This is a genomic window from Coleofasciculus sp. A1-SPW-01 (assembly GCF_040217205.1).
Lineage (GTDB): Bacteria > Cyanobacteriota > Cyanobacteriia > Cyanobacteriales > Coleofasciculaceae > Coleofasciculus > Coleofasciculus chthonoplastes_A.
On the sequence record NZ_JAVJNP010000042.1, the window covers coordinates 1 to 57671 of the forward strand.

47 protein-coding genes, 1 other RNA gene and 1 pseudogene (1 of these 49 running past the window's edge) are annotated in these 57671 nt (G+C 46.2%); 28 read left to right on the top strand and 21 right to left on the bottom strand.

Going from position 1 to position 57671, the window contains the following annotated elements; translation table 11 throughout:
- A partial coding sequence (locus tag RH949_RS06935) for a DUF4114 domain-containing protein (RefSeq protein WP_446352344.1) occupies positions 1–1366 on the bottom strand: 1366 nt, incomplete at its 3' end.
- Positions 1367–1781: 415 nt separating this feature from the next.
- On the opposite strand from RH949_RS06935, the gene RH949_RS06940 reads away from it, so the two are divergent.
- The 7 genes from RH949_RS06940 (at position 1782) to tnpA (ending at position 14206) form a co-directional block, all read left to right on the top strand.
- Positions 1782–2498, top strand: a complete 717-nt coding sequence (locus RH949_RS06940) for a sigma-70 family RNA polymerase sigma factor (RefSeq protein ID WP_446352345.1) — start codon at positions 1782–1784, stop codon at positions 2496–2498.
- Between the two features lie 421 nt (positions 2499–2919).
- Entirely contained in the window at positions 2920–4038 is a 1119-nt protein-coding gene (locus RH949_RS06945) for a DUF1822 family protein (protein WP_446352346.1), read from the top strand.
- The gene (locus RH949_RS06950) at positions 4004–5890 is read left to right on the top strand and encodes a CHAT domain-containing tetratricopeptide repeat protein (protein ID WP_446352347.1); all 1887 of its coding nucleotides are present in this window, start codon (positions 4004–4006) and stop codon (positions 5888–5890) included. The genes RH949_RS06945 and RH949_RS06950 overlap by 35 nt, the downstream gene beginning before the upstream one ends.
- Positions 5890–7023, top strand: coding sequence for a hypothetical protein (locus RH949_RS06955; protein ID WP_446352348.1), 1134 nt, complete (start codon positions 5890–5892; stop codon positions 7021–7023). The genes RH949_RS06950 and RH949_RS06955 overlap by 1 nt, the downstream gene beginning before the upstream one ends.
- A 383-nt stretch (positions 7024–7406) precedes the next feature.
- Positions 7407–12194 carry a CHAT domain-containing protein gene (locus RH949_RS06960; RefSeq protein ID WP_446352349.1) on the top strand — a complete coding sequence of 1596 codons (4788 nt, stop codon included), beginning with the start codon at positions 7407–7409 and terminating at the stop codon, positions 12192–12194.
- A 163-nt stretch (positions 12195–12357) separates the two neighbouring features.
- Positions 12358–13599 (top strand): bifunctional ornithine acetyltransferase/N-acetylglutamate synthase, encoded by a 1242-nt coding sequence (gene argJ / locus RH949_RS06965; RefSeq protein ID WP_446352350.1) that lies wholly within the window; start codon positions 12358–12360, stop codon positions 13597–13599.
- Positions 13600–13810: 211 nt separating this feature from the next.
- On the top strand, positions 13811–14206 hold the full coding sequence (gene tnpA / locus RH949_RS06970) for an IS200/IS605 family transposase (RefSeq protein WP_446352351.1): 396 nt from the start codon (positions 13811–13813) through the stop codon (positions 14204–14206).
- 476 nt (positions 14207–14682) lie between these two features.
- Here the strand turns inward: tnpA and RH949_RS06975 are convergent, their stop codons facing one another.
- Positions 14683–15306 carry a class I SAM-dependent methyltransferase gene (locus RH949_RS06975; RefSeq protein ID WP_006097929.1) on the bottom strand — a complete coding sequence of 208 codons (624 nt, stop codon included), beginning with the start codon at positions 15304–15306 and terminating at the stop codon, positions 14683–14685.
- Between the two features lie 111 nt (positions 15307–15417).
- Here RH949_RS06975 and hemH point away from each other — a divergent pair, with 111 nt between their 5' ends.
- Complete coding sequence (gene hemH, locus RH949_RS06980) at positions 15418–16581, top strand: ferrochelatase (protein WP_044204244.1); 1164 nt, start codon at positions 15418–15420, stop codon at positions 16579–16581.
- Positions 16582–16827: 246 nt separating this feature from the next.
- On the opposite strand, the gene rpsU is transcribed toward hemH, so the two are convergent.
- The 3 genes from rpsU to dapF all read right to left on the bottom strand — a co-directional run bounded on the left by rpsU (position 16828) and on the right by dapF (position 19646).
- Positions 16828–17007, bottom strand: a complete 180-nt coding sequence (gene rpsU, locus RH949_RS06985; protein ID WP_006098158.1) for a 30S ribosomal protein S21 — start codon at positions 17005–17007, stop codon at positions 16828–16830.
- A 488-nt stretch (positions 17008–17495) separates the two neighbouring features.
- On the bottom strand, positions 17496–18500 hold the full coding sequence (gene dusB, locus RH949_RS06990) for a tRNA dihydrouridine synthase DusB (protein WP_446352352.1): 1005 nt from the start codon (positions 18498–18500) through the stop codon (positions 17496–17498).
- A 306-nt stretch (positions 18501–18806) separates the two neighbouring features.
- Positions 18807–19646 carry a diaminopimelate epimerase gene (gene dapF / locus RH949_RS06995; protein ID WP_446352353.1) on the bottom strand — a complete coding sequence of 280 codons (840 nt, stop codon included), beginning with the start codon at positions 19644–19646 and terminating at the stop codon, positions 18807–18809.
- A gap of 27 nt (positions 19647–19673) precedes the next feature.
- Here dapF and RH949_RS07000 point away from each other — a divergent pair, with 27 nt between their 5' ends.
- Positions 19674–20024 (top strand): Hfq-related RNA-binding protein, encoded by a 351-nt coding sequence (locus RH949_RS07000; protein ID WP_446352354.1) that lies wholly within the window; start codon positions 19674–19676, stop codon positions 20022–20024.
- A gap of 153 nt (positions 20025–20177) precedes the next feature.
- On the opposite strand, the gene RH949_RS07005 is transcribed toward RH949_RS07000, so the two are convergent.
- The 3 genes from RH949_RS07005 to RH949_RS07015 form a co-directional block, all read right to left on the bottom strand.
- Complete coding sequence (locus RH949_RS07005) at positions 20178–22484, bottom strand: cation:proton antiporter domain-containing protein (protein ID WP_446352355.1); 2307 nt, start codon at positions 22482–22484, stop codon at positions 20178–20180.
- Positions 22485–22887: 403 nt separating this feature from the next.
- On the bottom strand, positions 22888–23310 hold the full coding sequence (locus RH949_RS07010) for a hypothetical protein (protein WP_446352356.1): 423 nt from the start codon (positions 23308–23310) through the stop codon (positions 22888–22890).
- Positions 23307–26816 carry a P-loop NTPase gene (locus RH949_RS07015; protein ID WP_446352357.1) on the bottom strand — a complete coding sequence of 1170 codons (3510 nt, stop codon included), beginning with the start codon at positions 26814–26816 and terminating at the stop codon, positions 23307–23309. The genes RH949_RS07010 and RH949_RS07015 overlap by 4 nt, the downstream gene beginning before the upstream one ends.
- 183 nt (positions 26817–26999) lie before the next feature.
- On the opposite strand from RH949_RS07015, the gene RH949_RS07020 reads away from it, so the two are divergent.
- The gene (locus tag RH949_RS07020) at positions 27000–27191 is read left to right on the top strand and encodes a hypothetical protein (protein ID WP_446352358.1); all 192 of its coding nucleotides are present in this window, start codon (positions 27000–27002) and stop codon (positions 27189–27191) included.
- Positions 27192–27792: 601 nt separating this feature from the next.
- Here RH949_RS07020 and RH949_RS07025 read toward each other — a convergent pair.
- Positions 27793–28602: a DUF1350 family protein gene (locus RH949_RS07025; protein ID WP_006098134.1), complete on the bottom strand. Its 810-nt coding sequence runs from the start codon at positions 28600–28602 to the stop codon at positions 27793–27795.
- Between the two features lie 268 nt (positions 28603–28870).
- Between RH949_RS07025 and RH949_RS07030 the strand changes: the two genes are divergently transcribed.
- Positions 28871–29281 carry a hypothetical protein gene (locus RH949_RS07030; RefSeq protein WP_446352359.1) on the top strand — a complete coding sequence of 137 codons (411 nt, stop codon included), beginning with the start codon at positions 28871–28873 and terminating at the stop codon, positions 29279–29281.
- Between the two features lie 203 nt (positions 29282–29484).
- Positions 29485–29913, top strand: a complete 429-nt coding sequence (locus RH949_RS07035) for an FKBP-type peptidyl-prolyl cis-trans isomerase (RefSeq protein WP_006098302.1) — start codon at positions 29485–29487, stop codon at positions 29911–29913.
- A 118-nt stretch (positions 29914–30031) separates the two neighbouring features.
- Here RH949_RS07035 and RH949_RS07040 read toward each other — a convergent pair whose 3' ends face one another.
- Positions 30032–30523: a pentapeptide repeat-containing protein gene (locus tag RH949_RS07040; RefSeq protein ID WP_446352360.1), complete on the bottom strand. Its 492-nt coding sequence runs from the start codon at positions 30521–30523 to the stop codon at positions 30032–30034.
- A gap of 189 nt (positions 30524–30712) precedes the next feature.
- Here RH949_RS07040 and RH949_RS07045 point away from each other — a divergent pair, with 189 nt between their 5' ends.
- Positions 30713–32005 (top strand): RNA-guided endonuclease InsQ/TnpB family protein, encoded by a 1293-nt coding sequence (locus RH949_RS07045; protein ID WP_006097970.1) that lies wholly within the window; start codon positions 30713–30715, stop codon positions 32003–32005.
- A gap of 94 nt (positions 32006–32099) precedes the next feature.
- Here the strand turns inward: RH949_RS07045 and RH949_RS07050 are convergent, their stop codons facing one another.
- Positions 32100–32321, bottom strand: a complete 222-nt coding sequence (locus RH949_RS07050) for a pentapeptide repeat-containing protein (protein ID WP_446352361.1) — start codon at positions 32319–32321, stop codon at positions 32100–32102.
- Between the two features lie 635 nt (positions 32322–32956).
- Here RH949_RS07050 and RH949_RS07055 point away from each other — a divergent pair.
- The 3 genes and pseudogenes from RH949_RS07055 to RH949_RS07065 all read left to right on the top strand — a co-directional run bounded on the left by RH949_RS07055 (position 32957) and on the right by RH949_RS07065 (position 34404).
- A complete protein-coding gene (locus tag RH949_RS07055) occupies positions 32957–33829 on the top strand; it encodes a lysophospholipid acyltransferase family protein (protein WP_006098285.1) in 873 nt (290 codons plus the stop codon).
- 146 nt (positions 33830–33975) lie between these two features.
- Positions 33976–34175 (top strand): annotated as a pseudogene (locus RH949_RS07060) (RNA-guided endonuclease TnpB family protein); the annotation flags it as partial.
- A 25-nt stretch (positions 34176–34200) separates the two neighbouring features.
- Complete coding sequence (locus RH949_RS07065; protein ID WP_006097876.1) at positions 34201–34404, top strand: hypothetical protein; 204 nt, start codon at positions 34201–34203, stop codon at positions 34402–34404.
- Between the two features lie 385 nt (positions 34405–34789).
- Here RH949_RS07065 and acsF read toward each other — a convergent pair whose 3' ends face one another.
- Both acsF and psbO read right to left on the bottom strand, forming a co-directional pair.
- The gene (gene acsF / locus RH949_RS07070; protein ID WP_006098262.1) at positions 34790–35866 is read right to left on the bottom strand and encodes a magnesium-protoporphyrin IX monomethyl ester (oxidative) cyclase; all 1077 of its coding nucleotides are present in this window, start codon (positions 35864–35866) and stop codon (positions 34790–34792) included.
- A 331-nt stretch (positions 35867–36197) separates the two neighbouring features.
- Positions 36198–37031 (bottom strand): photosystem II manganese-stabilizing polypeptide, encoded by an 834-nt coding sequence (psbO, locus tag RH949_RS07075; protein ID WP_044204234.1) that lies wholly within the window; start codon positions 37029–37031, stop codon positions 36198–36200.
- Between the two features lie 509 nt (positions 37032–37540).
- Between psbO and RH949_RS07080 the strand changes: the two genes are divergently transcribed.
- The 3 genes from RH949_RS07080 to rdgB all read left to right on the top strand — a co-directional run bounded on the left by RH949_RS07080 (position 37541) and on the right by rdgB (position 40316).
- Positions 37541–37861 carry a hypothetical protein gene (locus tag RH949_RS07080; RefSeq protein ID WP_006098291.1) on the top strand — a complete coding sequence of 107 codons (321 nt, stop codon included), beginning with the start codon at positions 37541–37543 and terminating at the stop codon, positions 37859–37861.
- A 289-nt stretch (positions 37862–38150) separates the two neighbouring features.
- The gene (locus tag RH949_RS07085; RefSeq protein ID WP_446352362.1) at positions 38151–39587 is read left to right on the top strand and encodes a phosphoglucomutase/phosphomannomutase family protein; all 1437 of its coding nucleotides are present in this window, start codon (positions 38151–38153) and stop codon (positions 39585–39587) included.
- Positions 39588–39743: 156 nt separating this feature from the next.
- A complete protein-coding gene (gene rdgB, locus RH949_RS07090) occupies positions 39744–40316 on the top strand; it encodes an RdgB/HAM1 family non-canonical purine NTP pyrophosphatase (protein WP_006098190.1) in 573 nt (190 codons plus the stop codon).
- Between the two features lie 48 nt (positions 40317–40364).
- On the opposite strand, the gene RH949_RS07095 is transcribed toward rdgB, so the two are convergent.
- The gene (locus RH949_RS07095) at positions 40365–40703 is read right to left on the bottom strand and encodes a P-II family nitrogen regulator (RefSeq protein ID WP_006098071.1); all 339 of its coding nucleotides are present in this window, start codon (positions 40701–40703) and stop codon (positions 40365–40367) included.
- Between the two features lie 385 nt (positions 40704–41088).
- Between RH949_RS07095 and ssrA the strand changes: the two genes are divergently transcribed.
- From ssrA to RH949_RS07110, 3 genes are all read left to right on the top strand, one after another.
- Positions 41089–41478: a transfer-messenger RNA gene (gene ssrA, locus RH949_RS07100) on the top strand.
- Positions 41479–41952: 474 nt separating this feature from the next.
- On the top strand, positions 41953–42990 hold the full coding sequence (locus RH949_RS07105; protein WP_044204453.1) for a helix-turn-helix domain-containing protein: 1038 nt from the start codon (positions 41953–41955) through the stop codon (positions 42988–42990).
- Positions 42991–43315: 325 nt separating this feature from the next.
- On the top strand, positions 43316–44947 hold the full coding sequence (locus RH949_RS07110) for an adenylate/guanylate cyclase domain-containing protein (RefSeq protein ID WP_446352363.1): 1632 nt from the start codon (positions 43316–43318) through the stop codon (positions 44945–44947).
- Positions 44948–44985: 38 nt separating this feature from the next.
- Here the strand turns inward: RH949_RS07110 and RH949_RS07115 are convergent, their stop codons facing one another.
- Positions 44986–46020 carry a glutathione S-transferase family protein gene (locus RH949_RS07115; protein ID WP_446352364.1) on the bottom strand — a complete coding sequence of 345 codons (1035 nt, stop codon included), beginning with the start codon at positions 46018–46020 and terminating at the stop codon, positions 44986–44988.
- Between the two features lie 66 nt (positions 46021–46086).
- Positions 46087–46233 (bottom strand): hypothetical protein, encoded by a 147-nt coding sequence (locus RH949_RS07120; protein WP_157452978.1) that lies wholly within the window; start codon positions 46231–46233, stop codon positions 46087–46089.
- Positions 46234–46262: 29 nt separating this feature from the next.
- Here RH949_RS07120 and RH949_RS07125 point away from each other — a divergent pair, with 29 nt between their 5' ends.
- Complete coding sequence (locus RH949_RS07125) at positions 46263–46544, top strand: hypothetical protein (RefSeq protein WP_446352365.1); 282 nt, start codon at positions 46263–46265, stop codon at positions 46542–46544.
- Here RH949_RS07125 and RH949_RS07130 read toward each other — a convergent pair.
- The 3 genes from RH949_RS07130 to RH949_RS07140 form a co-directional block, all read right to left on the bottom strand.
- A complete protein-coding gene (locus RH949_RS07130; protein ID WP_446352366.1) occupies positions 46541–47713 on the bottom strand; it encodes an S-layer homology domain-containing protein in 1173 nt (390 codons plus the stop codon). The genes RH949_RS07125 and RH949_RS07130 overlap by 4 nt on opposite strands.
- A gap of 296 nt (positions 47714–48009) precedes the next feature.
- Positions 48010–48306 (bottom strand): hypothetical protein, encoded by a 297-nt coding sequence (locus tag RH949_RS07135; RefSeq protein ID WP_446352367.1) that lies wholly within the window; start codon positions 48304–48306, stop codon positions 48010–48012.
- Positions 48293–48586 carry a BrnT family toxin gene (locus RH949_RS07140; RefSeq protein ID WP_446352368.1) on the bottom strand — a complete coding sequence of 98 codons (294 nt, stop codon included), beginning with the start codon at positions 48584–48586 and terminating at the stop codon, positions 48293–48295. Before RH949_RS07140 ends, RH949_RS07135 begins: the two co-directional genes overlap by 14 nt.
- 191 nt (positions 48587–48777) lie before the next feature.
- On the opposite strand from RH949_RS07140, the gene RH949_RS07145 reads away from it, so the two are divergent.
- The 3 genes from RH949_RS07145 (at position 48778) to RH949_RS07155 (ending at position 52826) form a co-directional block, all read left to right on the top strand.
- Complete coding sequence (locus tag RH949_RS07145) at positions 48778–50496, top strand: diflavin flavoprotein (protein WP_446352369.1); 1719 nt, start codon at positions 48778–48780, stop codon at positions 50494–50496.
- Positions 50497–50537: 41 nt separating this feature from the next.
- Positions 50538–50915, top strand: coding sequence for a GxxExxY protein (locus tag RH949_RS07150; RefSeq protein ID WP_006098212.1), 378 nt, complete (start codon positions 50538–50540; stop codon positions 50913–50915).
- A gap of 186 nt (positions 50916–51101) precedes the next feature.
- Positions 51102–52826, top strand: a complete 1725-nt coding sequence (locus tag RH949_RS07155; protein ID WP_446352370.1) for a flavin reductase — start codon at positions 51102–51104, stop codon at positions 52824–52826.
- 75 nt (positions 52827–52901) lie between these two features.
- Here RH949_RS07155 and RH949_RS07160 read toward each other — a convergent pair whose 3' ends face one another.
- On the bottom strand, positions 52902–53156 hold the full coding sequence (locus RH949_RS07160; protein WP_006097882.1) for a UPF0175 family protein: 255 nt from the start codon (positions 53154–53156) through the stop codon (positions 52902–52904).
- Between the two features lie 288 nt (positions 53157–53444).
- On the opposite strand from RH949_RS07160, the gene RH949_RS07165 reads away from it, so the two are divergent.
- Positions 53445–55355, top strand: a complete 1911-nt coding sequence (locus RH949_RS07165) for an ATP-binding protein (RefSeq protein WP_446352371.1) — start codon at positions 53445–53447, stop codon at positions 55353–55355.
- Between the two features lie 16 nt (positions 55356–55371).
- Positions 55372–57615 carry a beta-propeller domain-containing protein gene (locus tag RH949_RS07170; protein ID WP_446352372.1) on the top strand — a complete coding sequence of 748 codons (2244 nt, stop codon included), beginning with the start codon at positions 55372–55374 and terminating at the stop codon, positions 57613–57615.
- Position 57616: 1 nt separating this feature from the next.
- Here RH949_RS07170 and RH949_RS07175 read toward each other — a convergent pair whose 3' ends face one another.
- A protein-coding gene (locus RH949_RS07175) for an HNH endonuclease (protein WP_446352424.1) crosses the window boundary here: on the bottom strand, positions 57617–57671 show its 3' portion. 65 nt of this gene lie beyond the right edge of the window; 55 of the gene's 120 nt are visible here — the last part of the coding sequence; its start codon lies beyond the right edge, outside the window; it ends in the stop codon at positions 57617–57619.

A 57671-nucleotide genomic window follows, 5' to 3' on the forward strand; every position in this document is an offset into this window, starting at 1 on the left:
CACTGAAACCTGTATCAATAATGCCGACTAACGGCTGATTTTCTGGAGGAAACTCATACTGGACAGGTTCAGCGAGTGCAGAATCTGTTATCGGTTCGGTGATAATTTCACTGGTGTTAACAGGTTCATCGATAACAACATCCGTTGACTCATCAGTCGTCGGTTCGGTAACAATTTCACCCTCATCGACTGGGATGTCATCGGTTGGGGATTCCCCGACCAATTCATCGGTTAAGAGTCCGCCATCATCAGGCGTATCTGGAGTAATATAAGGTCTGGCATAATCAATCAACGCTTGACCCAAATCCGTCTCCCGCCAATCCTTTCCAGACTCAATCACCTCATCTATTAAAGCCGCTTCACCCGTCGCCCCGCGCACTTGGAAAATAACATCGTTATAATCCCCATCCGACTTCGTATCCACCCGCAAATCTTCCATCACAAAGGTACTTCCATCCCCCGTGACATCGGCAATTTGCCCCACATGAAATGCATCATCTGGATTCGCCGTCGCCATGGAAAATAGGGGACGCGCCGCCCCTCCCACATCCGGATTATCAAACACCCGTTGCACTGTATTATTGGGAACCAGCATGAAACCAAACTCATCCCCTGGACGCATTTGGACTGTTTTAACTCCCAAATACTCTCCAGAATTTCGGTCACTTTCTCCTAATTCCCCAACGAACCGCGCCCCCTCAGTTTGGTCAGATATCACCACATGACCTAATTCTGAATCACTCAACGCACGAGAGGCGGCTTCCTGGATAAATTCTTCTGAACCCGGTTCAAATTCATCCATGCCATCTAAGCTAAAGATAGCCAGTTCACCTTCATATCCCCCACCATCAAAGAGGAAATCAATACTTACTTCCCCAGTTTCACCGACGGTGAATGTGCCAGACTCAAAGGTGGGATTGATAAAGGGAATGTCTTCCAGTTGATCCGTTAACAGTGGCGTTTCTGGCGTCATTTCAGCACTACTATCAGCATCTTCTGGGGTTACATCGACATCCCCATCCCCATTGCTAAAGGTTTGACTATCCTCATCTGAGATATCCCACTCTTCACCCAATTCTGGGAGTTCAGGGGTATCAATATCCATTGTCGCTAAGTCGGGTGTCTCATCGATGCCATCCACCAAACCACTGGGAGTATACATGGGTTCGAGGATAAACGCTTGTAGCAATACGGGAGACTTGTCATCCAGGGATTGGTGATCAGGGGGTGATTTTGACCCGAATAAACCATTCCAAAAACTCGTCAGCCATCGGAAAACACTATTGTGCGATCGCGCCTTGGTGCTGGATGCTGGAGACGGTTGAGTGGCTGTCGGTTTGCTTGTCGCTATATCTAAACGGTTCATAGAATTCGTTTCCTTAAAATTACGATAGAGAACTAAGTTCATTAGAACGGAGTTTTTGGCTTCAGAACCCCCCGCAAGGTATCAAGTTCAATCGCCTTATTTCTGGCAGATGGTATCAAAAGGTATCAAAAGGTATCAGAGGGTGATGGTTCTTTCCAGACGCTTCTGGCATCACGTCTCTACAGCCCTTCCCCATCTGCCAGAGGTTCCACCGCAGGAGTCTCTACGTTTCCTTGGCGGTGAAATCTTTCTGTTTACCTGTCATTTACTAGGTCTCTCTTTTTTGTCTATATGCCGTTTTTTTTAGAAAACTTCACACTAACCCCCAGAAAATTTGAGGATTCGACAAAAAATTTTCAATTCTAAGGGATAACTAAGAGTAGGGACAGGTTTGCATCGAATCATGAGGCGCGTTATGACTGAAGAGTTCAACCCGTCAACGTCTGATAACCGCTTACCCGACAACCAACCTGGGGATTTAGAGTCGAGTCATCGTCAGACTATCGAGGAACAAATGAGTCAGCTTGTTCGGGAAACCTGCAAGCATCCCCCGAATAGCAGCCAGCGACGAAAAGGGTTAAGTCAGCTGATTCGGCTGATTCACAAATCCGGTAAGCTTTGGCGGGGCTACGCACCGTATTATGAAGATGCGCTGCAAATGATGTGGCAACATCTGTGCCGGAATCTCTGTGAAGCCCCCAGAGGCGGGCAGTATGACCCCAGTCGCGGGAGTGTTACGACTTGGTTGAATTGGTATCTTAAGCGGCGGCTGCAAGATTTGCGATCGCAGGCGCAAGTAGAGAAGAAATGGCGAACTTTTCCTCAATCTGATGAACAGGAAACCCTTAACTTTATCGAAAATATTGCGGCTGATCCTGATATTCCCCCGATTCTAGAAGAAACCCGCTATTGGGTAGAAACTGATCCGGATGGGGAGTTAAGTAGCGTTCATATTAAAGGACGTCCGGATATAACCTGTCAAGTGTTAATTCTGCGTCGCTTACCGCCAGAAACCAGTTGGAAAACCCTAGCCGATGAGTTTAACTGTTCCCTGCCAACGTTGGCTGGCTTTTACAAAAAACAATGCCGCCCTCGTTTGCGACAATTTGCTGAATCTCAGGGGTATTTGTAATTGGTTATTTGTTTGTTTATTCAACTCCCAAACGCGCTATGTTACTCATCCGTGTCCACTTAAAACCCCCTCTCCCCCAGCCCCTCTCCCACCAGGGGAGAGGGGCTGGGGGAGAGGGTATTCTTTTCTGTGATGCTAGAAGCGTTCTTCTGTGCTGGTTCTCCTTCTTTTACCCCCCGTGCAAAAAAAGCGAAGCATCCTCTGGCTTCCCCCTTTTGAAGGGGGACGGGAGGGGGATCTAAAAGGGAAGAGGGGGATCTAAAAAGGGAAGAGGGGGATCTAAAAAGGGAAGAGGGGGGATAAGAAGAGGTTAGGGGATGAGGGTGAAAAGCTTGCCTTTATTTATCGCTAATGTTTAGACATCCTAAAAGAGTTCAGTTTATTTCTAGTTCCCGACTTCGGGGACGGAGTGTAACCTATTATGGCTAACCTGCAAATGCTCAATGAAACAGTCTTACCCATGCCAATTACCCGCCATGCCATTCAGACGGCTGAACAATTTGCGGCGGCAATTCCCAATCCACAAAAATCTGAACAGGTTTATCTGAATACCCTGGCAGTACAGGCGGTGCATGACTATTTACAATTAATGGGAATTGACACCAACTTGCAGCAAAGTGATAGCTGGAATCCAGTGGTACGGATGTGTGAAGATGTGGCTGATTTGATGGTAAAGGGATTGGGTAAATTGGAATGTCGCCCGGTTCTCTCAGAAATCATTAAAGACTTGGAGACATCGATTCAATCCTCCACTGTGCCACTCTGCCCGATTCCCCTGGAAGTGCAAGATGAACGCATTGGCTATATTGTTGTAGACATTAATCAACAGACAAAAAGAGCCACACTTCTGGGATTTACTAAAACGGCGGGTACGGGTGAATTATTCTGGCATCAACTGGAATCTGTCGATGCTTTATTAGACCATCTCGACAGTCTGGCACAACCGCAAGTTCGCCTGAGTCAGTGGTTAGAAAATGTCTTTGAAACCGATTGGCAAGATGTAGAATCCTTACTGGAAACAACCACCAACCCTTCATCCCCTCAGCGCCCGGTTTCTCAGTTGAATTTGGGTCAATGGTTTGAGCAGATTTTTGATGAAGGGTGGCAGGCGATTGAACAGTTCTTTGGCGCTAAATCTAATCTACAACCCCAATTTAGGGGCGAGTTAGCCTCGATAAACCCTAGGGGAGAACGGGGACTACAATTACTGCCAGAAGCTGATGTGATGCGGGCAAAGTTGCTGGATTTGGGGCTACAATTGGGAACCAAAATGATTGCCCTGCTGGTGGCATTAACCCAGGAAACGGATGGCAGAATTAGTCTCTTTGTGCAAGTCTATCCGGCGATGGGTGAGTCGTATTTGTCCCCTCACCTGAAACTTATTTTACAGTCTGATCCGGGAGAGGTTCTCCAAGAGGTGGAATCGAGAGGTCAAGATGTCTGTATTCAATTGCGACCCTTTAAAGTTGAACCTGGAACTCATTTTAGTCTACAAGTGATTCTGGGTGAAATCAGCATCACCGAATCCTTTGTTGTCTGATTTTCCCCCCATTACTGCCATGAGTGAGTTAGTCGTCTTAAATTTAGGACAAGGGGATTTTAATCAGGGATTTCCTTCAGTTACAGCGCGGTTGGGACAACCGGGTAATCTGGGGATGCAAATGAGTGGTTCGTTGCCTCCAGCACCGGAAATTCCGCAACTTTATACCAATTGGCGACTCCTTTATCAGTTACTTTATCGCCAGAATAAACGTTCCCCCATCGAAGTTGCCCCTTCTGGGATTACCAATATTTCTGATGGGGCGTTTGGTGAGATTAGTCAGCGGTTAGAAGCGAGTTTTAATGGGTGGTTGGCGGCGGCGGGATTTCATGGGATTGAGTCGCAATTGAGAACTCAATTAAGTCCGAGTCAACGGGTTCAGATAATTGTTGAAAGTGATACTGATCAGGTATGGCGACTGCCTTGGCATCTCTGGAGTTTGGCGAAACAGGATTTCCCTTATGCTGAAGTTTGTTTGAGTAGTTCTAACTATCCCGCCCCAATTCGGCAACGGTTTAAGCCTGCGGGTGCAGCAGTGAAATTGTTAGTGATTCTGGGGAATAGTGCTGGACTTAATCTTAAGAAAGATTGGCGTCTGTTGCGACAGTTACCGGGGGTAGAGGCGACGTTGCTGGTGGAACCGGAACGCGAGGAATTGAATGATCAACTGTGGCAAGCAGGGTGGGATATTTTAGTCTTTGCTGGACATAGCGTTAGTGATGAGAATGCCCAAAATGGACGGATTTTTATTAATCAACATTCACAGCATAATAGTTTAACCATTTACGAGTTACAAGAAGCCCTGAATCGGGCAATTGAGCGCGGATTACAGTTGGTTATTTTTAACTCCTGTGATGGGTTGGGATTGGTACGAGATTTAGCCGCCGCCCGGATTCCCTTACCGCCAACCATTGCTATGCGGGAACCTGTTGTTGATGCGGTGGCTCAAGCTTTTTTAGAGTATTTTTTGCGAGACTTTGCTTGGGGAGAACCCTTTCATTTGGCAGTACGACAAGCGCGGGAACGATTGAAAGGATTAGAGTCTCGGTTTCCGGGGGCGAGTTGGTTGCCTGTGATTTGCCAGCATCCGGCGGTGAAACCGCTAACGTTGCCGGAATTGCGGGGTTCTGGACAGTTGCCGAGTCGGGTTGCTGATGCTGCTATTACTCCCAAATTCCGATTATTTCGTCCCGCTTTAAATGGGTTAATTAAGTTGACTCCAATCCTAGTATTTGGCTGTATCAGCAGTTATGTTTTAGCCGGGGATTGGATAGCTGAGTCTCTGGATCAATTGGGCGTAGACAAGCACAAAAATGGGCAGCTTTGGCAAGCTCAAATTTACTACCGCATTGCTACTTGGTTTAATCCCAGTTATGCCATTGCTCACTACAATTTAGCCTATCTCTGTGATAAAGACTTGCATGATGTGAACTGTGCCTTTCAAGGCTACCAACGGGCAGCGCTACGGGGACTTCCCGAAGGCTATGCACAAGTGGCTCGTTTGCAGATTATTGATGATAACCATAGAGAGGCGTTATCAGCGATTCATCAATGTTTACAATTGACGGACTATGAGGCGGTCAAAGCCGCCTGCTTAAAAAATTTAGGTTGGATATTATTAAAGGAAGGGAATCTAATTGCAGCGGAGAAAAATTTGCGCCAAGCGATTGAATTAGAAGTCGATAGCCCACATTCCCACTGTCTCTTGGCTCAAGTTTTAGAAGCAAAGGGGAGAGAACAAGCGGCGCTGACAGCTTGGGAGAATACACTGCACTACTCACAACATCGCATTCCCGAACAACATGACTGTATTAGTTGGGCAAACCAACGTTTAGAAACCGGGGGAAATTGATGAAATGTCAACAGTTTATGGCAATAAGTCTAAGTTTACTGGCGACGATTGGGTTAACAGCACCACGTTGGAAAATGGGTATCGCTTTAGCCACAGCCGGGAGACTTGCCAACGGACAAATTATTCAAATTAAAGGTGAGGTACAAATCGAGCGATCGCATGGTAGTATCTTATCGCCAAGTCCAGGAACTTCTCTGTATCCCGGCGATCAACTGCTGACAACAAACGGGGCGCAAGTTTTGGTGTACTGTGCGGATTCAACCCCATGGTTGGTATCAGCAGGGGAAACCCAGTTGAATCGCTGCGCCAGGGAAACTGAGGAGGATAAATGTAACAGCAATTTGGTAGATTGTCCCGATCGCGGTGATAAAATTGCTTGGAGTAATGCGCCTATTCCTTACCTGATTAGTCCCCGTCGCACCGCATTACTGACTACACAACCGACGCTACGCTGGAATCGGGTACCGGGGGCGACGAGTTACACCGTCACGGTAGAGGGGGTGACGCCGCAGGGTGAGGTAGTGGCAAATTGGACTACGCAGGTGAGTGAGACGCAAGTGGTTTATTCGGGGGAGTCACCCCTGAATCCCGGTGTTGAATATTTAGCCATCATCCAAGCTAACCCAGGGGCGTCATCCTTAGACGAACCCTCTCGACCGGGAGGACTTCATTTTACTGTACTCGATCACACTCAAGCTGAGATTGTGCGCGACAAAGCCGCCGAAATTAGCCAACAAGACTGGGAAGACTCAGCCAAAGCCCTGGCACAGGTTCAGCTATATGCAGAGAACCACCTGATTGCCGCTGCGATCGCGTTATTAGAAGAGTTAGTCGCTACTGGGGTGGAATCAGCCCCGATTTATCGCCGTTTAGGGGAACTCTATTTATATGAGTTGGCGCTAGTTCCCCAAGCTAATACTTACTATACCAAAGCCGTGGCGTTAGTTGATGCCAATGATCTCGAAGAACAAGCCGCTGCATTAGAGGGGTTGGCACAAACCCAGTTGGCATTAGATCAAAACGATGCCGCGATTCGTTCGTTTAATTTAGCGTTAGATGTCTATCAACGGTTAGGAGATGGGGAACGGGTGAAACAGTTAGAAACCACGTTGGGGGACTTAATTAATGAATGATAATTTTCACATTTTTTTTGCACGGAAGGGGAAGCCGGAAGCCCCTAAAAATAACAACTATATTCCGCTTCTCTCCCCTTGTAGGGGAGGGCTAGGGAGCATCCGTTTCAACTTAAGGTAGAAAACCAATGCTGGTAAGGTTTTAAGCTGTGTCTATCTACTCCTCGACATTTTCCCCCTCATCCCCTAACCCCTTCTCCCTCCGTGGGGAGAAGGGGAACCGGAGTCTTTGCTCCCCTCTCCCAAGCTTGGGAGAGGGGCTGGGGGTGAGGGCTGGCGTGGGAGAGGGGGCTGAGCTTAAGTTGACACAGATGAGGACTCATATCCCCTGATTAATTGACCAACCGCTTTATTAAAAATACTCTTAAAAAGAGAGGCAAACTATGTTTATAAATCAGGTATCGCATTTACTCAAAACCAACCACTCAGCCATCAAAAGAATTAGCCGATGGATAGCCGCCATTGCTCTATTCACACCCTTTAGCAGCCCATGGGTGCAAGCTCAATCAATTACGCCAGAAACCGATGGAACTGCGACAACGGTTAATGTTGATGGCAATCAATTTAATATTGAAGGCAACACGCTTTCAGAAGATGGAGCAAATTTATTCCATAGTTTCCAGGACTTTGGATTAGATGCGGGTCAGACTGCTAACTTTGTATCCAATCCTGAGATTAGGAATATTTTCGGGCGGGTGGTTGGCGGTAATGCTTCCATTATTAATGGTCTAATTCAAGTAACTGGGGGTAATTCTAATTTATTTCTGATGAATCCGGCGGGGATTGTGTTTGGGGAAAATGCGTGGTTGAATGTCCCAGCAGATTTTACAGCCACAACAGCCACAGGGATTGGTTTTGGCGAGGGAAATTGGTTTAATGCCTTTGGCGGGAATGAGTATCAGGATTTAGTCGGAAATTCCAGTGGTTTTGCCTTTGATTTAGCGCAACCGGGAAGTGTGATTAATGCGGGGAATTTGGCGGTAACAGAAGGGCATAATTTAACGCTACTGGGGGGTACTGTTATCAGCACCGGGGAATTGGCTGCACCGGGAGGAAATCTGACAGTTGCGGCGGTTCCGGGGGAACGTTTGGTCAGGATTAGTCAACCGGGACAGTTATTGAGTTTGGAAATAGAACCGCCACGGGATAATGAGGGGATGTTGCTTCCGGTTTCGCCGTTGGATTTAGCAACGCTGCTGACGGGAAGTGCTGAGACGGTGGAAACTCAGCTAAAAGAATCGGAAATAACTATCCCAAATGAAGCGGGGACAGTGATTCTCCTAGCAGACATTCAAACAGAAGATGGTTCGGTTGATTTTTATGCTAGTCAGAACCTGACAGTATCAGGAATCAATACAGGCAGTGGTGACATTATATTGACGGGAAATGAAATTGACTTGATAGGAGATACTCGGTCGGTAAGAGGTACTGGAAATATTTTGATTCAGCCCTCAGATCCTAGTCAAAATATTACTTTTGGAGGTTTAACCGATAGTGGCGCAGATACGCTAACTATTATAACCAAGGAGTTATCTACCTTCTTATTTTCAAATGACTTTAACTCTATCATGATTGGGCGTCCTGATGGAAGTGGTATTGTTAATATTAAAGAACGGCAATTTACTGAAGTTGAAGGCGACACTCTGCCCATACAATTCCGTTACCCAGTGACGATTTATGGAGGTTCGATTACGGGAACTGGTAATATTGAAGCAGTTTACAATGCCTCAATTACCTTAATAGCCAATCAAAATATCTCCATTCAAGATATTCAGTTAAGGGATAGCGACGGGAAAGGTGACATGGGAGATATTGACATTACTGCTGGAGGTAATATTACTGTAGGTGGTCTCAGCACAAGGTCAGGCAAAAACAGTGGTGGGGATATTAGCCTTACTAGCGGAGGAAGCATCATCGCTGATTCCTTAAATACTTCTGGTGGCAATGACTACCATAATGGAAATGCTAATGGCGGCAATATTAATCTCAAAGCTCAGGACGACATAACCATCAATCAGGGTGTTAGTTCATTTAGTGGAGCAATCTTTGAAGTAGTAGGTTTCACTTTCATTGATGGTGATGATGAGCCTATTCCTTCTAACCCTAATCCTGAACCTTTAGCTGCTGACGGCAACTCGAATGGTGGAAATGTTAGGATTATCAGTTACAACGGCTCTATATCTATTCCCAACGAAGGAATTCGCAGCTACGCTTATCCTCAAAGTCAAGAAGGCACTACAGCTCTTGATGCACAAGGCGGTACAGTGTACCTTGAAGCTGCTAGGGATATTACCCTCGATTCTGTCGCGTCATTTGTCGGTCAAGGTACGGGTACGGCTTTTGAATTTAGCAGTAGAATTAGCAGTAGCCAAAACCCTATTTCTGTTACTGGCGCATCCAGTGCAGGTGAAGTAGAAATCATCAGTCATAATGGTTCAATTACTGTCAATTCAGGCATTGATAGCTCCTCTATTGATACTGAAAGTGGTGGCAACATTACCCTGAGAGCTGGCGGTGATATTATCACCAGTGACATCAGCTCAAATGCCAAATTGGATGGGGGTTCGATTCAACTAATTAGCGGCGCTACTATCAATACCACGGCTGGAATTATCAACGCGGCTGGCGGTGATAATGGCGGTGATATCACTCTGTTTGCACCGAGTAATATTTCTACTGGTGAAATTACTACCTTTATCAGTGGCTTCAGTGGCAATAGTGGAAACATCACCATTACTAGCGAAAACGCTAACATCGACACCAGCCAAGGCGCACTCATCACCGCCTCAGCATTTGGTACGGGTGGTAATATCAGCCTTGATGCAGCTAACAACATTACCGCCGCTCAAATTGATGCCTTTTCATTCTCCAGCACAGGTGGAGAAATTCAGATCACTGCCGAGAATACCATTACTACCAAAGGCAATATCGAAACCAATGAAAATTCGATTACTTTTGATGGTGCAGTTAACCTAGCCGATGATATTGCTGTCACTATTTCCGGTACAGGTAATATCAGCTTCCAAGATACCGTTAACGGGACTCAAAATCTTACCCTGACAACCGAAAATGGCATTATTCAATTTAGCGATATCGTTGGCAACTCAACCCCCCTCAACAGTTTAACTGTCCAAGGCAACATCACAGATAATCCTCAAGGTATCGATATCACAACCGTCAATAACATCATCACGGATAACCTCACCTCTCCAGAAAGCATTGCTCTCACTAGCACCAACGGACACATCAAAACCGAAACGATTACTTCACCAGGAGGCATTTCCCTTACCAGCAATAGCGGACAAATTGAAACAGATATTCTTGATTCCTCTAACCTTAATGATGGCGGTGATATTACCCTCAACGCCCGTGGCAATATAAAAGTCAGCCAGATTAACGCCCAAAGTCTGGGGAATGGTAGCGGCGGAGATGTAGATATTACCACCCCCAGTTATTTCCAAGCCACCGACTCCTTCACCGACCAAAATGGCATCAATGCCAGTATTTCTACGGCTGGTGGTGGGGATGGTGGCAGGATTATTATCCGTCACGGTGGAAATGGTGAGATCCCCTTTATTGTCGGAAATCCTGATATCAACGGCACAGAATCAGCAATTACCAGAGGTGATGACGCTTCCATCCAGACAATTGCCCCTACCGAAGAGTATTTCTTTACCCACAAACAGGATCAAGACCGCATTCAAATTATATCCATTCTGGGCGCTGTACCTCTACCGCCAACGCCCATCCCTGTGCCAGAACCCACACCCAAACTAAACTTAGATCAAAATCCCATTGAGTCGTTAGCCCTTCGGGTTGGGGATACTTTAGGCGCAGCCACCAGTATTATCCCAGACCCGGAAACCGGAAACTACAATATTAGCTGGGAATTTCCGGGCGAACAATCTATCAATCTCAACGTTAACAACCCCCTCCCACCACTACCCGTCAACCAACCCAATGATATTGTTGGCGAAATTGACCAACTCTTTGAAGACCAATATGAAGACTACTTCGGCGAAAATATCACCGATAAAGAAATCACCGCCGAAAACCTACGCGAAACCCTAAAAACCATCGAAAGTCAAACCGGACAACGAGCCGTGGTTATCTATGTTCGCGCCTTTCCCGACCAACTGCAACTCGTTTTAGTCACCCCCGACACCCCACCCATCCCTAAAACCATCCCCAATATCAACCGCCAAAAACTAAAGCAAGAATTAAATAAATTCAACCACGCGATTAACAATAACACCAGCCATGCCTATTTACCCACCGCTCAAACCCTCTACAAATGGCTACTTGCTCCCCTAGAAAATGAAATCGAACACCTAGAAATCGATACCCTCATCTTCTCCATGGATACCGGATTACGCCTAATTCCCCTCGCCGCCCTCCACGACGGACAACAGTTTCTAGTTGAAAACTATAGTATCGGGTTTGTTCCCAGCTTCAGCCTCACCGATACCCGTTATCAAACCCTAAAAGACGCTCAAGTTTTAGCCATGGGAATAGACGACTTTTCCAATTCCACCCAAGACGATTTACCCTCTGTTCCCCTAGAATTATCCACCATTGTCGGCAACTTATGGACAGGTGACTCCTTCCAAAACCAAGACTTTACCCTGGATAACCTCCGCACTCAACGCCGCCAAAACCCCTATAGTATCGTTCACCTCGCCACCCACGCCGACTTTCCCCCAGACGGCGGTAAAGGCGCTTACATCCAACTGTGGAACCAGAAACTCGGATTAGAGGAACTCAGACTCGTCGAATGGTACGCCCCGCCCACCGTGGAACTCTTAACCCTCAGCGCCTGTAAAACCGCTGTCGGCGATGAAAATGCCGAGATGGGATTTGCAGGTTTAGCCGTACAAGCCGGGGTCAAATCCGCCCTCGCCAGTCTCTGGAAAGTCAACGATGCTGGCACATTAGCCCTGATGACAGGATTTTATTCCCAACTGAGCAAAGACGAAATTACCATCAAAGCCAAAGCCCTGCAACAAGCCCAAATTGCCATGCTGCGGGGAGAGGTGCGGATTGAATCGGGTCAACTGGTGGGAACAGATATAACCGTCAGCCTACCGCACCAATTGAAAAACCTGAATGATTCTGAACTATCCCATCCCTATTATTGGGCAGGATTCACCATGGTTGGTATTCCTTGGTAATTTCCACGATTTTTTAGCTCCCTCAAATCGTACCCATGTATATTTAAGATTTTCTGGGTCTTCCGCAGCTATTACAGCACAAAAGTGAAATTTACCGATTATTGACCCTGAGTGTTGATATAATCGCTACTCGAACCACTACCAGGGTTGAGGTAAAAAAATCATGTCAGACTGGCAGGAAATTACAGGTGGCGTCACAGCACCTAGAGGATATCGTGCATCTGGAATAGTAGCTGGACTTAAGCCTTCAGGACTGCCAGATTTAGCATTGATTGTATCGGATATTGAGGCGATCGCAGCCGGAGTCTTTACCCAGAATCAGGTTTGTGCAGCGCCTGTTACCTATTGTCGCCAGCGTTTACGAAAAAAAGCCAGCGCCCGTGCTATTCTAGTGAACGCTGGTCAAGCGAATGCGGCAACCGGGGAAGCCGGGTGGCAAGATGCTTTGGACTCGGCGAAGGCATTGGCACAAGCCTTGAATATTGCTCCAGAGTCTATCTTATTAGGCTCCACGGGTGTGATTGGACAGCGTATTCGCATGGATGCCCTCCTCGCCGGAATTCCTCAATTGGTGGAAGGCTTATCAGAACTGGGTTCCAATGCTGCTTCCCAAGCGATTATTACTACAGATTTGGTGACAAAATCCATTGCCTTGGAAACCACGATTGACGATCGCCCGGTACGAATTGGCGGGATTGCCAAGGGTTCAGGGATGATTCACCCGAATATGGCAACACTGTTGGCGTTTGTTACCTGTGATGCGGTGGTTGCTACACCGTTATGGCAAAAAATGTTAAGTCGGGCGGCGGATAAAAGCTTTAATCAAATTACCGTCGATGGGGATACCAGTACCAACGATACCCTGATTGCCTTGGCGAATGGTCAATCTCGCACCTCAGCGATTACAGAAATGGGACCCCATGCCGAAAAGCTAGAGGCGATGCTGACGGCGGTATGCCAACATTTAGCCAAGGCGATCGCACGAGATGGCGAAGGGGCGACGTGTTTGATGGAAGTACAGGTTACAGGCGCACCCAATGATCAAGCAGCGCGTCAAATTGCCCGAACGATTGCGGGTTCATCCCTGGTGAAATCTGCCATATTTGGTCGTGATCCCAACTGGGGAAGAATAGCGGGCGCAGCGGGGCGTGCAGGTGTCCCCTTTTCCCAAGAAGCCTTGCGGATTCAGATGGGGGATTTTGTGCTAATGGATAAAGGTCAACCTTTACCCTTTGACCGAGATGCGGCGAGTGCTTATTTGAAAAATGCCGCGACTGGGGCGTATTTGAAAGAGGATACCGTTTTAATTTCGGTCAGTATTGGCAATGAACCAGGTACGGGTAAGGCGTGGGGCTGTGATTTGAGTTATGACTATGTGAAAATTAATGCCGAGTATACGACGTGAGGGCGATGGTTCGGTTCAGGGGGCGATGGTTCGGTTCAGGGGACGATGGTTCGGTTCAGGGGGCGATGGTTCGGTTCAGGGGGCGATGGTTCGGTTCAGGGGGCGATGGTTCGGTTCAGGGGGCGATTGAAATCGCGGCTACACAAACGAAGTCCGCCTTCGCGGACTAGGTTATATATCAGGTCTCGACCAAAGGACGGGTTCAAGAAATATGAGGTCTAATTTTACCCAGTTGTATCTTCATTGTGTTTGGGCAACTTGGGATAGATTGCCTTTGCTTACGAGCGATATCCAGGAGGCAGTTTATGCAGCAATTATTGGGGAATGCCAACAGCTAAAATGTACAGTTATTTCCTTGGGCGGTATTGAAGATCATGTACATCTATTAATCAGTTTTCTCCCTACTATAGCGGTTTCCGACTTAATCAAACAAGTTAAAGGAAGTTCTTCTCATTTAGTTACCCATAAAATTAAGCCAGGAGAATTCTTCAAATGGCAAGGCAGCTACGGCGCATTCACTGTTAGCCATGATAATCTTGACCAGGTAGCTAATTACATCAGAAATAAGCCGATTCATCATCGACATAAATCAATAATTCCCAAGTAGGAATTATTGACTAACTGATTAATTAAATCATTCCTATAGTGTCGGTAAAGCATTATGAGAAACCAGGTTTTTCGTAAGGATGACAACGAAATATCAAGCTTTCACCCAAAGAAACCAGATTTCTTGACCGATGTTCTAGTGGTAATAAATCGCGTTGATATAGCAACCGCCATAGCGGTTAGGACACATCATTTATGTAGAGACGCGCCATGGCGCGTCTCTACAATGGTGCCGAAAGTCCTAATCGATGTGTCTACTGCTATATGTAAAAAACTGCTTCTATTCGTTTTCGATAAAGTGCAAGTTGTAAGTCCGCGAAGGCGGACTTTGTTTGTGTAGCTGCGAATTCCATTCGCCCAGCTCAGCTTGCTACCTTAACTCGGCAAGTCAGGTCAGGGCGGGTTTTGCACAAACGTTATTATCCATAGCCAAACGAAAGTCCCTAAACCCGCCCCTACAAACCCTGCTTTTCCTGCTCACTTTTTTGCCTGAATCACCTGTAAACTCCCCCCCGCATGGAGGTGCTGTTCACAGGAGGCAAACCCTGTCTGCTTAAGCAATCTCACCAAATCCGTCTCCAATAACTGCCACGCCGTTTCCGTTTCAAATAACCAGAGAAACAGGGCGACTCCCGGCATAAATAAACTATTAGTCGGCTTGTGAAAATCCACCAGCGCGAACACACCACCCGGTTTCAGCACCCGATACACTTCCCTAAGAATTTGCTGCAACACTGACGGTGGCATCTCATGGAGTGCTACACTTGTATGCACTAGGTCAAACTGATTCTCCGAAAACGGCATATTCTCGGCAAAGGCTTCTACATACTTCGCTTGAGGCACGTTCTTTTCGGCGCGTTGCAGCGATAAGGGTGAAACATCCAGTCCTGTGACATTCTGGGAATACTCCACCAGAAAGCGGGTAGCCTGACCCCCGCCACAGCAAAGGTCTAACACTTGCGTTTCTGAGTCAATTGTTAAGCCGTGCAAAGGCAGATGGTGGAATCGCCGTTCTCCACCCACACTGGTGGCGGCTAATCGAGAAATCGTGTCATATAGCCACTGATACTTATAACTCAACGGTCTTAATACGGTTGCCATAGTTCTGGTAGGATCAAGAATCTAGATTTTTTCCGGAAAACTCAGACCATTACCAGCATATATTGTTAAAATCAGTAACAAATATGAAATATTTGGAATGCCGTGGTTGCTATGGGTCGTGTTGGGGTATTATTACTTAATTTAGGTGGACCGGATAATTTAGAAGATGTCCGCCCCTTTCTTTTTAATCTATTTGCCGATCCCGAAATTATTCGCCTGCCATTTTCGTGGATGCAAAAGCCCCTGGCTTGGTTGATCTCGACAATGCGGGCAAAGAAGTCGCAAGAGAATTACCGCCAAATTGGTGGGGGTTCACCGCTGCGGCACATTACTGAAGCCCAAGCCCAAGCTTTACAGGAGACGTTAAAGCAGCAGGGGCAAGAGGCGAATATCTATGTGGGTATGCGTTACTGGCATCCCTTCACCGAGGAAGCGATCGCCCATGTTAAACGCGATCGCATTGAACACCTAGTCATTTTACCTCTATACCCCCAATTTTCCATCAGTACCAGTGGTTCCAGCTTCCGGCTTCTGGAACAACTTTGGCAGGACGATGCTAAACTCAACCAACTGGAATACACAGTCATTCCCTCTTGGTATCAAGAACCGGGCTACCTGCAAGCCATGGCAGACTTAATTGATCAGGAACTGCAACGGTTTGATCATCCTGACGCGGTTCATATTTTCTTCAGCGCTCATGGTGTTCCCAGCAGCTATGTCACAGAAGCTGGAGACCCCTACCAACAAGAGATTGAACATTGCACAGATCTAATTATGCAGACGCTCAATCGCCCCAACGCTCATACCCTGGCGTATCAAAGTCGGGTGGGTCCTGTGGAGTGGCTGCAACCCTACACTGAAGATGCACTGAAAGAATTAGGGAATCAAGGAGTCAAAGACTTGCTGGTTGTCCCGATTAGCTTTGTATCTGAACATATTGAAACGTTACAAGAAGTTGATATTGAATATCGGGAAATCGCCGAAGAAGCTGGAATTCACAACTTCCAGCGAGTTCCAGCACTCAATACCCATCCCATTTTTATTGAATCCCTCGCCACCTTAGTCGTAGATGCCTTAAACACGCCGCCACGAACATTTGCCGAAGTTGTGCGTCCCAGCAAAAAAGTTAAGATGTATCCCCAAGAACGTTGGGAATGGGGTATGACAACGGCGGCTGAAGTCTGGAATGGTCGTTTGGCGATGATTGGCTTTCTCGCTTTAGTTTTGGAGTTAATTAGTGGTCAAGGACCACTTCATTTTGTGGGATTGTTATAAAACAGAGGTAAATGCTTTTACCTTGTCCCCTTCCTCCTTCCCGGCGAACCTTCTGCCTTGTCTTCACCAAAGTGTAAGTATTCAACCAGACATGATATGAGTTTTGGTGGAAAAAAGGGATAAAATACTTCAATCAGCCGTCAGGACTAACTGGCGGCTGACAAACTATTCCTGTGGTTTTTGCGAATCCACCACCGAAATCGCGATGGGAATGTCTATTTGGATAAAAAGGTATTAAGAAATTGCTTAGCGGACTCGCCGCTTACGTCGTCTAGCTACTGCTTTGCGCTTTTTCTTTTCAATCGGCGTCTCAAAGTGACGCAAGCGCTTCATATCTGCAAAAATTCCTGCTTTGGACACTTGCCGCTTAAATCGGCGCAGCGCTGACTCAATTCCTTCATTTTCGCCTACAACCACTTGGGTCATACTATATCCTCCTTCTAGCGTACAGTACATAATGGATGATAATTATCATCCAATTCAATCTCTAACAAAATTAGCGTATTTAGACCAGCAGCGATACTGATCAATCGTGACTGTGCTTAGACTACACTCCCTGGATCAAACAGTAATTCAAAAGTAACTGAGACGGCTTCACTCATTCCCTTAAATGGGCGCTCAGAGATGCTTTCAAGGTACTCGTAGTCTTTCCCTTTACGGCTTTTATAGTGAGGTTTGCGCTCACTCTTCCCCACTTGTACGGGAAACAGCTAGTGTGGCTTAACCCTACCGATACATCTCTATTTTACGTTTGGTTTTGCATTACTTTATCTGCCCATCAATGGCATCGTTGGACACATTTATCTGAAATATTTTAACGACTGTTGCCATAGTAGCGATTAATTTCTAAGGGAACAAGCCTGTCCCCTTATCCGGTGAGACAGGACTGAACTTGGCTTGCCATCATGCCCAGATTACAACTTCGCGATCGCAGTGTCAATCAACGTCACCCCCTGTTCCACCGTTTCAATGCGACTTAGCTGATCTCGCAAGTCGCTGGCTCCCACAAAACCCTTAGTATACCACGCCAAATGTTTTCTGGCTTGCTGAACGCCGCGATCGCCTTTATACTCCCATAACGCATGTAAGTGTTCCTTGGCACAGATTAACCGTTCTACCGGAGTCGGTGGTGCTAACTGTTTCCCCGTTTTCAGGAAATGGTCAATTTCTCCCACCAAAAACGGATATCCCAATGTTCCTCGCGAACACATCACCCCATCCGCCCCCGTCTGTTCCAAGCATCTCACCGCTGATTCCACCGAAAAAATATCTCCATTGGCAATAACGGGAATAGACAGAATCTGCTTAACCTTACCAATCCACTCCCACTTTGCCTCACCCTTATACCCTTGGGCGCGGGTACGGGCGTGCAACGTTAGCATTTGCGCCCCCGCCTCTTCCATGCGCTGGGCAAAATTGAGGATATTAATCTCGTCATCACTCCAACCAATCCGCGTCTTCACCGTAACCGGAACAGACACCGCCTCCACCACCGCCCGGACAATCGCCACCGCCGTTTCCGGTTCTCGCAGTAACGATGAACCCCCTCCCTTTTTAGTAATTTTATTCACCGGACATCCCATATTAATATCCACCGTATCCGCACCTTCCGCTACAGCTTTCTGGGCGGCTTCTCCCAGAAAATCGGGGCGACAGTCAAATAACTGGATACTAATCGGCTTTTCATTCGGATCAACGTCCATGATTTTGGATAAACCCTGGACATGATGCAATCCGGCTGCATGAACCATCTCCGTATACATCATCGACTCTGGCGCATAGCGGCGCACCAGACGACGGAATACCAAATCCGTAACACCAGACAGAGGAGACTGGAGAACGCGACTCTTAACTTCAAACGAACCAATTTTCAGAGGAGTTGCTAATCGCTGGTGTAACTGAGAGCAAAAAACAGTCATACTTGTAGTTGCGCTTGTAGTTGCGCTTGTAGTTGCGCTTTAGCGCCGATCAACGCTTATAGATCTCCCCCCAACTCCAGGTTAACCTGTTGGGTTACGCGATCGCTCCGGCTTGTAGTAAGAGAACCTTATCCCTAGATTCTGTTGGGTTTCCTGGCGTCAACCCAACCTACAACCTATCCCACCATTTTAGCTGTGCCATGCCAGTAGGGGTGAGTCGCGGAACTATCCTTAAGGGGAAAGGCATTCATTGTCTCGACTCGCCCCGCTCATACTGAGCTAACTTGTTCCGTTGAGCGATCGCAATCACTCCATCGTACCCGTAAACACTCGCTGCGCTGGTCCAGTCATGTAAATTCGTTGATCAACCTCTGACCATTCAATCTCCAAACAGCCACCAGGAAGTTCCACCGTACAAGTGCGATCGCATTTTCCTGTCAGTACCCCTGCAACTACCGACGCACAAGCCCCCGTACCACAAGCTAAGGTGGCTCCAGCCCCCCGTTCCCATACCCGCATTTTGATATAATCGGGGCGCACCACTTGAATAAATTCGGTATTGGTTCGTTTGGGGAAGACGGAATGATGCTCAAACTGAGGACCAATGAGTTCTAGGGGAATAGCACTCACGTCTTCTACATAGGTGATACAGTGAGGATTGCCCATGCTCACACAAGTAACCTGCCAACTCTTCCCGCCCACCTCTAAGGGAACATCAATCACCTTTTGATCCCCTTGAGCCAAAGTTGTGGGGATTTGAGATGCCAAAAGCTGAGGCATCCCCATATTCACCCTAACTTTGCCATTGCCTTCCAGTTTCGGCGTAATTACCCCAGCTAAGGTATGAATCCGATACTCCCTTGAATCGGTGATTCCCTGTAAATCCGCTAAAAACTGCGCCAAACAGCGAATCCCATTACCACACATTTCCGGTTCCGAGCCATCGGCGTTAAAAATCCGCATACTATAGTCAGTACCCTCAAGTCCTGGTAGGGCAAAAATCACCCCATCAGCACCGATGCCAAAGTTGCGATCGCACCATTGCACGGCTTGCTCTGAAGTGATTAGCGGGTCTGGCTTTGACCGATTATCAATCAGAATGAAGTCATTCCCCAAACCGTGGTACTTTGTAAATTCAAATTCCATTATTGTCTCCCGCTTAACCATCTAATTATGAGTGAATTGGCCACCAATCTACCCAGTGTTCGTCAACTACAAAGCTTGATTCGAGAAGCCCAAGAGGTTGAACTGAAACTCATCACCAATGAAATCTTTACAGGCAGAGTGCGCTGGCAAGACACATCCTGCTTATGTATTCTAGATGAACAGGAGCAGCCGATTATTATTTGGTATCATGCGATCGCCTATATTAAACCCAAAGGAGGCGGTGGCATGAATCGATCCCTCCAAGTACGCCAAGAGTCTGCCGTGGCGAGTTCTGAAACAGCAGAGAGTTATGAAACGGTAGAAAGTTCAGATTCAGAAACAGAGGAGAGTGCCGATAATCCCTTTGAATTTGCCTAATTTGTCATTGGTCATTCGTCATTGGTTATTCGTCATTCATCCTGACTTTTCACGGTATGTGGCGTCTCTGTAGGGGCGGGTTTCACGACTATCTTTTCGGTTGCAACCAGATGTAACTAAACCCGCCCTGACTCAGGTGTCATTGGTCATTCGTCATTGGTCATTCGTCAGAGTTTGATGAAGCGGAACCTCGGTGATACTACTATCAGGCAGGGGTGTTAACCACTCCTGTAATTGATTTAGGGGATAACTTCCGCCACACAATAGCAGGTGATCTTGCGCTCGAATTTCGGCATTCCCATCGGGAAAAGGGATAAACTTCCCTTCTCGACGGATTGCCTGCACCTGAATCCCATATTGACGCCGCCAATGGAGTTGGGACAGGTTTTTTCCGTGGGCTGGACTTTCTGCAGGAACCAACACCCATTGACAGGGACTACTGGTGGCAGGATTTGTCATTTCCCCCTCTGCCAATTTCTTAAAGGCAGACAGTTCATCGGGTTCACCCACCGCTAAAAGGTGATCACCTTCCTCCAAACTCACTCCAGCATCGGGATAATCGATTTCCTCACCCTCAGCCCGACGAATAGCCACCAAGCTAACCCCGGTTAAGCGGCGAATATCGGCTTGTTCTAACGTCATACCTGTCAGTGGAGAATTCTCTGGCAAATCATACCACTTACTATTCATCATCTCAGCCGCCGTCCGTAAATCGCGGGCAATTTGAGACTGAGGTTGTTCGGGGCGCAAATCCAGATAATGGGAACTGCGAATTTTTTCCATTTCCTGCTGAATCACCCAATTGGGTACACCAATTCCTGACATCAAATGCGTCGCTAACTCCAAAGATGCCTCAAACTCTGGTTGCACCACCTCTCGCGCCCCCAGTTGGTACAGCAGTTCGATCTCCCGATCCTTATTCGCCCGCACGACGATATCTAAATTGGGGTTTAATTCTAGCGATCGCTTCAAGCATAATCGGCTACTCATAGCGTCAGCCAAGACAATCACCATGGATCTGGCGCGTTCTACCCCAGCTTTATCCAAAACGTGTAAACTAGCCGCATTGCCGTAAACATAAGGAATTCCTGCGTCTCGTAATTGCCCAATTACCTGCTCTGACTGCTCAACCACTACGATAGGATAATCATGTTCTCGCATCAGTCGCACTAAATTGCTACCGCTGCTTCCATACCCACAAATCACCACATGATCTTTTAGCTGTTGGCTATTCAGTGATACGGCTTTCGGAGTTTCCATCGGTTCAAAATACCGTTGTAAGGGCGGAAAATTCTCTAACCAGTTCAATGCCAAGGGTGTTAATCGTAAGAGAAACGGTGTCACAATTAACGTCACCGCCGTTGTCCCTAAAATCAATAGATACACCGGGCGAGGCACTAATCCCAACGTTTGTCCTTCACTGGCTAACACAAACGAGAATTCCCCAATTTGAGCTAACCCCAAACCTGCCAGAATTGCTGTTTTTAAGGGATAGCCAAAAATTTTGACAATTGGTGTTATAATTAAAGCTTTACCCACCGAAACCAGTAAAACCAATCCCAAAATTAATTCCAGGTTAGTCCACAGGAAAATCGGATCGATTAGCATCCCAATCGCCGCAAAAAATAGGGCAGCAAAGACATCGCGCAGGGGTTCGACATAAGTTAGGGTTTGATCGGCATATTCCACCTCAGAAATCATTAACCCCGCCACAAACGCCCCCATTTCAATCGAGAGTCCCAACTCTTCCGTCAATAGGGCAATTCCCATACATAAACTCACAACTCCGAGTAAAAATAACTCTCGGCTTTCGGTACGGGCAAGGAATCGTAATAACGACGGAATCAACCATATTCCTACAGCAATGGCACCCGCCGCAAATAGACCAATTTTCAATAGGGCAAGTCCTACGGCTATACCAATCACTTCAGTGGGTTGGTCTAAAGCCGGGAGTACTGCTAACATTAATCCCAATGCCAAATCTTGCACCACCAAAATCCCCAGCATGACTTGCCCGTGGGAGGTTTCGGTTTCATTGCGTTCCATCAGGCATTTGAGAACCACCGCCGTGGATGACAACGACAAAGTTGCCCCAAGAAACACCCCTTGGACGGGAGACATGACCCAACCCATGCCCAAAGAGACTAATGTGGTAACTAAAATAGTCAGTACCACTTGGAGTCCACCACCGCCCAGAGCAATCTTTTGCACTTTTCTCAGTTCCGCCAGGGAAAATTCCACCCCTAGGGCAAAGAGCAAAAATGCCACACCAAACTGAGCCAGGGTTTCAATTTGGATCACCTCTTTAATTAGACCCAAACCCGCCGGACCCACAATCATACCCCCGACGATATAGCCCAAGAGCGGGGGTTGACGGCATAAGGATGCCAAGAGTCCGCCAGCCGCTGCTGACGCCAGAACAGATACGAAGTCGATAATCAGTCGGAAGTCTTCTTGCACCGGTGCGTTATCAAAATTAAAGTGCTATATCCTTCTAGGATACAAATTTTCTTAAGATTTCCAACATTTTGTTAACCCCGGCAACATTCTGTGATAGTACACCTGGCTTGGAGTCAACGGGCGGATCGAGCCATTCCTCGTCACTCGACGACCTTTCCCCTATTTAGGGCTTGCTGCACAAGACCGAAACCCTTAACCATCAATGTAGGGTGGGTTAGGCGGAATTAAATCCAGGAAACAACCCGATAATTTGATATCCGCCGTAACCCACCAATAATGAACACCTTGCACCATTAAAGCTTGGCGAATAGAATTCGCAGCTACACAAACAAAGTCCGCCTACGCGGACTTTTATTAAACTTGGATAAGTAAACTTTCTTTATCCAGCCCCAATCCTATCCGTTTAATCATCAAGTTGAGCTTGAATCGCTTGAATTCGAGACTCTAACCTATCGCGCTGTTCCCTTTCGGGGCGAGTCATCGGCACCAACGCTAATCCCTGTTGTAACAACTCCCTCGCCCGGTCAAAATTACCATCAGCCACTTCTAATTCTGCTAAATCCACACAGGCGGGGAGATTAATATTCTGGTTCAGGGAGTTTTCAAAACAGGTGCGGGCTTCAGTCGGGTTCTGCATCGCATCTCGGTAGAAGCAGCCAAACTCATACCAGAAGTGACCATTTTTTTGATTGTCAAACTTAATTGCTTGCTGGAAATGTTTGATAGCTTGTTGGTAAACCTTCCGCCCTTTGCTACTATAATTGTGAGCTTGGGCTTGATATAGCAATCCTAAATAGGATGCAACAAGTAGACGGCTTGAAATCAAGGTATAGCAAGGGTTTCAGTTTTGAAAATTGCCACAATCAATTTAGGATTGCTATAGCACCGCGCCATGTACCAGTGAGCAACGCAATGTTTGGGGGTTTTCGTCAGGATAGGTTGCAGATAATCTATGGCGGTGTAGGGATCTGGGGGTTGGCGTAGTAGCAAGAGATAGACATAGTTTAATGAGGCGAAGTTAATTTCTTTCTGGAGATCATCGCCATACTTCCTGATCCGGAATCTAGCAGATTTGATGGTTCTCTGATAAACTTCTGTAGCTTTATCTAACTCGCCATAGTCTCGAAAGAAGTTCGCCGCATGGATAAAGTTTTGCCATTTATCTGTAGGAAGTTGAGACTGGCTGAGAAAATCGGCTAATTTATAGCAGGTTTCAGGGTCTAAATTATCTCGGAAGTAGCCAAAAATAAGGCAGATAATGATTTTATTGTCCGGGTAATGCTGCAAGGCAAGATTCACAGCTTCTTGAATGAGTTGAGGTTGGGCGTGGTGATATAGGACAGGTAAAAATGCATCCCACAAAGATTGGTCTACTTTTGATTGCTGGCTAATCCATTGCCATTGCTGGATGATAATAGGTTCAATGTCGATGATGTCTTTACCAGCTTTCCCAGCAATAATCAAGTAGATTGCGCGAACATTGGTATCATCAGGATGCTGTTGCAACCAAGTATAAATTTGAGTGATCGCCTCCTGCTTCTGCTGAGATGTCCCACACTGCCCAATCAGTGCTAGGTATTTTTCACGAACAGTAATATCATCAGGATGCTGTTGCAGCCAAGAAGAAGTTAGAGCGATCGCCTCTTGCTTCTGTTGAGATGTCCCACACTGCCCAATCAGTGCCAGATATTGAGTACGAACATTGGTATCATCAGGATGCAGTTGCAACCAAGTATAAATTTGAGTGATCGCCTCCTGCTTCTGCTGAGTTGTCCCACACTCTCCCATCAGTGCCAGATATTTAGTGCGAACAGTAATATCATCAGGATGCTGTTGCAGCCAAGAAGAAGTTAGAGCGATCGCCTCCTGCTTCTGTTGAGATGTCCCACACTGCCCAATCAGTGCCAGATATTGAGTACGAACATTGGTATCATCAGGATGCAGTTGCAACCAAGTATAAATTTGAGCGATCGCCTTCTGCTTCTGTTGAGATGTCCCACACTGCCCAATCAGTGCTAGGTATTTGCTGCGAACATGAGAATCATCAGGATGCAGTTGCAACCAAGAAGAAGTTAGAGCGATCGCCTCCTGCTTCTGTGGAGGTGTCCCAGATTGCCCAATTAGTGCTAGGTATTTTTTGCGAACTTCATGATCATCAGGATGCAGTTGTAGCCAAGTAGTAGTTAGAGCGATCGCCTCCTGTTTCTGTGCAGGTGTCCCACAATGCTCAATCAGTCCTAGGTAGTGTCTGCGAATTTCATGATCATCAGGATGCAGTTGTAGCCAAGAGGAAGTTAGAGCGATCGCCTCCTGCTTCTGTGGAGATGTCCCAAACTGCCCAATCAGTGCTAGGTATTGAGTACGAACATATGTATCATCAGGATGCAGTTGCAGCCAAGAGGAAGTTAGAGCGATCGCCTCTTGCTTCTGTTGGTTCGTCCCCAACTGCCCAATCAGTGCTAGGTATTTGGTGCGAACATGAATATCATCAGGATGTAGTTGCAGCCAAGAGGAAGTTAAAGTGATCGCCTCCTGCTTTTGTTGATTTGTACCACGCCTTTGTATCAGAGACAGCCAATAAACCCACTCTAACGGACTTTGTGGTTCAGTGGATAAAATTGCATCCAAGCAGCGATCGCGTTCCGACAGTAAACCCACAGCTTCATACATCTTTGACCATATCAACCACCCAGTAACCGCACTCTCCTGCTGAATAGATTGAATCTGGTTGGGATAGTCATCCAAAACCTGACGGACAAGAGTCACTTCACCATTCACCGCCAAAAGTCTCAACCCATGACAAGCCCAGCGTTTGTGCGTTTCTTTAGTTGCGTCTAAAGCCGGAATTGCCGCCCTTAAATGGTCTGCTAATAAATTAGGAGAATAGGGTAAATTCTCGCCACGACTGCGCGGGTACTTCACCATCATCGCTGTTTGGGCAATGAGTTCGTGAATTGTTGCCAACCCATCATATCCAGCCTTGGAAATTATCTTCACCAAGCCCTTTAATTCGGCATCTCTGGCAAAGTCCACCACATCCCGCACCGCTTTTTTAGAATAGTTCGGCAAACACAACGGCAACACTCCCGTAGGTGTAATAATGCTGTATTGATAAAAACTGCAAATCACGCCAAAAACTTGATAAACCGGATAATCCTCATCACTGGGCAAACGCCTAATCACATCCGCCACAATTAAATCAAAGGGTTTCCCTTCCGATAGCTGTAACATCAGTACCAACATTGAAGGCGCAGCCATTAACTGTTTCCGTTCTGCTGCTGCCATTTTCTCTAATCGGGCTTTGGCTTCCCCATCTTCCTGACAAATCCGATCCAAAATTCGCTGTTTTTCCTGAGATTCTGGCAAGGGAGATAATTCTAAATCCAGGGATTCAATCCGATATCCCCGCAACCGTAACTTGTCCTGCTGATCTTCATTCAACCGCGTTGTGCCAATTACGGTTAGCGGAAACTGCAACTCATTATTTTCCAACTCCTCCAGAATCGAATCATCCCGAAACACGTCATCGGCGATTAAATAAAAATGCTGATGAATTTGCTCAGAAAACTCCCATAATGGGTCTAACCAGTAAGGTTCTTCTCGCTTTTTCTGCAACACCAGCCGATGTTGACCCGATAACTCATACGCCAACCATTGCATCAGCGCCGTTTTCCCCGCCCCCGGTTGTCCCCGAATCAGCAACAGAGAAATCCCCGAATAGTTTGCCAACGCTTCAGCCTGGGCGAAAACCTCCCCTTGTTGATCCCGATCAATATAATTCCCTTGGGTAATCAACGACCAATTTTTAGACACAGAGGGTAATTTCAGGATGCGCGTCTCTCCCCCACGCCGCTTATGAAAGAATTTCTGATCCAACAAATCAAACTCAGGCGGGACAACCTTCCGCACCTGTACCCAGGGATCGTTACCCTGGCGAGTTTGCGTCTGGCGTCGTTGGGTATCGCATTCTGCATCAAACCGAATCAGATTTTTCTGCTTGTCAGTCTCCCAGAGACGAATCGTTAGCTGCTGTGTCGAACCCTGCTGATTGTCTGGACGCTGAACAATCCCGAAAACCTCTAGAAACTTGATCGCTGATTCAACTTTGGCGTAAGTCAACCCACCCTCAGCCTGATCATTTTCGGTCAATTCCACCAGAGAGGGAATCGTACAAGTAACAAACAATCCCGGCGGATCAGTTTGAGGGCGAACAGTCAGAGGTTTCTTCGTGGAATTTTGCCTCTCTAAGGTTCCATCAGCGACATCCAGCAACGCCGCCAATATACGCTTGGCATTCTCCTGAACGATTCGACCTTTACTATACTCTGTCATGCGTTGAACCCAGGGAGTTCTGTAAAACTTGATAACAACTTCAGGAAAACCGGAGGTGTTTTCCCTAACCGGAAGTGATAGAACTCCAAACCTAGTCTTTATTCTAAAGCCTTTACCCCAAGCCTGTTGCTTGCGGCTATCAACCGAACGATTTCATCGAACTGTAGCATTCAAGGTTCGGTTATGGGTTCAGCCAAAAATTGTCGATGGATTCAACAGTTAATCCAGGGGTTCAAACACCTGAATTCCCACCGATGGCTAATGATCATCATCAAGTTCCTGATTCCCTTCTTAATTGGATTGTATTATCCCAATCTGGCGTTATTGATTGAAGTGTTAATTTTAAGTTGGGAACTGTGGGATAGCTTAAGGTAAGCTGTTCGGCATTTAAACCATAATGTCAAGAATTGCAAAATCCTTGCCGTAGTGCGAGCATCTTGCTCGCTACATTGAGCATCTTGCTCGCTACATTGAGCATCTTGCTCGCTACCCATTCCCAATTTAAATGCATGACAGCTTAGTAGCGCGGCACAGTTTATTTGATGAATTAAGTGGGTGGACACAATTAAAGTTAACGGTTGAGATTAGGGAACAGGGAACAGGGAACAGGGAACAGTAAGGGTTTGAGGCTTGTTTACATGACTTAATCTAGTTAAGTTTATTTTCACCAACCTACTTAGATTCGGCTTGTAGTAGGGAACCTTAGCACTAGATTCCGTTGGGTTTCCTGTCGTCAACCCAACCTACAACCTATCCCACAATTTTAGCTGTGTCAGTCCAGTAGTAGCGCGGCACACCTAATTTTTAGATTAGCCTTACCTCCAGAAATCGTAGGGGCGCACGTCAGTGCGCCCGACAAAACCGTAAATTTTATTGTCTATTCCCATGAATAACTATTGCCCATTCCCTGTTCCCTGTTCCCTAATCTCAACCGTTAACTCTACTTTTGCCCGACTACTGATCTATCAATATCAAATTACCCCACCGCCAAAGGATTTAACCAGCGAATCATCTCTAATTTCAATCGATTTAAATCCCGATAAACCCCTTGCTTCATCCACTGACCGATCGCATCGAATGGTGTAAAGGAATCTCCCGTTTTCCAATTGACATCTTGTCCCAACGGTGTTAGATGATTTCCCGGTAGCATTTGTAGCACAACCATATTCGGAAATCGCTGTTGCAGCACAGGGGATAGGATTGCCGTTTGGTCTATCTCGTCCTTGATAAATTTAATCAGTAAATTGCGGCGGATGGCATATTGCTGGGCAATCAGGTCGTTAGTTTCTTGAGGTGAAGGCGTAAATTCAACGTCAAAGGCTGGCTTGATATTCAACTGCTTGAGGAACGTCAACTGATCCAGCATATTGAACTGTTCCAGAAACGGAATCGCTTGTTTCGCTGGATAGTTGTTGAAGGAAATCAAAATATTACCCGCCCGTTCCACGGAAAACAAACTGCCAATCAGCAGATGCAGTTTGCACCCCATGCTATGTCCCACACCGTAGATCGGTAAATACTGTTTCCTGAGTAGTCTTGTGGCTTTGAGGCGATCGAGGGTCGTCTCAAAACGGTTGAGGACTTCGCGGGCGATCGCAACGTGATCTAAGGTATTGAGAAACGGCGTCGCCACGACCAAATAACCCTGACGCCCTAATTGCTCAAGTAGCCAACGGTAGGTGACTTGGGGTGCAGCCGCAATAAACGCCCCACCCAAAAAATGCACGATGCCAACGGGACGAGACGGAATTAAAACCCAGCTACCAGATAGTTCTTGCCAGTCCATAGGAAGAGAGGGAAGTTCTTATATTTTTATATTGTGACGTACTCTCGGCTAGTTGGCGCTGCATATATCATGTCCGGTTAAATACCTATACCCAGTTGCGTTCTAACGTGTCATGGGACAGCGTTGCCAAGAATCTCAGCGATATCATCGAGTTTAATTTATATATTTAATGAGAAATTGCTATCGAATAATAATTCCATAATTGGATCAAGTCTGTAAACTGTTAGATAAGCTTTTTGTCTCTGATTAGGCATATCCCTTAGCAATCATGATTAAATCCAAACTGTTTTTCACAAGTCTCCTGTCTACCGTAACCGTTACAGGTAGCCTATTCCTGGCAACGATTAGCCCCACTCAAGCCTTCCCTTGTTCGTTTGGCAAAAAGGGTGTTTCCCAAAGTGCTTCTGGAGAATCTCCTAGTCTCGTTGGCGATAAAATCAACTTCTACAAAAAATTCGGCATTGCTGGTGTTGGTATCGCCGCCGTAGCCGGAGGGTTAGTCGCTGTGAAAAAATTTAAAGCTGATCATAACCAACCTACTGAAGCGATTATCACAGAGACACCCTCATCAAAAGTCTTTGAACCCTATAACTTTGCTATCCCTGTTCCTCCAGAAGCGTTAGCTGCTTCAACTCCTGAAGCCGAGGAGTCTGATCAGGATCTGACCTCCGTAAGCTAATTCAACTGACTGAATGTTAGTAAGGTGGGCAAGAGCGATAGACTAATTAACTCGGTTCATCAGCCTTGCTCACCCTAGAGTTTCCTTAGAGGTATGACTCACCTCCCAGATAGATATGACGGGTTAATCGCACTAGAGAAATAATGCAAAATTTGCGCGAGTTGATACCCTAGAGGTGTTGACCAACTCCAAGGAAAATAAATATGGCACAAGCGAAAGTGGGTGATACCGTCAAAATTCACTACACCGGTAAATTAAAGGACGGTACGGTTTTTGATTCTTCCCTGAGTCGCGAACCGATAGAATTCACCATTGATGCTGGACAGGTCATTCCAGGTTTCGAGCAAGCCGTTGTGGGTATGACGCCTGGGGATTCCAAAACCGAAATGATTCCCATGGATAAAGCTTACGGTCCCCATCGTTCCGAAATGGTACTGGAGGTGACACGAGACAAAATGCCCCCAGACTTGAATCCTGAAATCGGTCAGCAATTACAAATTCAACAACCTAACGGGCGAGTTATTCCAGTGGTGATTACCGATGTCACCGACTCGAATGTGAGATTAGATGCCAATCATCCTCTAGCAGGACAAGACTTAACCTTTGATATTGAGTTAGTGGACATTTCTTGATCCAGGATTGTCTCAAACAAGAGAGGGAGGAGAGAGTGCCTTGGAAATTGATCAGCACAACTGATGCGGCACTCTCTCTTTCTGGGAGTGGGTGAGTCACTTTTTCGATCAACATCCGCTAAGAACCCGACATTCCCCCCACACTAAAACTCGTCATTTCCCAAATTGCCCCACGTCGCTGCAAATCAAACTGGTTGGTTTCAGAGAGTCCCTCATTCTCTCCAAATCGAGCGTTCTCTACGTGGGTAATCTTCAGATCAACTTCCGTGAGATTGGTATTACTCAGATTGCTATAGCTTAAGTTTGCCCGATTCAAAGTAGCCTGAGTCAGATTAGCACCACTCAGATTAACACCAAACAGATCAGCACCACTCAGATCAGCACCCACCATAATGGCTTCCTTTAGGATGGCTCCAAATAAGTTCGCACTACTTAAGTTAGCTCGGCTGAGATTAACTTGAGTGAGATTAACTCGGCTGAGATTAACATCCGCTAAGTCAGCATCCATGAGGTTCGCCTCAATCAAAGTCGTGCCTTTGATTGAGGCATGCATCAAGAAAGTTCGGCTCAGGTTAGCTGCATTTAAATTGACCGGAAAATAGGGTCTCAAGCCTCGCCCTTGTAGGGCGACTTTTTGTCCTTGATCTTCAGTTTTCGGATCAATTCTCTCAATACGTTATTTTGCGTCCTTTCCGTTTGGGCGCAATACTGCTTTAGCTGCTCAAACTCAGCGTCAGAGCATCTGATCAACACTTGTTTCATCTGGCTAAAAGCGATATCACTATGATATCATAGTAACATGAAGAGCCGATATCAGTTCCGAATCTATCCCACCCCTGGTCAGCGTCAATCACTGGCGCGGCTATTCGGGTGTGTACGGGTGGTTTGGAATGATGCTCTCTTCTTGTGCAAGCAGTCGGAGAAGCTGCCTAAAAATAGTGAACTCCAGAAGCTGTGCATTACTCAGGCTAAGAAGACTGAATCTAGAGAGTGGCTAAATCAAGTTAGCAATATCCCTTTACAGCAATCGATTGCTGATTTAGGAGTAGCTTTCAAAAACTTCTTTCAATCTCGCTCTGGTAAGCGTAAGGGACCCAAGGTAAACCCACCTAAATTTAAATCGCGCCGTTCTAAACAAACAGCAAGATTCAGAAAAGGAGGGTTTAAAGTTAAGACCTCTAAGGTCTATCTAGCTAAGATTGGAGATATCAAAGTCAATTGGTCGCGTCCTCTGCCATCTGAACCGAGTTCGGTCACGGTTATTAAGGACTGCGCTGGTAGATATTTCCTCAGTTTTGTTGTTGAGGGTAGGGTTCCGGAAATTAAACCACCCAAGAACCCATCCATCGGAATTGATTTAGGGCTAAAAACGTTTGCCTCTTGTAGCAACGGCGAAAAAATTAATAGCCCGGACTACTCTCGCCTTTACCGCAAGTTAAAACGCTGCCAACGACGGTTAGCAAAGCGGCAAAAGGGCAGTAAACGGCGGGAACGGATGCGGGTTAAAGTAGCCAAGCTTAACGCCCAGATACGGGATAAGCGCAAGGACTTTCTGCATAAGCTGTCCACTAAGGTGATAGACGAGAACCAAGTCATTGCCTTGGAGGGCTTAAACGTTGGCGGTATGCTCAAAAACCGCAAATTATCACGGGCAATTAGCCAAGCTGGATGGTATGAATTCCGGTCGTTGTGTGAGGGTAAAGCCTGCAAGCACAATCGGGATTTTAGAGTCATCGACCGATGGGAACCCACCAGTCAAGTTTGTTCTGAGTGTGGTTACCGATGGGGCAAGTTGGACTTGTCGGTCAGAACGATTGTCTGTGTCAATTGCGGCGTAGAACACGACCGAGACGATAATGCCTCGGTCAACATTGAGCAAGCTGGACTTAAGGCGATGCTTCGAGCTTGTCGAGAAGTCGGGGTAGGGCATACCCACGACTATAAACGGACGGGGAGCACGTGTAAGACCTCGGATGAGGCAGTGTGTGGTGAGCCGTCAACCCACCGAGAGTACGTGCAGTTAAAGCTGTTCGACGCTTTTGGGAATCACCGTCCTTGTAGGGCGGTGAGGATGTCAAACCGCTTAAGTTAGCTTGTTTCAGGTTAGCGCCACTGAGGTTGATATCATGTCCCTACGATTGCCCATAATTGCAATGCTGCAATAACAGGGGTTTCAGGTGTTTTTATTAGGGGTGTTTGACCGGACATGATATGACTCGGCTAAGATCCGTGTTGCTTAAATCGGCGTCAATCAATTGAGTACCCCTGAGATCAGCACCACTCAAATCAGCACCAATCAAGTCAGCACCGTTAAGCTCAGCACCGATGAGATTGATCTTCCTGAGATTAGCACCCTGAAAATTCCGTTCCCTGGCTAGATAACGCCGCAGGAGTTCGTTAGTATCCATAATGTTTGGGGAAAACTGGAGTTGTACTATCAATGTCCCAAGGATTTCCCCAAGCATTGTGATGGGTGCTACCCCTCACCCCCACTAGAGTAAAATGTGATATGAGTTACTCAATCAGGCAAAAATTCATCAAATCTTTACACGCTTTTCATCATAGCTAAACATAAAAAGCCGTTCGGGGGTGCAAACTAGGTAAGTAAGGGAGCTTAAACGCATTCCAACGTGGTCGTTATTCTCCTGTTTAGTGTTTAGGTTGTTTGGGAATCCCCTAGCGGTGTCTTCGAGGCTCACCTAGGGGGTTTTTTTTGGGGATTTTATAGCTGTTGCCATGGTGGCAAGGTGTTCACCAGGCAATCACAGTCCTTGATTTCGGACTATGCCACGGTAGGGGAAACTAAAAAAGCCTCACCATTTGACTGAGAATACCGCAAGTAGAGCCTTATGCATTGAGTTCCGTTAATATTTATTAAGGATGCAAGTCATCCTGTTTCTCGAAGAAAGTCACTCAGGTTGTGCCGCTTATACTCCGAGCAGGAGAGAGGTTTGGAGAGATGTTTTCCAGATCCCGTGAAAAGTAAGCTTATACTCTTCTGCTTTTGGTCAGAATCCGCCCAACCCAACATTTTGTTTCGTTCATGAATGGTAACTCAATCCCAAACGACCAACCCGGCTGGTCACTTGATGAACGTGATCCCCAAACCATCCAATCTTTCATGCCCTTATGGGGATGGTTTTACCACTACTACTTTCGGGTGAAAACCGATGGCTGGCATCACATTCCCGATGAGGATAACGCCTTATTTGTGGGGTCTCACAATGGCGGACTCGTCGCACCGGATATGATCATGGTCATGTATGACTGGTTTCGGCGTTTTGGTACCGAACGTCCGGTTTATGGTCTGATGCACCCCAATGGCTGGAAAATTGACCCAAACACAGCACGACTAGCGGCTAAGACAGGGGCAATCAGGACTCATCCCAAAATGGCGATCGCGGCTTTGCGTCGAGGTGCTAGTGTCCTCGTCTACCCTGGGGGGGCACAGGATGTCTTTCGTCCCCATACCATGCGGAATAAAATCCATTTGGCGGGTCGTCAAGGGTTTATTAAGCTGGCATTACGAGAAGGTGTGCCGATTATACCCGTTATTTCTCATGGCGCTCATGATACATTAATTGTCTTGGCTGATTTTTACGACCAGATTCGACAATTGCACGATTGGGGACTTTTCCCGTGGTTATTTGGTCTTGATCCGGAAGTGTTTCCCATCTACTTAGGTTTACCCTGGGGATTAGCGATTGGACCTTTACCCAATATTCCCTTGCCTGTCCAAATTTACACTCGTGTTTGTGCGCCGATTGTCTTTGAATGGTATGGTCGGGATGCAGCTAGCGATCGCGAATATGTCAATGCTTGCTATGAAAAAGTCTGTACTCAGATGCAATGGGAACTGGACTGTTTAGTTAACTTTGCGAGGGGGTTTGGGGGAGCTATAAGTCCCACGCTGTAATCTTTGATGAGCGCGTTGGGATACTTCGACAAGCTCAGTAACAAGATGGACTCCCCCAAAATACGCTCAAAATAAGCATTTACTATAACTTGTCATTACATGATGCTTGGGATTTTTTCCGAAATCGGGGTTATGGATTTCCCAGGTTCAAGCGAAAAGACTATCAGTACAAATTGGCTAATAAACTCTGCGACATGGCGGGAACTATCTTCTTAGAGGATATTGATTTCCGAACTATGGCGAAAGGTTTCTAGGCAAACATACAGTTGACGCTGGTTTTGGTCAGTTTAGAGATATTCTTTATTATGTGGGCAAGCAACGCGGTGTTTATATTGCTGAACTTGACATGGTATTGAGTTGAGGATAGTACCTTGAGTAATTCTAGCGATCAGTCTCCATCCGTCTCTCGTCAGGATTTGGATTACTGGTTAGAGCGTCAGACCGAATACCAACGGACTCTTAATGTCATCGAATCAAGAGGAGAAAACAGTGAAAGTGTGTGGAAACTGAGAGGTAAGCTCGAAGCTGTAGGAGAAACGATCACTTACCTACAACGGAAGCTCAATAAAGTCTAGAGCATTGGTTTATTAATCGCAGTTGGTGGGCAAAACAGCCAGGGGATTCTCCTGGGCAAAAACCCAGTGATACTATCACTGGGTTAACAAGGGCTGCTGTAATAACTGAAGAAGATGTCGTCAGCTAGTATATTATTGACTCAACGTTAAGTCTTGTTTATTCGCAGATTAAAATTCAAAATTAAAAAACTTCAAAAGTCAGTCATCAAAAATTACTGATTATAACAATTAACATGATATGACTGGATCTGTCACTATTACAGAAAAAATCCTCGCTATCCATCATAAAGATGTCAGCGAGGGAAGATGTCACTAAATTTAGCGGAGACAAATTTGAGGTCGTTCCAGACGCGCTATCATACCATGCTGTCTGGAACGGAGTTATTTAACGAACTACGCCCTGTTGAGAAGCAACTTCCATGGGCTTCATCAGGTAGAGTCTCAGGAACTGCCAGCCATTAGAGACATAGTAGGGCAGCTTCTTGAAAAATTGCACGAACTTTGGACTGTTGGAGTTAGCAATTTCCGTCAACTTTTCGTTATTTCCAATACAGAGTTCTAGACGTTCGTAGAACTTAGGATGTTCCACATCTAAAATTACTGGAAATACCCGCGCCGCCGTTTCGTTGGTCTTCTGAATCACATGCTTATCATACTCGCGGGCATCTAAACCAATCGACTGATAGAAACCAGACCGTTGGATGTCATTTAGATACATTGTCGCAAATACTGAGAGCAAGAAGAAGCGAGACCATAACTTCGCCTGCCAATCATTTAACATTTGCGGCTGGGCTTTCATGATCGCATCAAAGAAATCCCCATGACGATTTTCGTCCTGACACCAGTTTTCAAAGAACCGGAAGATGGGGTAAATGCGGTCTTCAGGATGAGCTTCAAAATGGCGATAAATGGTGATATACCGCCAGTAGCCAATCTTCTCCGACAAATAGGTAGCGTAGAAGATAAACTTCGGCTGGAAGAAGGTGTACTTCTTATTCTTGGTCAAAAATCCCAAATCCAATGCCAGATTGAAATCTGACATCGCCTTGTTCAGAAAACCAGCATGACGTGCTTCATCACGAGACATCAGGGTGAAACACTCTGCTAGCACCGGACTTTTATCTTTGATCCGACGACCCAATTCTTTGTACAGTAAAAATCCAGAGAATTCTGCTGTACAGGAACGCTCCAGAAATTCCACAAACAAGCGGCGGGTTTCACCGTCGATATGCTCCCAAGACTGCTCAAACTCAGCGTCCCGGACGAAGTGGTGGCGATTGTAGTCCGCACGGAACTCTTCTAGAATCGCCAATAGCTCATCCTCATTCGGCGAGATGTCCATCTGCGCCATCGCTTCAAAGTCTGTCGTGTAGAACCGAGGCGTCAGAATGGTCTCCTTCGCCGGGGATTTAACGCCAGGTCTGATTTCTTCAAAGCTAGGTTTTTTAAGGGTATCTACCATAGTTGGTTGTACTCGTTATCTCTTACTTACGATTTTGGACTTGAGAATATGGCAATTGGGGGGTGACTCGACCCGCGCCGATTTTTTAGAGCTGCATATTGAGTCTACCAAGGTCTTGGGTGAGTGCAAAATCCAGTTAAGGTTAAAATTTGTAAATTTGCTTAACCTTTCTTCATGTTTACCAGGGAACAGGTAAGGTAGAGCATCTTATGGTAGAGACGTTGCCTGCAACGTCTCTACAACAGTTCGGCTTTTGCCAAAAGGGACATGACTATCGCCATGCCCCTAATTAATTAAATCAAAGACGGTTTAGTACGGAAGTCCTAAGCCGTTAAGCATCTTCAGCTTCAACGCGACCGTAAAAGATCCCGCGAATCAAGACTTCTTCAGGTTCTTCTTCGGCACCTAAGTCAGTATCAGCCGTCTGTTCGCTCTCAAAAGTACCAGCAATTTCACCGGTGAAGCTATCCACCTTAGACACCTGTAGAGACATCTCACCGGATCGGGTCTCTACGCGCTTAACGTTAGCGCGAACAAATTCCTCTTCATCCGCTTTGGAAGGCAGCGCGATCGCATTATCATAACCAGATGCTACACCACGACCTTTGGGATCGAGGAACACAGCACCTCGATAAGACGGAACCTTAAATTCCCCTTCAAAGTCAGTAGACGTATTCACGCTTGTCATGTTTGGCTGACTTGTGGCAACCAAACTTTTAATTGTGAACATGAAGGGAACTTGTTCGCCTCCAGGTAGCTGTACTGTAATCGCTTGAAAGTCAATACCATCCTCTTCAGTAAAGATAAGGCTGCCATTTTCTCCAAAATTCAAGGAACCTTCAACTTGATCTAGGCTAGAGGTAGCCCGGGTCAATAACTTACCTGGGATATATTCTGCCTCTCTACGCTTATTTGTCGGTTCTTCCTTGACAAAGAAGCTGGTTGGCTGTAAACACAGCTCGACAATTCGATAGGACTTATCAGACTCAATGGGAATAGAACCACGAGTTGTTTCTGAGAGCTGGGGACATAAATTCGCTAAGCCCGTATTTCTAATCTGGTCGTAGGTCAATTGATCAGGACTAGTCGCTGTTGCTTCTGAACAAGCCGTTAACACCCCCAGACACAATGCCAAAAAGGCAACAATCAATGCGCGATACCTCATGGTCAACCTCAATCGTCAATCTCTAAAACAAGAAAAATTTTTTTATGGTGATTAGTTAGTGAATCAGGCTGTGGTTTATATAAATAAAACCGCAACTATCCTTACCATATCAACGAAAGTCACCCTAAATTCACTCCACCTTAAATGAAATGCGGCAAAGGGGCGGACGAGGAGAACCCGGAGGGTCAGCGTCCGATAGCGAAGCAGGTGGGCAACGCCCGACGAAATTGCCGCACTGGGATTACTCCCATGGTCAACAGGCTTTGAAGAGCCTACACCTGATCCTGCGATTAGGTGTGCGGTCGTTGACACCATGGTATAGTTTTGGTCACACGCTGGTTATCGGTGATCGCTTAGTAGATCGAACGGTGGCTTACTAAAGCCTTGTTCCCTACAGGATGCCGAAAGCGTGAACCTTAGCTTTTCTCTAGCATTGTACACGGGAAGCGACACTTTTACGCTTTCAATCAAGCAGGTGGCAAGAAACAACGAAGATTGACAGGGGTAGGATGAATTTTAGTGATGAGTTAGATGCTCAGGATCTACAGGTCAAATTACAAGCTCTAAGGACGGAGATTTGGGCGTTAGCCGATAAGCATAAAGGGGATACATTAACACTGCTGGCTCTGCTGCGGACGCTGGAAGAGGCGCACCGCGAGATCCGAGATGGTCTATTTCAAGACTCGTTACCCGACAATCGACAAACCCTGTATGCGCTGCTTAAAGATATTGAAGAATTAGGGGGTTGGCCTTATGTGGCACGGATGAAGCTGCGATCGCTGCTGACAAATTTCCCGGAAGCAGCCATCTCTGAGATTCAACAACCCTAACGCGAGCTAGCGCTTGCCAACCCAATCTAGTCACGCCAGACGTTGGCTCAGGCAGGGTAAAGTTAGGATCGTCTATAACGACTTAGAATGCTTTGCTAATGAGATGAAAACAAGTTTTCTCCCTCTGCCAATTCATCTCACCGCTTGCGGAGCGAGATTACGGCGGGAAACGTCTTGGAGATTAGGTTAAACGATGTTGCGCCAACAAGACAGTTGGCGCAACAGGTGCTAAGATCCAGCCGTCAGTCTTAGCACTTTATCTTATTATTCTTATTTTTGAGCAGGGACTATGAATGAAATTAAGTTTGGCACAGACGGCTGGCGAGGTGTGATCGCCGCCGATTTTACTTTTGAGCGTGTGGCGTTAGTCGCAACAGCCGCTACTCAAGTTCTGGCTGAGTGTTATGGCAAAACCAGCGGTAGCCGGACTGTGGTGGTGGGTTATGATCGGCGCTTTATGGCAGAAACCTTTGCCAAAAAGACGGCGGAGGTTGTCCAATCCCTGGGATTTGATGTGTTGCTTTCTGAAAGTTACGCGCCCACTCCGGCATTTAGCTGGGCAGCAAATAACCAGAATGCTCTAGGGGCTTTGGTTCTCACCGCTAGCCATAACCCAGCTAGTTATCTGGGATTAAAAGTGAAGGGGGCATTTGGGGGATCAGTTCCGCCAGAAATTACCCAAAAAATTGAAGCCAAACTCGCTCAACCCCCAACCTCAGCGCCAACGCCAGGTAAAATCCAATCCTTTGATCCTTGGTCAAGTTATTGTGATGCGCTGCGATCAAAAATAAATTTGGCGAGTATTCAGAACCTGATTAGCCAAGGTAAATTGACTGTCTTTGCCGATGTCATGCATGGCGCAGCCGCAGGGGGCTTGAGCAAAATTTTAAATGTACCGATTCAGGAACTCAATAGCTCCCGTGATCCCTTATTTGGTGGCGGTGCGCCGGAACCTTTGCCCCGTTATCTGTCTCAACTCTTTCGCCAAATCCGTACCCACCGACGGCAAACTGAGGGTACATTACGGGTAGGATTGGTCTTTGACGGAGATAGCGATCGCATCGCAGCAGTGGATGGACAAGGCAATTTCCTCAGTTCTCAAATTCTGATCCCGATTCTGATTGAACATTTAGCATCCCGGCGGCAAGAGACAGGGGAAGTGGTAAAAACGATTAGTGGTTCGGATTTAATTCCCCAAATTGCCCAGCTTTATCAATTGCCCCTCCACGAAACCCCCATTGGGTACAAATATATTGCCGATCGCATGCTATCTACCCAAGTCTTGCTCGGAGGTGAAGAATCTGGTGGAATTGGGTATGGGACACATATCCCAGAACGCGATGCCTTACTCTCTGCCCTATATCTGTTGGAAGCGATCGCGGAATCGGGTATGGATTTAAGCCAACTTTACCAAAGCTTACAAGAGCAAGTTGGCTATACCTCAGTCTATGACCGCATTGATTTACATCTAGCGGGAATGGATGAGCGATCGCGTCTACTCAACCAACTGCAAACCCAACCCCCCACTGAGATTAATGGTCAAGCCGTTGTTGATTGTTTAACCATTGATGGGTATAAATTCCGTTTAGCTGATGGTAGCTGGTTATTGATTCGGTTCAGTGGTACCGAACCCGTCTTACGCCTTTACTGTGAAGCTTCGACTCCAGAACAAGTTCGTCAAACCCTCAGTTGGGCAAAAGATTGGGCAAATAGAAATCAGGGATGAGGAAGCAGAGGGAGATAGGGAAGATGGGGGTAATGGGGGTGATAGGGGTGATGGGAAATTGTGTAGGGGCGGGTTTCACAACTATCTTTTCGGTTACACCCAGATGTAACTAAACCCGCCCTGACTAAATGACAAAGGACGAATGACAAATGACAAATGACCAAATTAATTGTTGCTACTGGAAATCCCGGTAAATTGCGGGAGATGGAGGCATATCTTGAGGATTTACCCTGGGAATTGCAGCTTAAGCCACCGGAAATCGAGATTGAGGAAACAGGCGATACTTTTACAGCAAATGCTCGTCTCAAGGCGTTAGGTGTCGCCCAAGCTACGGGTGAATGGTCAATCGCCGATGATTCCGGTTTACAAGTAGACGCTTTAAATGGAGCACCGGGGATTTATTCTGCACGCTATGGCAAAACCGATGCAGAACGGATTCAGCGGTTGCTATCTGAATTGGGGGATACATCGAATCGGGGGGCGCAGTTTGTTTGTGCGATCGCGATCGTTCGTCCTAATGGCACAATCGCCTTAGAAGTGGAGGGCGTGTGCCGAGGTGAAATTCTTAAGGCTCCCTTGGGTACAGGTGGCTTTGGCTACGATCCGATTTTTTACGTGCCAGAACAGAGATTAACCTTTGCCCAAATGACTCCGGAACTGAAGCGACGCTACAGTCACCGGGGCAAAGCCTTTGAATTACTCCTCCCCCAGTTCAATCAACTCTTATGAATTATGAATTAGAAACCTTAATTTTTAATCCATAATTCATAAGGTAATTTAAACAGCTTCCAGATTCCGTTCACCTGTCCTGATCCGGACAATTTCCTCAACGGGACTGATGAAGATTTTTCCGTCGCCAATTTCACCCGTGCGAGCAGCAGCAATAACTTTTTCTACTACCATATCGACTTGGGCATCTTCGACGACAATCTCCACTTTGAGCTTTTGTAGGAACTCAACGGTGTATTCAGAACCTCGATAGCGTTCGGTTTGACCTTTTTGGCGTCCAAATCCCCGAACTTCCGAAACCGTCATCCCGACGATTCCAGCGTTGACCAAGGCGATTTTAACTTCATCAAGCTTAAAGGGTCGAATAATCGCTTCTACCTTTTTCAAGATTCTAGCTCCTCACTTACGTTTCTTTATTTATATGTATCAGACCAGTATGACACGATGAACTACGGCGACTTACTTCGTTGAAGTCGCTGTTTCTGACGTTTCTTCGCCCCTAGTTGCTTCATACTTCCGTATCGCGATTTAGTTTTACACTCCCATCAATAAATTTTTTGTAACATTAAATACAGTTATTTAGAGTGTCGTATGCATTGCCCGTCGCCAATCGCCAATTCCCAGACGGTCAACACTCGATCAGGGCAGGGTGAAACTCGCCCCGACAAACTATGCCTTCAGTCGTCAAGGGTCAAAACTCTCGCACTTCCCCAATCCTCAGGCTACGGTGGTCGATCGCTAAACTTTTGATTAAAATGAAAATATATCACGGGGGGCCTTAATGGTTTCGACGTGTTGGTGAAAGCCAACCCGTGATACAGGTCGAGAGTGAGTCTTCTCTCGTAAATCCCGGACTCAAAAAAAAGTAACTGCGAACAACATCGTTCCTTTTGCTCGTAAGGCAGCTCCTGTAGCCGCTTAAACACCTCTTATAGGTTCGAGCGTTCTTAGTCTGACTCCGTTAAGGGCTAAGGACACAACCCCAACGGATGCGCTAGTTAGCTGTCTTTGGTCGGCTGGTTAGCAAAGACCTAACCAAAGCATCCCACCATCCGGGATAATGGATGGTTCCCGCCCTGAGGATGAGAAGGGCTAAACCTGTGAATGATCGGTAGGTAAATACCCAATGCGGACACGGGTTCAATTCCCGTAGGCTCCATTCCTAAATTCAATTTTCAGATGCAATAAGACCCCTTCATCTAGCATGAAGGGGTTTTTATCATTGATTATACGTTGATTAGTTTGCCATAATTCATACCAAATCTGCTTCATTAACCTCCTGTATCACCGGCGTGCTGTTTCCTGGAAGCCATCTGCCATCTGCCATCTGTCTTGTCCTTACCAAAAAGGAAATAGTTAACCCGGATTTAGTATCAGATTATCCGGATGAATGCCTTGATGACAGAAAAAGGTAATCAAACGCCTTCAGTGCCCTGATCAATTTATTAATAATTGTTGCGGGTCAGATGAATGAACTCCAAACTCCGGCTTTGGTGTTCATTCAATAATGTTGGAGGTAAGGATGCTAGGATTTGACCGCCCAAACGGAGTAGGGAATTAATCCTATCCAACCGAATCCCTTACTCTGGAGTACCTCATCCTTAAATATGTAAACAACAACGAGCAAGAGCAAGTTATGGTAATGCAACCTACGTATGGTAATGGTTTTATCGATAGCTCAACCATTGAACTTTCTCAGGAAGGATTGCGGTCTATTCTGAATCAGATTGAGGCGGAACTCATCGATAGTGAAGTTTACCGCCGCACCATGGCTGGGTTACAAACGATGTTAGGGGAAGCCTCAAGCAACGCCCATATTCTGGTCAAGGCGGTGGGGCGAGAAGCCGTAAGGTTGACATTTCAGGAATTTGCTAGACAGTATAAGGTTGTTCCTGTGACTCCTGTGGCTTCTGACGGAATGAATCAACCGACAGAAACCGAAGAGGAGGAGTTGGAGATTCCCGAAACTGAAGAGACGGAATGTCCCATTGGCTCTAAAGAAACGATGTCCCATAGAGTTGAGACAAACTTATCGCCCAGTTTAGCAGATCGAGAGATTGGGGAAACTCAGTCGCGTAAAAAACTCACTAAAGCAGAATTAGCCGCCCAAAAGCTTTCCCTAGAACGGGAAGAGATGTTGCAGCAAATTGGTCAACAACTGCGACGAGCGCGTAAATCCCGTTCTTTGAGTCTTCAGCAACTACATCGCCAAACCTTAGTCCCCATTCATCAAATTGAAGCATTAGAAACGGGTAGTCTGGCTCAGCTACCAGAGGATATTTATATTCGTGGTTTTATTCGCCGACTTGGTTATGCTCTAGGGTTAGATGGTGTAGGGTTAGCCTTGTCTTTGCCGGAAATTGATCCGGTCAAGTCTGTGATTCCTTCCTGGTATAAAGATCCAGTCGCGACAGGGTTTCACCTTAAATCTGTTCATTTATATCTAGGTTACGCCACGTTGATTGCAGGAGCAGTGGGAGGACTTAACTGGATGTCGAATCAACAATCTGTACCACAAAATACAGCGGAACCTGAACCTGTTCCTTCTGGTCAAAACTCTGTTTCTCCAAAAGCTGAAACTAACAAATCTACCCATAAGCCTGGGATTAAATCGAGTCAAACTGGTGTACAAGCAGGGGATGATATTGCTCCTCCTGAGGCATTTCCGTTTTAAGGAGATGGGGAAGATGAGGGAGATGAGGGAGAGAATAAATTTTTCGGCGGAACCATGAACAATTAACAAAGGACGAATGACGTAGCTTGCTTCTCGATGAAAGCGAGTATGACGAATGACAAATGACGAATGACATAAGACGAATGACATAAGACGAATGATCACTTTATAGACTCTTTACCAATTCCTCACCAAATCCTAACACATATCTATCTGAAATAATCCCTGTAGTCAGAATAGTGAAATAGGAACATTAAATAAGACTATTTTTTAACAGTCTTACCTCTTTAAAAAAGTGACTTACTTAATCTGTACTTGTGAAATCTTGCACAAGCAAATCTATCCATTAAGTTGGGGCGCGAATACAATTGGGCGGGAAGAGGATAACACTATTGTAGTTGACCATACCTATCTTTCCCGTTACCACGCTCAGATTTTGCTCTCCCCTGACGCTGTGATACTGCGGGATCTCAATAGCCTCAATGGTACGTTTGTGAATGAGTTTAAAGTTGAACAATGTCAACTTAAGGATGGAGATTTTATTCGTTTAGGGGATGTATCGTTTAAGTTTGTACAGCAAATCCCTAACGTTGAGAAAACTGTATCATCGGACGATGATACGGAAATTTCAATTGTCAAGCAAGTCTCTCCGGAAAAAACTAGAATTGCAATCACTGATTTATTGCAACCCGATAAGTCAGAAAATTCTATTATTAAACTGAAGCAGCAAGATACTCATCAACGAACGGTTGATAAATTGCAAATTTTACTGGAAGTCAGTAAACAATTGTCTTCTCCAGAAGATCCTGATCAATTGCTGCAAAAAATAATCGATTTGCTGTTTGAAATCATGCATATTGACCGCGCCACAATTTTGATGGTCAATGAAACGAATGAAATACTGGAACAAAAAGCGGTAAACTGGCGTTCTGGAATCCCGACTGAAGAGAATTTTTACAGTAGTAAAATTACTAATTTTGTCCGTCATCAGGGGGATGCGATTCTCACGGACGATGCTTGTAAAGATATCTTATTTAACGATTCAATCTCTATTGTTGAACAAGGGATTCATGCCGCAATGTGTGTTCCTCTCAAACCCGCCGATGAGGTAATTGGGGTATTGTATGTGGATAATTTGTCCATGACGGATATCTATTCCGATGAAGATTTAGAGTTTTTAACGTGTCTAGCCAACCAAGCCGCGATCGCGATTGAAAATTCCCGCCTGTATAAAAAGATGCAGGAACAGGAAGTAATGAGGGCAAAGTTGGAACGATTCTTTCCTCAATCTGTTAGTCGCAAGTTACGGGAAGAAGGGAATTTAGCCACGGTGGAGACAGAAGTGACGGCTTTGTTTGCCGATATTAGCAACTATACGCAGATGTCGGCGGAAATGGAACCGCGTCAGATTGTTGAAATGCTGAATGAGTATTTCCAAGTCATTGTAGAAGAGATTGTTTTTCCTTACGAAGGAACGTTAGAAAAGTACATCGGTGATGGAATTCTAGCAATTTGGGGCGCACCGTATCGCCAACCCGATGATGTGGATTTAGCGGTACAAGCAGCGATTGAAATGCAATGGGCAGTTTCCCGCTTAAATCAAAAATGGATTCGCGAAAACCGACAACCGATTCAAATTCACATTGGTTTGAATACAGGTACAGTCGCGGCTGGAAATATTGGTTCTAAAAATATGATTCAATATGCCACAATTGGGGATACAACAAATGTGAGCAGTCGAATTTGTGACGTGGCTCAAGCTGGGCAAATTTTAATCGCTCAAAGTACGTTTGATAAGCTGGGTGATCCGAGTATTCCCCTAGAAAAAATACCACCTGTTTGGGTGAAGGGTAAGACTTCGCCTTTACATCTCTATCGGGTTTTGTGGCAGCACTATAACGCGACGGACGTATTGTGCGAGAATGGTGGTCTAGTAACTACACTTAGCCCATCTTAACTACTGGACTTTACTGTGTTAAACTACCTACAACCTACTTAGCTGATCACTGAAGCTTTGCCCACAGTCTCTCGACCATGAGGTTCCATAAGGCTAGATACATCGGGACCACTCGGGATAATTCCGCCAGGATTCAGTGGAAACAGATTGCCGTAATAATCTCGCTTAACACTCTCCAAATCACAGGTATCCGCAACCCCCGGAAGCTGATACAAATCGCGCAGGTAAACCCCTAAGTTTTGATAGTCTTTAATCCGACGACGGTTGCACTTAAAGAGTCCATAGTAAACAATATCAAAACGGAATAGGGTTGTAAATAGACGCACATCTGCCAACGTCACTCTATCGCCACACAAATAGCGATTTGTCTCTAATACCGCATCAATTTCATTGAGTGTCGTAAACAATTCATCACAGGCTTGATCATAAGCCTCTTGAGATTGGGCAAAACCGCAGCGATAAACGCCATTATTCACCGTATGGTAAATTTTATCATTCCACTCAGCGATCGCGGACTTCAGATCCTCTGGATACAAGTCCAGTGCAGCATTCTTAGCGAACTGATTAAACTGAGAGTTGAGCATAACAATAATCTCGGCACTCTCATTATTAACTATCGTTTTCGTCTGGTTATCCCACAATACGGGAACTGTCGAACGCCCACTGTAACCGGATAGGGCTAACTGGTATAATTCCGGCAACGTGTGACAGCCCTCTTCGGGTTTCTCAAACACCCAAATTCCCTGATCTGAAGACGGCGAGACAATCGATACTCCAATCACCTCATCCAATCCCTTCAGCGCCCGAACAACCAGCGTCCGATGCGCCCAAGGACATCCGAGTCCCACAAACAGAGTATAGCGCCCTGGGGTGGGTGGATAGGGATTTCCCGCGTCTGTTCCAATCGCATGTCTAAACTGACTCTCTGGGCGAATGTATTCTCCCTTTTTGCTGGGCGGTGCTAGTTTGGACATCATAATCTGCCACATTGTCGTCCAGACAAACTTGCCCAACCGGATAATCACGGTTGAGGGGAGAGATGTACCTTTAGGTTTCCAAGAAGATGTTGCCATGAGTGAAGAAATGAATTGTATCCTACTGGTGTGATACAGCTAAATTTGTGGCATAGAGTTCACCGTTCAATCGGGCGCACGTCGGTGCGCCCCTACAATTCCAACCCAACAAATTAGGTGTACCACACCACTACTGTATCGAATAGTAGCGATCGCGATCGCATCCAGGGATGATAGTCTAGCTACTGTTGGGTTGTCTTGCTGATTACCCAACACCAAAGCACACCAGACAAACGGTAGATATGGCTAACATCACCATCCAATCCGCAACTGAATGTGACAACGGCTGGTCTTATCAGGTGAAACTAGAAAATGATCGCGAATATAACTATGATGTCACCCTCAGTCAATCAGACTATAACCAATGGTCGCAAGGGAAAGTTTCACCTGAACAATTAGTCGAAGCGGCGTTTGAATTTCTACTGGAACGTGAACCCGCCTCGTCTATCATGTCAAAATTTGATTGTGCCGTAATCCGCCGCTATTTTCCCGAAGTGGATAGCGAGTTACCCAAGAAACTTTAACGGTTAAAACTCAGGCTATTCATCATCTGGTCTAACACTTGTTTATTGCGTTGATAGCGTTGACCTTGCATATCATAGGTCGTTCCAATCAGAGTTTGCCCATCGAGATCGACGAAGTATAAATAAGACCGGACTCCCTCAGGGATTAATCCTATCCCTGTGGCTTTATTTTCAACAACCACCGCTTGATACCCATCAATAGTCGTCTGACGGCGAGACAGTTCTTGACTCGTCTGGTTATCTTCACGGGCTACCCGTTCAAAGGGAACATTATCAACTCGGATATGTACGGCTTCATCGAAACTTTCAGATTGTTCTGGCAATGAAATTGATTCTGGATCAAAAACCTTACACTGTTCTACCACCGATCCGGAATTTGTCACCCAACCTTGAGGATAACTCACCGTATAACTTACCGCCTCATTGGTGCAGGTTTGGCTGAGGGCGATAGGAGAATTTTCTTCAGGTTGCTGGGCATTCACGACGTAACGATTGGGGACACCGGAAACATTTTTAACTTGACATAATGCGGCAGCAACTTGCGCCCGTGTCGCCGGATCAGTGGGTCCCATCAGTCGCATATTTGGCTTGGGAGGACTAATGAGAATCTCTTTTTTAGTGGCGGCGGCAATTTTCCCTTCGGCGTATTCAGGAATCTCTTGGGCATCCGTATAGGTGGCGTTAAGCAAGGATTCAGGGGAAGCCGGACTCTCGTAATCTAAACCACTGGCGAGGGCGACAAAAGCTTCTACCCGTACAATCAAATCATTGGGTTTAAAGACTTGACCCGGATATCCAGAGAGAAATCCTTTGCGATAGGTATTTTGAATCGCATCTTGACCCCAATAGGAGGCGGAGACATCTTTAAAGTTAATCGCATTTCGTTCTAAGGAGGTATTGGGAAATGCTTGGTCTATCATCGCCGCATATTCAGCGCGAGTAATCACATTATTAGGTTTAAAGGTTTGATCGGGATAACCACTGACTACTCCTTGCTGAGTCAGTCCTTGAATACATTGTTCAGCCCAATGACCTTGGATATCTGAGTAGTTCTGTGCTTTTACAGGTGGGGCAATACTTCCACCAAAAGCACTGGCAAAGAGTCCGACCGATAGCCAGGAAAATATTGGTTTAAGGTGTTGGACAGAATAAAGTATAGTGTTTTTCATAGCGCCCAATTCTCTAATTTTTTGATGTATTGGGTATCTTTTAGCAAAAATACGATCCTATATGCCTCTAACTTAAGAGGATGATTGGATTGGGGGTTTTTATAACTTTAGGTAGAGGCGCGATCGCTCTTTTCAGTAAGCTGTTCAGTATTTAGGTTGGCATCCTTAAATTCTACAAAGGGAACGGGGAACACCTCGGCTTCGCTCGGTGTGTAACAGGGAATAGGGAATAGGGAATAGGGAATAGGGAATAGGGAATAGGGAATAGGGAATATTATATTTTTTTAAGCGTCGTTTTAGTTAACAACTTCTCCTCGAATCTCCTGTAGAATTGCCGAGACTTCCTCTTCTGAATCAAGATGCTTCGCTAATACTTGAGCTGTCATGTCTAAAACCCGATCAGAAAAAAGTTTAGCTAGATCCTGTCGTAATCCTTGACCAATATAAAACTTCAATAGAGCATCCAATGACATATCTCGACTAGCCGCCACTTTTTTGAGTGACTCCACTGTGTCTGTAGGAATCTTGAGTGATACTGTCTCAGTCGCCCGTGGATGCAAACGCAGTTCAAATGTTTCTTCAGGCTTGTTCATAAAATTTTCGTTCAGTACGAGTAGCAATACGAGCAGAAATAATTCGGATTCGTTGTCTACGCTCTACATAGACAACCAGTAAAAGTCGCGGAGCAAGTGAATACCCAATAATGAAATCACGCTGTTCATTATTGGCTGAAGCATCACCCATTTGATAGAAAGGGTCAAAGAAAATTTCAGCCGCTTCTGGAAAGGTTACACCATGCTTTTCAAAATTGCTCTGTGCTTTGTTCTGATCCCACTCAAACTCAACACCCTGTAAACGGTACAAAATGTTCATACTGTTAATTTTACACAACTTCTCTATGATGACGGTTTGGTGCAGTTAATCCGACTCACTCAAAAGCCGTGATGGGTATTTCTACTCAGAACCTATAAGGATTTCTGATACAGCCCCAAGGGGTGATCGTGTAAAAATGAAGAAAATATAAATCGTTTTAATAAACGTTGCTGATACAGGAGTCAACATCCATGGTCGTACTCACCGATCGCACCCAGAAGCGCTTAACTATGCAGACGGGCGAAATCGCGCCAGATACAACAACGATCCGTTCCTTAGACTGGGATCGCGATCGCTTCGATATTGAGTTTGGGCTGCAAAACGGCACCACCTATAACTCGTTCCTGATTCGGGGTGAGAAAATTGCCCTGGTGGATACCTCCCATGAAAAGTTTCGTGAACTTTACTTAGATACTCTCAAGGGGTTGATTGAACCCAGTCAAATTGATTATCTGATTATTAGCCACACGGAACCCGATCACAGTGGCTTAGTCAAGGATATTGTCCAACTTGCGCCAGAGATTACCGTTGTTGGGTCAAAAGTGGCGATTCAATTCCTGGAAGACTTAGTACATCACCCCTTTAAACGGCAGATCGTCAAAAACGGCGATCAACTGGACTTAGGCAAAGGGCATGTCTTGGAATTTGTCAATGCCCCCAACCTGCATTGGCCCGACACCATCTTCAGCTACGATGCTGGAACCCAAGTCATGTTTACCTGTGATGCCTTTGGGATGCATTACTGTTCCGACAGCACCTACGACGAAGACATGAGTGCCATAGAAGCCGACTTCCGCTTCTACTACGACTGCTTAATGGCACCCAATGCCCGTTCCGTTCTCTCCGCCCTAAAACGGATGGATAAACTGGGAGACATAACCACCGTCGCCACGGGTCATGGTCCTCTACTATTGCATCATGTGGGGGAATGGGTGGATCGGTATCGGCGATGGAGTAAAGCCCAGGCAAAAGCCGAAACCTCTGTCATCGTCTTTTATGTGTCCGATTACGGTTATAGCGATCGCCTTTCCCAAGCCATTGCCCGAGGCATTACCAAAACTGGCGTGGGCGTGGAAATGATGGACTTAAAATCGGCAGATCCGCAAGAAGTCCAAGAAACCGTCAGTCGCGCCGGGGGAATTGCGATCGCGATGCCTCCCGCCTCGAATAAAGCCGCCACCGCCGCCGTGAGTACCGTCCTCGCTGCCGTAAAATCCAAGCAAACGGTGGGTTTGTTTGAATCGTATGGCGGAGATGACGAACCCATTGACCCCCTACTGAGTCAATTCCGCAACCTCGGACTCAAAGAAGGATTTGCCGCGATTCGGGTCAAAGAAACTCCAACCGAAGCCATCTATCAACTCTGCGAAGAAGCCGGAACCGATATGGGGCAACTCCTCACCCGCGATCGCAATATCAAGCAACGGAAATCTATCGATAATGACCTAGAAAAAGCCCTAGGACGGATCAGCGGCGGACTTTATATTATTACCGCCCAAAAAGGTGACATTAAGAGTGCCATGTTAGCCTCCTGGGTATCCCAAGCCAGCTTCAAACCCCTCGGCTTAACCATCGCCGTCGCTAAAGATCGGGCGATTGAGTCTTTGATGCAAGTTAGCGATCGCTTTGTGCTGAATATTCTACAAGAGGGCAATTATCAGGCATTAATGAAGCACTTCCTCAAGCGTTTTCCCCCTGGTGCCGATCGGTTTGAAGGAGTGAACACGCAAACAGCGACGAATGGATCACCGATTCTCACCGATGCGTTGGCGTATGTGGAATGTAAGGTGGAAAGTCGCATGGAGTTGAGTGACCATTGGATTGTCTACGCCTCTGTGGATACTGGACGAGTGTCTAAGGCGGATGCATTAACGGCGGTTCATCATCGTAAAGTGGGGAATTATTATTAAACGCAGAGGTACGCAGAGGTCAACGCAGAGGTACGCAGAGGATGACTGAAAATGAGGTGTCGGGAAAAGTGATTGGGTTGGCGATGAAGGTACACACGGCGTTGGGACCGGGTTTATTGGAGTCAGCTTATGAAGCCTGTTTGAGGTATGAACTGAATAAGGCTGGCTTAAACTTTGAACCCCAGAAACCCTTACCCTTAGTCTATGAAGAGATTCGCCTCGAATGTGGATATCGAGTCGATCTCCTCGTCGAAAACAAAGTCATGGTTGAACTCAAAGCCGTTGACACCCTGCATCCCATCCACACCGCCCAACTCCTAACCTACCTCAAACTCTCCCACCAAAAACTCGGACTCCTAATCAACTTCAACGTCATCCATCTCAAAGACGGCATCAAACGAGTCGTCAACCACCTCTAACCCCCTCTGCGAACCTCTGCGCTTTCCTCTGCGCCCCTCTGCGTTAAAAAAACCCTTCACCCCCAACCCCCAACTCACCCATGAACCTCAAACGCAGCATCAACCCCCTCTAACCCCCTCTGCGCCCCTCTGCGCTTTCCTCTGCGCCCCTCTGCGTTAAAAAAACCCTTCACCCCCAACTCACCCATGAACCCTCCTACCCCTCGCGACGTCCAAGTCCTCCCCATCGCCTCCGACACCACCGTTCTCCGTTCCCGGACGTGGGATAGACTCAAATTTGAAATCGAATACGCCCTCCAACGCGGCACCACCGCCAATTCCTATCTCATCCAAGCCGAGAAAATCGCCCTGATTGACCCTCCAGGGGAATCCTTCACCGAAATCTTTTTAACCGAACTCCAACGCCGAATTGACCCCAAACAAATCGAGTATGTCATCCTCGGTCACGTCAATCCCAACCGAGGCGTTACCCTAAAAGCCTTACTCAAACTCGCCCCTCAGATACAATTTGTCTGTTCCAATCCCGGTGCGATCGCGCTGCGTGGTATCTTAGATGCACCGGATTTAAAAATAACGGTGGTACGGGGCGATGAAACCTTGGATTTAGGTAAGGGTCATCACCTGCAATTTATCCCCACCCCGAATCCCCGTTGGCCCGATGCCCTGTGTACCTACGACCCCCACACCGAAGTTCTATTTACCGATAAATTATTTGGTGCCCATCTGTGTGGGGATCAAGTCATGGATGAAGGCTGGACAACAATTAGCGAACACCGCCGCTATTATTTCGATTGCGTGATGGCACCCCATGCGCGACAGGTGGAAAAGGCACTGGATAAGGTAGAGGAGGTGCAAGCAAGGCTGTATGCTACAGGTCATGGGCAATTGGTACGCTACAGCCTAATTCCCCTGACCCAATCCTATCGCCAATGGTGTGAGGCGCAAAAAACACAAGACATCACCGTCGCCCTGCTGTATGCTTCAGCTTATGGGAATACCGGTACCGTTGCCCAGGCGATCGCACGGGGGATTACTAAGGCTGGAGTTGGTGTAGAATCGATTAACTGCGAAATCGCTGACCCGGAGGAGATTCGCGCTGCTGTGGAAAAGGCGGAGGGGTTTGTTATGGGTTCTCCGACGTTAGGGGGTCATGCACCCACCCAGATTCAAACGGCTTTGGGGATTGTTTTATCCACGGCGACGAAAACCAAACTGGCAGGGGTTTTTGGGTCTTTTGGCTGGAGTGGTGAAGCGATTGACTTGATTGAAAATAAGTTTAAGGATGCAGGATATAAGTTTGGCTTTGAGACGATTCGGGTTAAGTTTAAGCCCACGGAAGCCACACTGAAATACGCGGAAGAAGCCGGAACGGATTTTGCCCAAGCCTTGAAGAAAGCGAAGAAATCCCGCACGTCTCGCCAACCTGTCAGTGATGCCCAAGTTGCCCGAACGGAACAGGCTGTGGGGCGGTTAATTGGGTCACTTTGTATTATTACGGCGAAGCAGGGAGAACTGAGGGGGGCGATGTTGGCAGATTGGATTTCCCAAGCCACGTTTACTCCACCAGGTTTAACGATTGCGGTGGCGAAAGACCGGGCAATTGAGTCATTAATGTATCAAGGTGAGCAATTTGTGGTGAATATTTTAGAGGAAGGGAAGCATTTGGGGTTAATGAAGCATTTCCTCAAACCCTTTGCCCCTGGGGAAGACCGATTTGCGGGGGTGGCGACGGGGACGGGTGAAAATGGTTGTCCGATTCTTAGCGATGCTTTGGCGTATGTAGAATGTACGGTGGATAATCGGATGGAATGTGGTGACCATTGGTTGATTTATGGGGTAGTGACGAATGGCAAGGTGTTATCGGAGGGGGTAACGGCGGTGCATCATCGCAAGTCAGGGACGCATTATTAGTGCAAAACAGTTAAATCCCCTAATGCTGCCACAATCGCAATTAGGGGTGCGGTGTTGATGACAATCCGTTCAGGTTCAGGCATTTTCTAAATCTGATAATAATTCGGCTTCGGTGAGGTCAATCATCGGCACACCATACCGATGTAAAGAAAGCAGGAATGAGACTCTATCGATGCCAACTAATGCAGCAGCCATGCCGGACGATAAGCGTTTCATTTCAAAGAGTTTGACTGCCATTGCCCATTTTGCCTCTTGTTCAAACTGTTCTTTAGTTTGTTGCAGGGCATCAGGAAAGGTTTCTGGGTAGCTAATTGTGAGTTTGTGTGACATAGTATTTTCTTGAATAGGGGGATGCAAAGGGATTTCTCTAGTATTAAAAGATGATTCCCGTTCGACGCCAATTGTGTTTTATTAATACTAATACCAATTTTCCCGAATTTTATGCCATATCCCGTCCCTTTGGGCAATAGCTGGGGAATGTATTCATTGCACGATTAGAATAGAACTTACGCAAAGCCTCTATTTGTAGTGGCGTGGCACACCTAATTTAGTAGATTAGCTTGGGTTCGTAGTAAGGGCTTTAGCCCTAGATTCGTGACAGTATAGGAGACTGATGGGATGGAACCAATTACCTGGGGATGGATTTTAGCCGCCGCTTTGTCGGGGATTGTCGGAAATAAGGCGGATGTGGGGTTGGATACCTTGGGTAAGGGGTTGAAAGGGATGATAAATCGCCTCAAATCTGGGGATGCGCCAATGCATCAGGAGATACAAATGGCGGTGGGGCGGGCGTTTTTGTTGGCGCAGCAAAGTTTGGTGGAAGACTGTCTGAGTGAATTGATGGGGGGGAAGGAGTATAAAAATAGTTGGGATTGTCCACCTCAATACAAAAATGAGATAACTTGGCTAAACCAAAAGTTAAAACGGCTAAAGGCGGATTTACAGAAGCTGGAAAAGGGGCAATTTGGCGAATTAGCGGTGACACCTGTGGCTGATATTGACTCCCTGTTAACCCCAGATGGGGCGTTGGTTGGGGATACACTTGGGGTGGTACGTCAGCAATTGATGGTAGTCTTACAGCAGGAGAATGCGATCGCACTTTACCAAACCAAGGCTGTAACTCCCCAGGTAGGCTTGTTTGAACGGATGTGTGCCTATTTTGCAGTGGAGATGCAGCATAATCCGGTACTGCGGGAGATGATTCAGGGACAATTGCTAACCCAGATTAATGCCAATTTGAAAACGCAGCAGGTGACGGTTAAGGATTTAACTCACTCCTTGCAAAATTTAGCGCGGGATGTGGTGCGCGATATGGGAGATATTAAGGAGTTGTTGGAACGCCTCAATAATCAAATGGCGGCTTTATCAGTACGTCAACTACCTGTTCCCGATGATTTCCGGTGGATTGTTGAGGATAAGACGAAGGGATTTGTCGGGCGGGAATTCGTCTTTGATGCCATTGAGGAGTTCTTCCAGCAGCAGCGTAAAGGCTACTTTATTATCGGAGCCGAACCGGGGATGGGCAAAAGTTCTATCCTGGCAGAATTTGTGCGGCGGAATGATTGCATTGTCTATTTCAACCAGCGCAATGAAGGGATAACCAGCGCTGAACAATTCCTCCGGAGTGTCTGTATCCAGCTTATTCAAGATTACGGACTATCTCACTCTCAAGACATTCAACCCGAAAATACGTGTAATAGTAATTTTTTCAAAAACCTACTCAATGAAGTGAGAGGGAAACTGAAGTTAAATGAACGATTAGTTATTGCTGTTGATGCTTTGGATGAAGTTGACTTGAGTAGCCAGAGTCGGGGTGCTAACGTCCTTTACCTACCTGAAGATTTGCCCGATGATGTCTATTTAATTGTCACAAAACGACTATTACCACCTGACCAACTGCCGTTGCGGGTGAACAATAAGCGGCTTTTTGACGTGATGCAGCATCCGGCAAGAAATCAAGAAGACGTAGAAGCTTATATTCGACAGCGCATCAATGGGGTAGGGGCTTCGGTATCCGTATCTATTCGGCAGTGGATTCAAAATCGGGGTGCTAATGAAGAGGAATTCGTCTCGACATTGGTTGAAAAGAGCGAAGGAAACTTCATGTATTTGCGCTATGTATTGGATGACATTGAAAAAGGCGCATATCCAAAATTAGAGATTCGGGGTTTACCCAGTGGTTTGCAAGACTACTATTACAAACACTGGGAACGCATGGGCATGAATGACAAGCCCCTGTTTAAAATCAAAATTGTCTATATCCTGTCAGAATCTCCTATACCTATCCCCTTTGAGGAAATTGTGGCAATTCTCGACGCTGATGGTGAGGAAGAAATAGGACTGGCGGTGAGGGTGCAAGCTATACTTGATGAATGGATGCAGTTTTTACGGGAAGAAGAGAAGTATGGGCAAATATTCTATAGCCTGTATCATAGCAGCTTCCGGGATTTTCTGCGGAATGAGAAGACAGTGAAGCGTGCGGGGATAACGCTTCAGGGAATTATTGAAATGATGGCGAATAGTAGGTAGCGAGGGGCGGTTGGTCATGGGGAAGTTAGCTGAATTGTTAAACCGCTTACCCGCAGGCAGTCACTTGTACAGGTTGCAGACAAGAGCGCAACTGCTGGCGAAGTCTGGTCAGGCTCACCGTTTGTTTGAGTTACTGACTGACTTTGATTTCATTGAAGCTAAGGTTTCGCATCCTGATATCAACTTACAAGAGTTAATTGAGGATTATGACCGAGCTTTTGAGCCTAAAGTCCTGATTTTTGGGGAGAAGGCGGAGACTCTGAGATTGATTCAATGGGCAATTCGACTTTCAGCGCATATCTTAGCCGCCGATAAAACCCAACTAGCCGGACAATTTTGGGGGCGATTAATTGCGTTTGAACTGCCAGAGATTCAGGCACTATTGGCACAAGCTAAACCACAGAACCAGCCCTGGTTACGTCCTTTAACCTCTAGCTTAATGCCGCCAGGTACACCATTACAGCGTACTCTCACTGGTCATAGCGGAGTGGTAAATGCTGTGGCAGTGACACCAGATGGCAAACGAGTAGTTTCCGGTGCTGAGGATGACACTCTCAAAGTATGGGAGCTAGAAACGGGAAGGGAGCTTTTCAGTCTCCATGGTCATACAGGGATAGTCGAATCTGTGACAATAACACCGGATGGCAAGTGGGTAATTTCTGGTTCAGTGGATAAAACTCTCAAGATATGGGATTTGGAAACTAAAAAGGAAGTTTTCACCCTAATAGGTCATACAGACAGGGTAGCAGCTTTAGCCGTGACACCAGATGGCAAGTGCGTTATTTCTGGCTCAGATGATAAGACTCTTAAAGTCTGGAATCTGGAAACTGAAGAGGAAGTTTTCACCCTAATAGGTCATACAGACAGGGTAGCAGCTTTAGCCGTGACACCAGATAGTAAGCGGGTGATTTCTGCATCAGGTGACAACACGCTAAAAATATGGAATCTGGCAACGGGCAAAGAATTATTAACACTCAATGGTCATACAAAATGGGTTGAATCTGTAGTCGTGACACCAGATGGTAAGCGGATAATTTCTGGTTCGTATGACGAAACTATCAAAATTTGGGATCTAGAAACAGCAAGAGAAGTCCTTACTATCAGAGGTCATAACGATTCAGTAGAATCCGTGGCAGTGACTCCTGATGGTAAGCGATTGATTACTAGTTCACGTATCTTTATCAAAGTCTGGGATTTAGAGACAGGAAAAGAGCTTTTACCGCTCATCGGTCATAGCGACTGGGTAGGAACTGTAGCAGTAACACCCGATGGTAAGCAGGTGATTTCTGGTTCATATGACGAAACTATTAAAATTTGGAGTCTTGAATCAGGACGAGAATTTTTTCCTTTAAAAGGTCATACTGATTCGATAAATGATTTGGCAGTGACACCAGACAGTAAACACGCGATTTCGGCTTCAGAAGACAACACTCTCAAGGTCTGGAATTTAGAAACATCAGAATCGATTTTCACCCTAAAAGGTCATACTGATCCGGTAAAGGCTTTGGCAGTAACACCAGACGGTAAACAAGTGATCTCTGGTTCATGGGACAAAACAATTCGAGTGTGGAATCTAAAAAGGGGAAAGGAAGTGTTCTGTCTAAAAGGATCTAATCGTTCAGTAGAATCTTTAGTGGTGACTCCGAATAGTAAAAATATAATTTCTGCTTCCTATGATGGAGTTATTCGCGTCTGGAGTCTGAAAGCTAGAAAACAAATATTTATCCTGAAAAGTCAAACAAGATTAATATATCCTGTAGCAGTGACACCAGACGGCAAAGGGTTAATTACTGGGTTAGTTGCCAATAACATTAAAACTTGGACGATTAAAAAATTCGGAAATTTCAAAACAGCAAAGGAGCTTTTCACCCTAGAAGGACATACTGGTTCAGTAGAATATTTGGTAGTAACACCAGACAGCAAACAAATGATTTCCGCTTCCTGGGATCACAGTATCAAAATCTGGAATTTGGAAAGTGGAGAGGAACTTTTCACTCTAGAAGGTCATACCGGATTTGTAAATGCTGTAGCAGTCACACCGGATGGCAAACAGGTCATTTCTGTTTCACATGATAAAACGCTCAAAGTCTGGGATTTGGAGACTAGGAAGATTGTTGCCAGTTTTAAGGGAGATGGTGAGTTACTTGCTTGTGCTGTTGCACCTGATGGGATCACAATTGTTGCAGGTGAGGCGTCGGGACGGGTGCATTTTCTGCGGTTAGAAAATAGCAGCGCATTTGGTAGCGGATGTAACGGATAAGTCAATTTTGAGCGATCGCCTGATTGCAGATTAGATCAGCCAAACAAAGATTATCA

Bases quoted from the DNA above. Each gene is read 5' to 3' on its own strand.
- dusB (WP_446352352.1), bottom strand. From the start codon at position 18,500: ATGACTGTTTTTTGCTCTCAGTTACACCAGCGATTAGCAACTCCTCTG.
- RH949_RS07150 (WP_006098212.1), top strand. From the start codon at position 50,538: ATGACTGAAAATGAGGTGTCGGGAAAAGTGATTGGGTTGGCGATGAAG.
- RH949_RS07125 (WP_446352365.1), top strand. From the start codon at position 46,263: ATGGCTAACATCACCATCCAATCCGCAACTGAATGTGACAACGGCTGG.
- RH949_RS07045 (WP_006097970.1), top strand. From the start codon at position 30,713: ATGAAGAGCCGATATCAGTTCCGAATCTATCCCACCCCTGGTCAGCGT.
- RH949_RS06975 (WP_006097929.1), bottom strand. From the start codon at position 15,306: ATGGCAACCGTATTAAGACCGTTGAGTTATAAGTATCAGTGGCTATAT.
- tnpA (WP_446352351.1), top strand. From the start codon at position 13,811: ATGAGGTCTAATTTTACCCAGTTGTATCTTCATTGTGTTTGGGCAACT.
- RH949_RS07130 (WP_446352366.1), bottom strand. From the start codon at position 47,713: ATGAAAAACACTATACTTTATTCTGTCCAACACCTTAAACCAATATTT.
- RH949_RS06960 (WP_446352349.1), top strand. From the start codon at position 7,407: ATGTTTATAAATCAGGTATCGCATTTACTCAAAACCAACCACTCAGCC.
- RH949_RS07155 (WP_446352370.1), top strand. From the start codon at position 51,102: ATGAACCCTCCTACCCCTCGCGACGTCCAAGTCCTCCCCATCGCCTCC.
- RH949_RS07000 (WP_446352354.1), top strand. From the start codon at position 19,674: ATGAGTGAATTGGCCACCAATCTACCCAGTGTTCGTCAACTACAAAGC.
- RH949_RS07105 (WP_044204453.1), top strand. From the start codon at position 41,953: ATGGTAATGCAACCTACGTATGGTAATGGTTTTATCGATAGCTCAACC.
- RH949_RS07145 (WP_446352369.1), top strand. From the start codon at position 48,778: ATGGTCGTACTCACCGATCGCACCCAGAAGCGCTTAACTATGCAGACG.
- dapF (WP_446352353.1), bottom strand. From the start codon at position 19,646: ATGGAATTTGAATTTACAAAGTACCACGGTTTGGGGAATGACTTCATT.
- RH949_RS07135 (WP_446352367.1), bottom strand. From the start codon at position 48,306: ATGAACAAGCCTGAAGAAACATTTGAACTGCGTTTGCATCCACGGGCG.
- RH949_RS07050 (WP_446352361.1), bottom strand. From the start codon at position 32,321: ATGGATACTAACGAACTCCTGCGGCGTTATCTAGCCAGGGAACGGAAT.
- RH949_RS07025 (WP_006098134.1), bottom strand. From the start codon at position 28,602: ATGGACTGGCAAGAACTATCTGGTAGCTGGGTTTTAATTCCGTCTCGT.
- psbO (WP_044204234.1), bottom strand. From the start codon at position 37,031: ATGAGGTATCGCGCATTGATTGTTGCCTTTTTGGCATTGTGTCTGGGG.
- rdgB (WP_006098190.1), top strand. From the start codon at position 39,744: ATGACCAAATTAATTGTTGCTACTGGAAATCCCGGTAAATTGCGGGAG.
- argJ (WP_446352350.1), top strand. From the start codon at position 12,358: ATGTCAGACTGGCAGGAAATTACAGGTGGCGTCACAGCACCTAGAGGA.
- RH949_RS07165 (WP_446352371.1), top strand. From the start codon at position 53,445: ATGGAACCAATTACCTGGGGATGGATTTTAGCCGCCGCTTTGTCGGGG.
- RH949_RS07020 (WP_446352358.1), top strand. From the start codon at position 27,000: ATGGGTTCAGCCAAAAATTGTCGATGGATTCAACAGTTAATCCAGGGG.
- RH949_RS06945 (WP_446352346.1), top strand. From the start codon at position 2,920: ATGGCTAACCTGCAAATGCTCAATGAAACAGTCTTACCCATGCCAATT.
- acsF (WP_006098262.1), bottom strand. From the start codon at position 35,866: ATGGTAGATACCCTTAAAAAACCTAGCTTTGAAGAAATCAGACCTGGC.
- RH949_RS07030 (WP_446352359.1), top strand. From the start codon at position 28,871: ATGATTAAATCCAAACTGTTTTTCACAAGTCTCCTGTCTACCGTAACC.
- RH949_RS07140 (WP_446352368.1), bottom strand. From the start codon at position 48,586: ATGAACATTTTGTACCGTTTACAGGGTGTTGAGTTTGAGTGGGATCAG.
- RH949_RS07170 (WP_446352372.1), top strand. From the start codon at position 55,372: ATGGGGAAGTTAGCTGAATTGTTAAACCGCTTACCCGCAGGCAGTCAC.
- RH949_RS07160 (WP_006097882.1), bottom strand. From the start codon at position 53,156: ATGTCACACAAACTCACAATTAGCTACCCAGAAACCTTTCCTGATGCC.
- RH949_RS07085 (WP_446352362.1), top strand. From the start codon at position 38,151: ATGAATGAAATTAAGTTTGGCACAGACGGCTGGCGAGGTGTGATCGCC.
- RH949_RS06955 (WP_446352348.1), top strand. From the start codon at position 5,890: ATGAAATGTCAACAGTTTATGGCAATAAGTCTAAGTTTACTGGCGACG.
- RH949_RS07080 (WP_006098291.1), top strand. From the start codon at position 37,541: ATGAATTTTAGTGATGAGTTAGATGCTCAGGATCTACAGGTCAAATTA.
- RH949_RS07015 (WP_446352357.1), bottom strand. From the start codon at position 26,816: ATGACAGAGTATAGTAAAGGTCGAATCGTTCAGGAGAATGCCAAGCGT.
- rpsU (WP_006098158.1), bottom strand. From the start codon at position 17,007: ATGACCCAAGTGGTTGTAGGCGAAAATGAAGGAATTGAGTCAGCGCTG.
- hemH (WP_044204244.1), top strand. From the start codon at position 15,418: ATGGGTCGTGTTGGGGTATTATTACTTAATTTAGGTGGACCGGATAAT.
- RH949_RS07035 (WP_006098302.1), top strand. From the start codon at position 29,485: ATGGCACAAGCGAAAGTGGGTGATACCGTCAAAATTCACTACACCGGT.
- RH949_RS07115 (WP_446352364.1), bottom strand. From the start codon at position 46,020: ATGGCAACATCTTCTTGGAAACCTAAAGGTACATCTCTCCCCTCAACC.
- RH949_RS07055 (WP_006098285.1), top strand. From the start codon at position 32,957: ATGAATGGTAACTCAATCCCAAACGACCAACCCGGCTGGTCACTTGAT.
- RH949_RS06940 (WP_446352345.1), top strand. From the start codon at position 1,782: ATGACTGAAGAGTTCAACCCGTCAACGTCTGATAACCGCTTACCCGAC.